57 protein-coding genes are annotated in these 55,574 nt (G+C 70.0%); 13 read left to right on the top strand and 44 right to left on the bottom strand.

All coding sequences use genetic code 11. The annotated features are described in order from the left end of the window. Positions 1-33 precede the first annotated feature (33 nt). Genes ACIBHX_RS50150 through ACIBHX_RS50125 form a run of 6 tightly spaced genes read right to left on the bottom strand, consistent with a single transcriptional unit; the run spans position 34 to position 4,680 of the window. Complete coding sequence (locus ACIBHX_RS50150; RefSeq protein ID WP_397075858.1) at positions 34-1,008, bottom strand: hypothetical protein; 975 nt, start codon at positions 1,006-1,008, stop codon at positions 34-36. After that, the gene (nuoH, locus tag ACIBHX_RS50145; protein ID WP_397075856.1) at positions 1,005-1,946 is read right to left on the bottom strand and encodes an NADH-quinone oxidoreductase subunit NuoH; all 942 of its coding nucleotides are present in this window, start codon (positions 1,944-1,946) and stop codon (positions 1,005-1,007) included. Before nuoH ends, ACIBHX_RS50150 begins: the two co-directional genes overlap by 4 nt. Before the next feature lie 19 nt (positions 1,947-1,965). Further along, on the bottom strand, positions 1,966-2,487 hold the full coding sequence (locus ACIBHX_RS50140; RefSeq protein WP_397075854.1) for an NADH-quinone oxidoreductase subunit C: 522 nt from the start codon (positions 2,485-2,487) through the stop codon (positions 1,966-1,968). Then, on the bottom strand, positions 2,484-3,014 hold the full coding sequence (locus tag ACIBHX_RS50135) for an NADH-quinone oxidoreductase subunit B (RefSeq protein ID WP_397075853.1): 531 nt from the start codon (positions 3,012-3,014) through the stop codon (positions 2,484-2,486). The genes ACIBHX_RS50140 and ACIBHX_RS50135 overlap by 4 nt, the downstream gene beginning before the upstream one ends. A gap of 45 nt (positions 3,015-3,059) precedes the next feature. Next, positions 3,060-4,286: a M48 family metalloprotease gene (locus ACIBHX_RS50130; RefSeq protein WP_397075851.1), complete on the bottom strand. Its 1,227-nt coding sequence runs from the start codon at positions 4,284-4,286 to the stop codon at positions 3,060-3,062. A gap of 22 nt (positions 4,287-4,308) precedes the next feature. Continuing rightward, on the bottom strand, positions 4,309-4,680 hold the full coding sequence (locus tag ACIBHX_RS50125) for an NADH-quinone oxidoreductase subunit A (protein ID WP_397075849.1): 372 nt from the start codon (positions 4,678-4,680) through the stop codon (positions 4,309-4,311). Between the two features lie 103 nt (positions 4,681-4,783). Between ACIBHX_RS50125 and ACIBHX_RS50120 the strand changes: the two genes are divergently transcribed. The 4 genes from ACIBHX_RS50120 to ACIBHX_RS50105 all read left to right on the top strand — a co-directional run bounded on the left by ACIBHX_RS50120 (position 4,784) and on the right by ACIBHX_RS50105 (position 9,398). Continuing rightward, the gene (locus ACIBHX_RS50120; RefSeq protein ID WP_397075848.1) at positions 4,784-6,241 is read left to right on the top strand and encodes a polysaccharide deacetylase family protein; all 1,458 of its coding nucleotides are present in this window, start codon (positions 4,784-4,786) and stop codon (positions 6,239-6,241) included. Between the two features lie 38 nt (positions 6,242-6,279). After that, positions 6,280-6,375 (top strand): putative leader peptide, encoded by a 96-nt coding sequence (locus tag ACIBHX_RS50115; protein WP_397075846.1) that lies wholly within the window; start codon positions 6,280-6,282, stop codon positions 6,373-6,375. A 121-nt stretch (positions 6,376-6,496) separates the two neighbouring features. Further along, entirely contained in the window at positions 6,497-8,359 is a 1,863-nt protein-coding gene (locus ACIBHX_RS50110) for a 2-oxoacid:acceptor oxidoreductase subunit alpha (protein WP_397075845.1), read from the top strand. Next, on the top strand, positions 8,352-9,398 hold the full coding sequence (locus tag ACIBHX_RS50105; protein ID WP_397075843.1) for a 2-oxoacid:ferredoxin oxidoreductase subunit beta: 1,047 nt from the start codon (positions 8,352-8,354) through the stop codon (positions 9,396-9,398). Before ACIBHX_RS50110 ends, ACIBHX_RS50105 begins: the two co-directional genes overlap by 8 nt. Positions 9,399-9,443: 45 nt before the next feature. On the opposite strand, the gene ACIBHX_RS50100 is transcribed toward ACIBHX_RS50105, so the two are convergent. Genes ACIBHX_RS50100 through ACIBHX_RS50060 form a run of 9 tightly spaced genes read right to left on the bottom strand, consistent with a single transcriptional unit; the run spans position 9,444 to position 19,378 of the window. Further along, entirely contained in the window at positions 9,444-10,136 is a 693-nt protein-coding gene (locus ACIBHX_RS50100) for a hypothetical protein (RefSeq protein ID WP_397075841.1), read from the bottom strand. Then, on the bottom strand, positions 10,133-11,077 hold the full coding sequence (locus ACIBHX_RS50095) for an NAD-dependent epimerase/dehydratase family protein (protein ID WP_397075840.1): 945 nt from the start codon (positions 11,075-11,077) through the stop codon (positions 10,133-10,135). The genes ACIBHX_RS50100 and ACIBHX_RS50095 overlap by 4 nt, the downstream gene beginning before the upstream one ends. Then, positions 11,074-12,348: a nucleotide sugar dehydrogenase gene (locus tag ACIBHX_RS50090; protein ID WP_397075838.1), complete on the bottom strand. Its 1,275-nt coding sequence runs from the start codon at positions 12,346-12,348 to the stop codon at positions 11,074-11,076. The genes ACIBHX_RS50095 and ACIBHX_RS50090 overlap by 4 nt, the downstream gene beginning before the upstream one ends. Positions 12,349-12,360: 12 nt before the next feature. Continuing rightward, a complete protein-coding gene (locus ACIBHX_RS50085; RefSeq protein WP_397075837.1) occupies positions 12,361-13,176 on the bottom strand; it encodes an endo alpha-1,4 polygalactosaminidase in 816 nt (271 codons plus the stop codon). Continuing rightward, on the bottom strand, positions 13,176-14,009 hold the full coding sequence (locus ACIBHX_RS50080; RefSeq protein ID WP_397075835.1) for an NAD-dependent epimerase/dehydratase family protein: 834 nt from the start codon (positions 14,007-14,009) through the stop codon (positions 13,176-13,178). Before ACIBHX_RS50080 ends, ACIBHX_RS50085 begins: the two co-directional genes overlap by 1 nt. Continuing rightward, positions 14,006-14,731, bottom strand: a complete 726-nt coding sequence (locus ACIBHX_RS50075; protein ID WP_397075833.1) for a sugar phosphate nucleotidyltransferase — start codon at positions 14,729-14,731, stop codon at positions 14,006-14,008. The genes ACIBHX_RS50080 and ACIBHX_RS50075 overlap by 4 nt, the downstream gene beginning before the upstream one ends. Before the next feature lie 17 nt (positions 14,732-14,748). Continuing rightward, a complete protein-coding gene (locus ACIBHX_RS50070) occupies positions 14,749-16,047 on the bottom strand; it encodes a hypothetical protein (RefSeq protein WP_397075832.1) in 1,299 nt (432 codons plus the stop codon). Then, on the bottom strand, positions 16,044-17,423 hold the full coding sequence (gene pelF, locus ACIBHX_RS50065; protein WP_397075830.1) for a GT4 family glycosyltransferase PelF: 1,380 nt from the start codon (positions 17,421-17,423) through the stop codon (positions 16,044-16,046). The genes ACIBHX_RS50070 and pelF overlap by 4 nt, the downstream gene beginning before the upstream one ends. A gap of 11 nt (positions 17,424-17,434) precedes the next feature. Further along, the gene (locus tag ACIBHX_RS50060; RefSeq protein WP_397075828.1) at positions 17,435-19,378 is read right to left on the bottom strand and encodes a hypothetical protein; all 1,944 of its coding nucleotides are present in this window, start codon (positions 19,376-19,378) and stop codon (positions 17,435-17,437) included. A 184-nt stretch (positions 19,379-19,562) separates the two neighbouring features. On the opposite strand from ACIBHX_RS50060, the gene ACIBHX_RS50055 reads away from it, so the two are divergent. Further along, positions 19,563-20,441 carry a BTAD domain-containing putative transcriptional regulator gene (locus tag ACIBHX_RS50055; protein WP_397075827.1) on the top strand — a complete coding sequence of 293 codons (879 nt, stop codon included), beginning with the start codon at positions 19,563-19,565 and terminating at the stop codon, positions 20,439-20,441. Here ACIBHX_RS50055 and rfbB read toward each other — a convergent pair. The 15 genes from rfbB to ACIBHX_RS49980 all read right to left on the bottom strand — a co-directional run bounded on the left by rfbB (position 20,438) and on the right by ACIBHX_RS49980 (position 36,716). Continuing rightward, entirely contained in the window at positions 20,438-21,388 is a 951-nt protein-coding gene (gene rfbB, locus ACIBHX_RS50050; protein ID WP_397075825.1) for a dTDP-glucose 4,6-dehydratase, read from the bottom strand. The two genes, ACIBHX_RS50055 and rfbB, sit on opposite strands and share 4 nt — an antisense overlap. A gap of 18 nt (positions 21,389-21,406) precedes the next feature. Further along, positions 21,407-22,087 (bottom strand): sugar transferase, encoded by a 681-nt coding sequence (locus tag ACIBHX_RS50045; protein WP_397075824.1) that lies wholly within the window; start codon positions 22,085-22,087, stop codon positions 21,407-21,409. A gap of 6 nt (positions 22,088-22,093) precedes the next feature. Further along, on the bottom strand, positions 22,094-23,239 hold the full coding sequence (locus ACIBHX_RS50040) for a hypothetical protein (RefSeq protein ID WP_397075823.1): 1,146 nt from the start codon (positions 23,237-23,239) through the stop codon (positions 22,094-22,096). Further along, a complete protein-coding gene (locus tag ACIBHX_RS50035) occupies positions 23,236-24,480 on the bottom strand; it encodes a polysaccharide biosynthesis C-terminal domain-containing protein (protein WP_397075822.1) in 1,245 nt (414 codons plus the stop codon). Before ACIBHX_RS50035 ends, ACIBHX_RS50040 begins: the two co-directional genes overlap by 4 nt. Beyond that, positions 24,477-25,781, bottom strand: a complete 1,305-nt coding sequence (locus ACIBHX_RS50030) for an O-antigen ligase family protein (RefSeq protein WP_397075820.1) — start codon at positions 25,779-25,781, stop codon at positions 24,477-24,479. The genes ACIBHX_RS50035 and ACIBHX_RS50030 overlap by 4 nt, the downstream gene beginning before the upstream one ends. After that, a complete protein-coding gene (locus tag ACIBHX_RS50025) occupies positions 25,778-26,716 on the bottom strand; it encodes a phosphotransferase family protein (protein ID WP_397075819.1) in 939 nt (312 codons plus the stop codon). The genes ACIBHX_RS50030 and ACIBHX_RS50025 overlap by 4 nt, the downstream gene beginning before the upstream one ends. Further along, positions 26,713-27,096 carry a hypothetical protein gene (locus ACIBHX_RS50020; RefSeq protein ID WP_397075818.1) on the bottom strand — a complete coding sequence of 128 codons (384 nt, stop codon included), beginning with the start codon at positions 27,094-27,096 and terminating at the stop codon, positions 26,713-26,715. Before ACIBHX_RS50020 ends, ACIBHX_RS50025 begins: the two co-directional genes overlap by 4 nt. Before the next feature lie 20 nt (positions 27,097-27,116). Then, on the bottom strand, positions 27,117-28,523 hold the full coding sequence (locus tag ACIBHX_RS50015; RefSeq protein WP_397075816.1) for an RtcB family protein: 1,407 nt from the start codon (positions 28,521-28,523) through the stop codon (positions 27,117-27,119). Between the two features lie 26 nt (positions 28,524-28,549). Continuing rightward, positions 28,550-29,779 carry a glycosyltransferase gene (locus ACIBHX_RS50010; RefSeq protein WP_397075815.1) on the bottom strand — a complete coding sequence of 410 codons (1,230 nt, stop codon included), beginning with the start codon at positions 29,777-29,779 and terminating at the stop codon, positions 28,550-28,552. Further along, positions 29,776-30,732, bottom strand: a complete 957-nt coding sequence (locus ACIBHX_RS50005) for a hypothetical protein (protein ID WP_397075814.1) — start codon at positions 30,730-30,732, stop codon at positions 29,776-29,778. The genes ACIBHX_RS50010 and ACIBHX_RS50005 overlap by 4 nt, the downstream gene beginning before the upstream one ends. Next, the gene (locus ACIBHX_RS50000) at positions 30,732-32,042 is read right to left on the bottom strand and encodes a polysaccharide biosynthesis protein (protein ID WP_397075812.1); all 1,311 of its coding nucleotides are present in this window, start codon (positions 32,040-32,042) and stop codon (positions 30,732-30,734) included. The genes ACIBHX_RS50005 and ACIBHX_RS50000 overlap by 1 nt, the downstream gene beginning before the upstream one ends. After that, on the bottom strand, positions 32,036-33,184 hold the full coding sequence (locus tag ACIBHX_RS49995; RefSeq protein ID WP_397075810.1) for a DegT/DnrJ/EryC1/StrS family aminotransferase: 1,149 nt from the start codon (positions 33,182-33,184) through the stop codon (positions 32,036-32,038). Before ACIBHX_RS49995 ends, ACIBHX_RS50000 begins: the two co-directional genes overlap by 7 nt. Further along, a complete protein-coding gene (locus ACIBHX_RS49990; protein WP_397075809.1) occupies positions 33,181-34,497 on the bottom strand; it encodes a hypothetical protein in 1,317 nt (438 codons plus the stop codon). Before ACIBHX_RS49990 ends, ACIBHX_RS49995 begins: the two co-directional genes overlap by 4 nt. Positions 34,498-34,607: 110 nt before the next feature. Further along, complete coding sequence (locus ACIBHX_RS49985) at positions 34,608-35,273, bottom strand: response regulator (protein WP_397075807.1); 666 nt, start codon at positions 35,271-35,273, stop codon at positions 34,608-34,610. Positions 35,274-35,339: 66 nt separating this feature from the next. Further along, the gene (locus ACIBHX_RS49980; RefSeq protein ID WP_397075805.1) at positions 35,340-36,716 is read right to left on the bottom strand and encodes a hypothetical protein; all 1,377 of its coding nucleotides are present in this window, start codon (positions 36,714-36,716) and stop codon (positions 35,340-35,342) included. 233 nt (positions 36,717-36,949) lie between these two features. On the opposite strand from ACIBHX_RS49980, the gene ACIBHX_RS49975 reads away from it, so the two are divergent. Continuing rightward, positions 36,950-37,942 (top strand): NAD-dependent epimerase/dehydratase family protein, encoded by a 993-nt coding sequence (locus ACIBHX_RS49975; RefSeq protein WP_397075804.1) that lies wholly within the window; start codon positions 36,950-36,952, stop codon positions 37,940-37,942. Positions 37,943-37,989: 47 nt separating this feature from the next. On the opposite strand, the gene ACIBHX_RS49970 is transcribed toward ACIBHX_RS49975, so the two are convergent. Together ACIBHX_RS49970 and ACIBHX_RS49965 are read right to left on the bottom strand one after the other, a co-directional pair. Beyond that, the gene (locus ACIBHX_RS49970; protein ID WP_397075802.1) at positions 37,990-38,640 is read right to left on the bottom strand and encodes a response regulator; all 651 of its coding nucleotides are present in this window, start codon (positions 38,638-38,640) and stop codon (positions 37,990-37,992) included. After that, positions 38,621-39,292, bottom strand: a complete 672-nt coding sequence (locus ACIBHX_RS49965; protein WP_397075800.1) for a sensor histidine kinase — start codon at positions 39,290-39,292, stop codon at positions 38,621-38,623. The genes ACIBHX_RS49970 and ACIBHX_RS49965 overlap by 20 nt, the downstream gene beginning before the upstream one ends. Positions 39,293-39,544: 252 nt before the next feature. Between ACIBHX_RS49965 and ACIBHX_RS49960 the strand changes: the two genes are divergently transcribed. Continuing rightward, on the top strand, positions 39,545-41,098 hold the full coding sequence (locus ACIBHX_RS49960) for a Rieske 2Fe-2S domain-containing protein (protein WP_397075798.1): 1,554 nt from the start codon (positions 39,545-39,547) through the stop codon (positions 41,096-41,098). A 125-nt stretch (positions 41,099-41,223) separates the two neighbouring features. Here the strand turns inward: ACIBHX_RS49960 and ACIBHX_RS49955 are convergent, their stop codons facing one another. The 7 genes from ACIBHX_RS49955 to ACIBHX_RS49925 form a co-directional block, all read right to left on the bottom strand. Further along, positions 41,224-43,611, bottom strand: a complete 2,388-nt coding sequence (locus ACIBHX_RS49955; protein ID WP_397075797.1) for a PKD domain-containing protein — start codon at positions 43,609-43,611, stop codon at positions 41,224-41,226. Positions 43,612-43,705: 94 nt separating this feature from the next. Beyond that, positions 43,706-44,056, bottom strand: coding sequence for a hypothetical protein (locus ACIBHX_RS49950; RefSeq protein WP_397075795.1), 351 nt, complete (start codon positions 44,054-44,056; stop codon positions 43,706-43,708). Positions 44,057-44,105: 49 nt separating this feature from the next. After that, positions 44,106-44,717 carry a GntR family transcriptional regulator gene (locus ACIBHX_RS49945; RefSeq protein WP_397075793.1) on the bottom strand — a complete coding sequence of 204 codons (612 nt, stop codon included), beginning with the start codon at positions 44,715-44,717 and terminating at the stop codon, positions 44,106-44,108. After that, entirely contained in the window at positions 44,711-45,598 is an 888-nt protein-coding gene (locus ACIBHX_RS49940) for a DMT family transporter (RefSeq protein ID WP_397075791.1), read from the bottom strand. The genes ACIBHX_RS49945 and ACIBHX_RS49940 overlap by 7 nt, the downstream gene beginning before the upstream one ends. A gap of 18 nt (positions 45,599-45,616) precedes the next feature. Further along, positions 45,617-45,994 carry a hypothetical protein gene (locus ACIBHX_RS49935; protein WP_397075789.1) on the bottom strand — a complete coding sequence of 126 codons (378 nt, stop codon included), beginning with the start codon at positions 45,992-45,994 and terminating at the stop codon, positions 45,617-45,619. A 1-nt stretch (position 45,995) separates the two neighbouring features. Further along, the gene (locus ACIBHX_RS49930) at positions 45,996-46,445 is read right to left on the bottom strand and encodes a GNAT family N-acetyltransferase (RefSeq protein ID WP_397075787.1); all 450 of its coding nucleotides are present in this window, start codon (positions 46,443-46,445) and stop codon (positions 45,996-45,998) included. Further along, on the bottom strand, positions 46,442-46,792 hold the full coding sequence (locus ACIBHX_RS49925; protein ID WP_397075785.1) for an MmcQ/YjbR family DNA-binding protein: 351 nt from the start codon (positions 46,790-46,792) through the stop codon (positions 46,442-46,444). The genes ACIBHX_RS49930 and ACIBHX_RS49925 overlap by 4 nt, the downstream gene beginning before the upstream one ends. A gap of 38 nt (positions 46,793-46,830) precedes the next feature. On the opposite strand from ACIBHX_RS49925, the gene ACIBHX_RS49920 reads away from it, so the two are divergent. After that, on the top strand, positions 46,831-47,454 hold the full coding sequence (locus tag ACIBHX_RS49920; RefSeq protein ID WP_397075784.1) for a TetR/AcrR family transcriptional regulator: 624 nt from the start codon (positions 46,831-46,833) through the stop codon (positions 47,452-47,454). Positions 47,455-47,459: 5 nt separating this feature from the next. Then, the gene (locus ACIBHX_RS49915) at positions 47,460-47,831 is read left to right on the top strand and encodes a hypothetical protein (protein ID WP_397075782.1); all 372 of its coding nucleotides are present in this window, start codon (positions 47,460-47,462) and stop codon (positions 47,829-47,831) included. A gap of 41 nt (positions 47,832-47,872) precedes the next feature. Here the strand turns inward: ACIBHX_RS49915 and ACIBHX_RS49910 are convergent, their stop codons facing one another. Then, positions 47,873-48,013 carry a hypothetical protein gene (locus tag ACIBHX_RS49910; RefSeq protein ID WP_397075780.1) on the bottom strand — a complete coding sequence of 47 codons (141 nt, stop codon included), beginning with the start codon at positions 48,011-48,013 and terminating at the stop codon, positions 47,873-47,875. A 117-nt stretch (positions 48,014-48,130) separates the two neighbouring features. Here ACIBHX_RS49910 and ACIBHX_RS49905 point away from each other — a divergent pair, with 117 nt between their 5' ends. Together ACIBHX_RS49905 and ACIBHX_RS49900 are read left to right on the top strand one after the other, a co-directional pair. After that, positions 48,131-48,631 (top strand): GNAT family N-acetyltransferase, encoded by a 501-nt coding sequence (locus ACIBHX_RS49905; protein ID WP_397075778.1) that lies wholly within the window; start codon positions 48,131-48,133, stop codon positions 48,629-48,631. 403 nt (positions 48,632-49,034) lie between these two features. Continuing rightward, a complete protein-coding gene (locus ACIBHX_RS49900; RefSeq protein ID WP_397075776.1) occupies positions 49,035-49,295 on the top strand; it encodes a hypothetical protein in 261 nt (86 codons plus the stop codon). A gap of 303 nt (positions 49,296-49,598) precedes the next feature. On the opposite strand, the gene ACIBHX_RS49895 is transcribed toward ACIBHX_RS49900, so the two are convergent. The 3 genes from ACIBHX_RS49895 to ACIBHX_RS49885 form a co-directional block, all read right to left on the bottom strand. Continuing rightward, a complete protein-coding gene (locus ACIBHX_RS49895; protein WP_397075775.1) occupies positions 49,599-50,696 on the bottom strand; it encodes a helix-turn-helix domain-containing protein in 1,098 nt (365 codons plus the stop codon). 474 nt (positions 50,697-51,170) lie between these two features. Continuing rightward, positions 51,171-51,374, bottom strand: a complete 204-nt coding sequence (locus tag ACIBHX_RS49890; protein ID WP_397075773.1) for a hypothetical protein — start codon at positions 51,372-51,374, stop codon at positions 51,171-51,173. A 30-nt stretch (positions 51,375-51,404) separates the two neighbouring features. Then, entirely contained in the window at positions 51,405-52,136 is a 732-nt protein-coding gene (locus ACIBHX_RS49885) for a L,D-transpeptidase (RefSeq protein ID WP_397075771.1), read from the bottom strand. 90 nt (positions 52,137-52,226) lie between these two features. On the opposite strand from ACIBHX_RS49885, the gene ACIBHX_RS49880 reads away from it, so the two are divergent. Beyond that, the gene (locus ACIBHX_RS49880) at positions 52,227-52,913 is read left to right on the top strand and encodes a response regulator (RefSeq protein WP_397075769.1); all 687 of its coding nucleotides are present in this window, start codon (positions 52,227-52,229) and stop codon (positions 52,911-52,913) included. After that, positions 52,910-54,685 (top strand): sensor histidine kinase, encoded by a 1,776-nt coding sequence (locus tag ACIBHX_RS49875; RefSeq protein WP_397075767.1) that lies wholly within the window; start codon positions 52,910-52,912, stop codon positions 54,683-54,685. Before ACIBHX_RS49880 ends, ACIBHX_RS49875 begins: the two co-directional genes overlap by 4 nt. A gap of 115 nt (positions 54,686-54,800) precedes the next feature. On the opposite strand, the gene ACIBHX_RS49870 is transcribed toward ACIBHX_RS49875, so the two are convergent. Continuing rightward, positions 54,801-55,349, bottom strand: coding sequence for a GNAT family N-acetyltransferase (locus ACIBHX_RS49870; protein ID WP_397075765.1), 549 nt, complete (start codon positions 55,347-55,349; stop codon positions 54,801-54,803). Between the last annotated feature and the right edge of the window lie 225 nt (positions 55,350-55,574).

The raw sequence follows: 55,574 nt of genomic DNA, 5'->3' as shown, positions 1-55,574 counted from the left end.
CCACCCACCGAGCCATCCAAACGCGCCCACGGTTCAGGGCATCGCCTGACGAACCCCTCTGACCAGCCCGAGATACTCCTGCTTGGAGAGCCGATGCACGGCCAGCTCAAGCCCGTACCGCTCCGCGAACCGGTGCGCGTACTCAGGCGACCACAACCCCGGCAAATGCAGCAGGGGACACCCAGAGGCATCCAGCACGAAAATTCCTGATAAATCGTCATAGCTGTAGAGCTGCAACCGGGCGGCCAAGCCGTGGCTACGCCCGATGACGATCGGGAGCATGGCCTCCTTCCCCCGGATCCCCCACAGGCTGCGGTTCTTGACGACGAGCTGCGTCCCGCCCGGCGAGCCGAGCACGACCCCGCTCCTGACACGGCGGCGGTGAAGCCGTCCGGTGAGCGGGCGCAGCACCAGCGCCAGCGGGCTGGAGGCCAGCAGCAGCCACTTGACCTCCGCGAAGTCCGCGATGAGCCGCCCGAACATCGACAGACCCCGCCAAGCCGATCCCATGCCATTGGCCACGAGGTAGACCATGATCCCGCCGCCCACCACCCCGGCACCGATCCCGACCGGCTTGCGCCAGCGGGCGGCCCGTCGCGGCGGCTCCCCGCGGATGCGCCGCCAGCCCGGTGCGCGGCCCGCGAGCATCGCGCGGACGACGGCGGTCGGCTGCCGGCGGCCGTCGATGATCGGCAGCCCGGCCTGCCGGGCGAAGAGGTCGAGGTCGGCGTCGTGCCAGTTACCCGGGATGTCCGCCAGGACGAGCCCGTCCTCGTCGAGCGCGGCCAGCCCCCAGACGGGTTCGATCCGCTCCTTGCCGTTGGCCTCGTAGAGCCGGCGTTCGTAGCCGTAGTGGTACAGGCGCACGGGCGCCAGCCGTACAGACTCCTCGGTTGCGAGGTCGGCGGCGGTGAGGGTGCGTCCGTCCCAGGTCAGGGCGGTGGCAGGGGCGACCGAGCCGATCGTGGCGCCACCGTGCGGAGCCAGCCGGGCCTGCGGGAAGCTCACAGCAGGACCTTGATCACACCCGTTAGTGCGAGCTGGAGCAGGGCCAGGGGGACGAGGGCGATCCAGGCCAGGCGCTGCAACTGGTCCTCACGCAGCCGGGGATAGCTGACCCGCAGCCAGATGACGACGAAGGCGAGCGCGAACACCTTGATCAGGGTCCAGATCCAGCCCGGCAGGAAGGGCCCGTGCCAGCCGCCGAGGAACAGCACCGTGGTCAGGAAGGAGAGCACGACGATGCCCACGTACTCGGCGAGCATGAACAGGGCGAAGCGCATGCCGGTGTACTCGGTCATCGGGCCCATGATGATCTCTGACTCGGCGATCGGCATGTCGAACGGCGGGCGGCGCAGCTCGGCGAGCCCGGCCATGAAGAAGACGACGCCACCGATGGCCTGCCAGGGCAGCCACCACCACTGCCACTCCTCCAGGATCCCGGGGATCGACAGCGTGCCGGCGGCCATCGCGACCGAGGAGGCGGCCAGCACGAGCGGCAGCTCGTACGACATGAGCTGGGCGGCGGCGCGCATGCCGCCCAGGACCGAGTACTTGTTGGCCGAGGCCCACCCGGCGATGATCGAGCCGAGCACGCCGACGCCCATCACGGCCAGCACGAAGAACAGCCCCAGGTCGAGGTCGACGCCCACCTGGCCGCGGTCGATGGGGATGGCGATCATCACGACGAGGTACGGGACGAGAGCCACGCCGGGCGCGATCATGAAGATGCGGCGGTCGGCGGCGGCCGGGATGACGTCCTCCTTCTGGGCGAACTTCACGCCGTCGGCGATCAGCTGCGCCCAGCCGTGGAAGCCGCCCGCGTACATGGGGCCGAGGCGCGACTGCATGTGCGCCATGACCTTGTGCTCGGTCTGCCCGATGATCAGCGGCAGCAGCAGGAACACCGCGAGGATGACGACGAACCGCAGCACCACGTCCAGCATCCGGCCACCTCCAGGCGGATCAGTCGTCCTCGGTCTCGGTGCCCCAGTCGGCCGGCACTCCGGGCGGGAGGGTCTTGCGGCGGCTCGGCGCGGCGTGCGACTCGCCGGGCTCCTTGGCGCCCGGCCAGGGCTTGGCCACGCGCGCGGCCAGCACGAAGTCCTTACGCAGTGGGTGACCCTCGAACCCGTCGGGCAGCAGTAGCGGCACCAGGTAGGGATGCCCGTCGAAGGTGATGCCGAACATCTCGAAGGTCTCGCGCTCGTGCCAGTTCGCCCCGCGGAAGACGCCCACGGCCGAGGGCAGCCGCGGGTCGCCGGCCGGGATGTGGGTGCGGATCAGGACGCGGGCGCAGGCCGTCGGGTCGTACAGGTGGACCACGACGAAGAACCCGTCGGGCATGTCGTCGACGGCGGTCAGCCAGTCGAAGAAGGCGTATCCGGAGTCGCGGGCGCGGGTCAGCGCCTCGATCCAGTCGCCCGGCAGCACGTCGACGGTGGTCTCCCCGAGGAAGTCGGAGGATTCACCGAGGTCGAAGCTCACGCGTCCTCCCCGTGCGAGCGCGACCAGACGTACCGATCGCTGAGCGTCTCTCCCGCGATCTTCTCCTGCAGCTTCATGATCCCGTACAGCAGCGCCTCGGGCCTGGGTGGGCAGCCGGGGACGTAGATGTCGACGGGGATGATCTGGTCGACGCCGTTGGTCACGCAGTAGGAGTCCCAGTACGGCCCGCCGGAGTTGGAGCAGGCGCCGAACGAGATCACGTACTTCGGGTCGGGCATCTGCTCGTAGAGCCGTTTGACCGCGGGCGCCATCTTGTCGGTCACGGTGCCGGAGACGATCATCAGGTCGGCCTGCCGCGGACCGTTGGCGAACGGGATCACGCCGAAGCGGATGAAGTCATGCCTGCTCATCGACGTGGCGATGAACTCGATCGCGCAGCACGCCAGCCCGAAGTTGAACACCCACAGCGAGTAGCGCCGCCCCCAGTTGAGCACGAACCGCATGGGTTTGGGCGCCAACCGGGAGACCGGCCCCACCGTGGGCATCGGGAGATCCGTTGCTGCCATACCTCCATTCTCACGCCTGATCGCCCCCACGTGTAGAGGGCCGGCTCATTGATAGAGCGTGGCGCGGATGTCGTCCCGCAGCTCCCGCTCCACCCGCCCGCTCCGCACCTCAAGTTCCCGATCGATCTCCCCCATCCCTGCCGCGGTCACCGCCGGCTCCCGGTACGGCAGGCCCAGGACGTACTCGTGGCGCAGGTAGGAGGGCGGATGCGTCGCGTCCACCCGCAACGAGACAAGCCGCGCCCCACGCCGCCGCCGCTCGAACTCCGATTCCGGAATGCTCGCCATGTACGCCTGCATCGCCTCCCACAGGCTCTCATCGCGGGGGATGGCCATGGTCCGTGTCTCCAGGAACGACGAGGCGACACCACACCGAGTGTCATGAGCGTCCAGCGAGGAGGCGGCGGCCACGGTCCCGGCGATCTCCACCGACATCGCGTCCGCCCGGTACTCGGCACGCTGCGACGATCGCAGGTTCACCAGCTGCAGCACGGTGTCGAAGCCGCCGACGGCCACCCGCAGCAGCCACAGGACGACCTGCGAGACCCAGTTGCCCACCAGCACGAGCAGCCCGTGCTCCGGCACCGCCTCCCTGTCCGACCTGGCGGCGGAGCGGAGCTCGGCCAGCGCCCGGAAGGCGGTTCCCACCACGATCCCTTGCCGGTTGTCTCCGTTGCTCGAGTGCGCCAGCTCGTGGCCGAGCAGCGCGATCCGCTCCTGCGGCGTGAACACCAGCCACATGGGGTAGCCGAGCGTCAGCATCCGGCGGCGGCGCAGGCCGTAGGTCCCGTAGCCGGCGTTCATGTCACCGGTGAGCACTACCACGTCGGTCCTGGGCGCCCCTGCTCGCGCCCCGATCTCGTCCAGGAGCTGGTAGAGCCGCGGCGCGTCCTGCCGGGTCAGCACCTCGGCGTCGCCAGGCAGCCGGCCGAACCGGGGGCGCATCAGCCACGAGAGCCCGACCAGCACCACCCCGACGCAGACGCTGGCGAAGGTGAAGACGAACAGTAGCCAGATCCCGGTGACCAGGAAGCCCAGGGTCAGCAGATGGACGAGCAGGGCGAGCGCGTAGGAGGCCAGGCGAGCCAGGCTGAAGCGGTCGATGCCGCTTTCGTGCAGGCCTCGGACGAGCCGCTCCTGCAGGCGCGGCAGGATCAGCCGCTGCGGTGGGGCGGGCGGTGGTAGGAGATTCCAGTCGCAGGACGCGCACCAGGCGACGAAGCGCGGGTCTGCGTCGAGGGGAGCCGAGCACTCCGGGCATAAGGCGGACATGGCCCGCCAGGTTAGCGGCGGATCATGTCCACGTCAGGACGCGTTTGCGCCAGGCGTACAGGATGCCGAGCGCGATGAAGCCCAGGAAGACGAACATCTCCACCAGCGTGGTCATCCCGAACCCTGGCGCGGCGAAGACCGTGGCCCAGGGGAAGAGGAAGACGGCGTCGACCGCGAACACCACGTACAGGTAGGTGAAGACGTAGTAGCGGACCTGCGACTGCGCCCACCCCTCCCCGACGGGGTCGACACCGCACTCGTAGGTGGTCAGCTTGTCGGCGGTGGGCCTGGTCGGCCGCAGGAGGCGGTTCGCGAGCAGGGCCCCGGCCACGATCGCGACGCCGATCGCGAGGAGCGCGGCGACGAGCAGGTAGGACCCGAAGTAGCCGTCCATGTGGTGATGGTAACCCAGCCGAAGATCGGAAACCGGGTCAAAGGTCGGCCAGATAACCCCATGATGGGGCAAAGTGCAAGATCGCCAACATAGTGTGGCATTCATGTGCAAACGGCGATTCTTCGGAGGAATCGCGACGTTGGCCCTAACCCTCGCCGCCTGCGGCGTGGCCACCGCCTCCCCCGAGCGAGATGTCACCGTCCCCGCAGACCCCACGATGATCGACTTTGTCGACCCCGCGAAGGTCGGCGGCCTGGTCACCAGGAGCCTGACCGAAGGCGAGTCGGGTGGCCGGCAGGTGCATGTCGCCTACCCCGAGTTCAAGGCGGCCCCCAAGCTCAACGAGGTGGTCGGCAAGGAGGCCGAGCGCCAGCTGCGCGACTTCAAGCGCTCCACCAGCACCGGCGGCCTCAAGCCGCGCCCCGAGCTGAACATGGAATGGGCGCTCGACGCCGCCACCGACGACCTCATCGGGGTGCGGCTGCGAACGGGCGAGTTCCTGGGCGCGAACTGGGGCAACTCCACCATCACGTTCTGGTACGACAAGCGGAGCGACGAGGCGTTCACCTCGACCGGCCTGCTCGACGGCGACAAGGGCCTGCACGGCGTGGCCGAGCTGGTCAGGGAGCAGCTGATCAAGCGCGGCCCCGAGGTGGACCAGAACGAGGTGACGGCCTCCAGGGACCTGTTCAACTCGCTGGCCTTCAACCGCGCGGGCGACCTCGTGGTCGAGTTCGACGACTGCCAGGTGGGGCCGTGCTCGCTGGGCAGGGTGGCGGTAGCCGTACCGGCGCGGCGGGTCGAGCCGCTGCTGTCTCCGGCCGGGCGGCGCGCGCAGCACCTGGTACGCGAGACGGCTTTGGTCGCGCCGCTGGTCACGCCCAGGGTGTCGGTGACGCGCAACCCGGACGCGGCCAGCCAGGACGCCGGCTCGGTCGACTGCAAGGCTCGTAAGTGCGTGGCGCTGACCTTCGACGACGGCCCGGGCCCCTACACCGCGCGGCTGCTCGACATCCTCCAGGAGTTCGACGCCAGGGCCACGTTCTTCACATTGGGCGCCAACGCCTCCACCGACCCGGCGATCCTGCGGCGCATGAGCAGGGAGGGGCACCTGGTCGCCAACCACAGCTGGGCGCACAGGGACCTGACCAAGCTGTCCTCCAGCAAGATCGCCGATACGCTCGGCCGCACCCGGGACACCATCACCAGCGCGATCGGCCAGACCCCCACGCTGGTGCGCCCGCCCTACGGCGGGGTGAACGCCGACGTCCGCACGACGGCCCGCCGGTTGGGCGTGGCCCTGGTCAACTGGGACGTCGACACGCTGGACTGGCGCGACAGGGACCCGGAGGTCATCGCGAGGCGGGCGGTCCACGGCGCGCACAGGGGCGCGATCATCCTGCTGCACGACATCCAGCGGACGACCGTTGACGCGGTTCCGGACATCCTCAACAAACTCAGGGGGAAGGGTTACGCGTTCGTGACCGTTCCAGAGTTGTACGGGGCCGCCGGGATGCGGCCCGGATACGTCTACACGTCAGGGGCCGTAAGCGCCCCCTGACGCGGCGCATGTGACGGGGGGACGTATAGTTGGCGATCGTGACCCGAACCGTCCTCTTCGCCCGCCTGCATGTTGACCTCTGCAGGCTCGCGAGTGGTCTGTGTCACCTTTTCCGTTCTCTCGCCTCACCCTGACTCCGACCGCGTTTACCCGCTTTGCGGCCTTTGGAAACGCGTGACCTGCCGAGGATCTAGCATGGAAACAGAGAACGCGCCTGACGCGACCGCGCCCAGGCGCTTCGAGGAGGACTGAGCTGTGACCAAGCGAGTCCAGCAACTCGATCGCGTGATCATAAGATTCGCCGGCGACTCCGGCGACGGCATGCAGCTGACCGGCGACCGCTTCACTGCGGGCACCGCCGAATTCGGCAACGACCTGTCGACGCTGCCCAACTTCCCCGCCGAGATCCGCGCCCCCGCAGGCACGCTGCCCGGCGTTTCGAGTTTCCAGCTGCATTTCGCCGACCACGACATCCTGACGCCGGGTGACGCTCCCAACGTGCTCGTCGCGATGAACCCCGCCGCGCTCAAGGCCAATCTGGGCGACCTTCCCCGGGGCGCGGACATCATCGTCAACACCGACGAGTTCACCAAGCGCAACCTGCAGAAGGTCGGTTACGACACCAACCCCGTCGAGGACGACGCGCTGGCGGAGTGGCGGGTGCACGCGGTGCCGCTGACCTCGCTGACGGTCAGGGCACTCGAGGGCTTCGACCTGTCCAAGAAGGACGCGGAGCGCTCCAAGAACATGTTCGCGCTCGGGCTGCTGAGCTGGCTCTACCATCGCCCGACCGAGCACACGATCAAGTTCCTCGAGGCGAAGTTCGCCAAGAAGCCGGAGATCGCCAAGGCCAACATCGCGGCCTTCCAGGCCGGCTGGAACTACGGCGAGACCACCGAGTCCTTCTCGGTGTCCTACGAGGTGAAGCCGGCCAAGCTGGCGCCGGGTCTCTATCGCAACATCTCCGGCAACCAGGCACTGGCCTACGGCCTCATCGCCGCGAGCGTCCAGTCCGAGCTGCCGCTGTTCCTCGGCTCGTACCCGATCACCCCGGCCAGCGACATCCTGCACGAGCTGTCCAAGCACAAGCGCTTCGGCATCCGCACCTTCCAGGCGGAGGACGAGATCGCGGGCGTCGGCGCGGCGCTGGGCGCGGCCTTCGGCGGCGCCCTGGGCGTGACCACGACCTCCGGCCCCGGTGTGGTGCTGAAGGGCGAGACGATCGGCCTGGCGGTGATGACCGAGCTGCCACTGATCCTGGTGGACGTGCAGCGGGCGGGCCCGAGCACCGGCATGCCGACCAAGACCGAGCAGACCGACCTGCTGATGGCCATGTTCGGCCGCAACGGCGAGTCGCCGGTGCCGATCATCGCGCCGTCGACGCCGAGCGACTGCTTCGACGCGGCCATCGAGGCCGCGCGCATCGCCGTCAAGTACCGCACGCCGGTCTACCTGCTGTCCGACGGCTACCTGGCCAACGGCTCCGAGCCCTGGCGCCTGCCCGAGATCGCCGACCTGCCGGACATCTCCACCGAGTTCGCGCAGCCCGGCGAAGGCGAGAGCGAGGGCGAGGAGTTCCTGCCCTACAAGCGCGACCCCGAGACCCTGGCCCGCCCCTGGGCCATTCCCGGTACGGCGGGCCTGGAGCACCGCATCGGCGGCATCGAGAAGGCCGACGGCTCGGGCAACATCTCCTACGACCCGAACAACCACGATCTGATGGTGCGCCTGCGGGCCGCCAAGATCGCCGGGATCGACGTGCCGGACCTGGAGGTCGACGACCCCGAGGGCCCCGATGGCGACAGGGCCAAGGTCCTGGTCGTGGGCTGGGGCTCGACCTACGGTCCGATCGCGGCAGCCGTACGCCGGATCAGGAAGTCCGGCGGCAAGGTGGCGCAGGTGCACCTGAGGCATCTGAACCCGCTGCCCGCCAACACCGGCGAGATCCTGAAAAAGTACGACAAGGTGCTGCTGCCGGAGATCAACCTCGGCCAGCTCGCCCTGCTCCTGCGGGCGAAGTTCCTCGTCGACATCATCAGCTACAACCGGGTACGCGGCCTGCCGTTCAAGGCCGAGGAGCTGGCCGGAGTCATCCAGGACGTGATCGACAGTGACTGAACTCGTCAACGGCAAGGGTCTGACGCTGGTCCCCAAGACCGACGTCAAGCAGACGCTCAAGGACTTCAAGTCCGACCAGGAGGTCCGCTGGTGCCCGGGCTGCGGTGACTACGCCATCCTCGCCGCCGTCCAGAGCTTCCTGCCCGAGCTGGGGCTCAAGCGCGAGAACATCGTGTTCGTCTCCGGCATCGGCTGCTCGAGCCGGTTCCCGTACTACCTGAACACCTACGGCTTCCACTCCATCCACGGCCGGGCCCCGGCCATCGCGACCGGGCTCGCGGCCAGCAGGCCCGACCTGTCCGTGTGGGTGGTCACGGGTGACGGCGACGCGCTGTCGATCGGCGGCAACCACCTGATCCACGCGCTGCGCCGTAACGTCAACCTGAACATCCTGCTGTTCAACAACCGGATCTACGGGCTGACCAAGGGCCAGTACTCGCCCACCTCCGAGGTCGGCAAGATCACCAAGTCGACGCCGATGGGGTCGCTGGACAAGCCGTTCAACCCGATCTCGCTGGCGCTGGGCGCCGAGGCGTCGTTCGTGGCGCGCACGATCGACTCCGACCGCAAGCACCTGCAGTCGGTGCTGCGCGAGGCCACGGCGCACCGCGGCACCTCGCTGGTGGAGATCTACCAGAACTGCAACATCTTCAACGACAACGCCTTCGAGCCGCTCAAGGACCCCGAGGTCCGCGACGACATCACGCTGCGACTGGAGCACGACCAGCCGATCGTGAGCAACACCAAGGCCGTCGTCAGGGGCGCCGGTGGCGGCATCGAGGTGGTCGACAGGGCGAGCGTGGCCGAGGACCAGATCCTCATCCACGACGCGCACCACCCGGACCCGTCGGTGGCCTTCGCGCTCAGCAGGCTCGACGAGCCGGCCTTCGAGCACGTGCCGATCGGCATCTTCCGCCAGATCGACCGGCCGGCCTACGACGTGCTCATGGCCGAGCAGCTCAAGGAGGCCAGGAGCCGCCAGGGCGAGGGGGACCTGGGCGAGCTGCTCATGGGCGGCGACACCTGGCGTATCAGCTGACATAGCGCGAAATGACCGCCACCCCGAGGAAGCGGGGTGGCGGTTTCATATCCGCGACAGCACCCGGTCGCTGACGAAGCAGGGCATCCCGAACTCCCGCGCCCGCCGGATCGCGAAGGCCGTCAGCTCGTCGCTGTCGGCGTAGTCCAGCGCGAACAGGTCCAGGTCGTAGCCGAGCAACCGCTCGGCCACCCCGGCGTGCACCTCCAGCACGTCGTCGGGCCAGGGCGCGTACCGCTCGGTGTCCACCCAGCGGGCCGAGAACGACTCGAACAGCACGCCGTCCACCAGCCCCACCAGCTCGGGCAGCAGCCCGAACCCGCGGTTGGCCAGCAGGTAGGCGGGCCGCGCCTCCTCCCTGATCGCCGCGATGAGCGTGAGCAGGTGCGGCAGGTCCTCCGGGTAGGTCTGCTCCAGGTTGAGCGTGTCCAGGAACAGTCCGCTGAACCCGGCCTCGATCGCCCGCTCGGCCTGCCCCACCACGTGCGCCACCCAGCCGGGATGGTCCACGTGCACGAACGCGCCACCCCAGTCGGGGTTGCGTTCCGCGCGGTGCCAGGGGGCGGGCGGGCCCACGTCCTCCGACAGCGAGAGGTAGCCGAGCGTCTGGACGCCCCGGCGGCACAGCACGGCCAGCTCGCCGGGGGTGTAGAAGTCCGCCTGCAGCACCACCTTGTCGAAGTGCGCCAGCCGGTCGATCGAGCCCGCGCCGTAGTAGAAGCAGATCGGCTGGGTCACCACGACTCCCTGTACCACTCGAACGTCCTGCGGACCCCTTCCTCCAGCCCGACCCGCGGCTCGTAGCCGGTCAGCTCGCGCAGCCGCGTCAGATCGGGGCAGCGCCGCGCCACGGAACCGGAGGGCGCGGGCAGCCGCTGGATCTCCGGGCTCACCCCGGCCACCCGGAGCACGAGCTTGGCCAGGTCGCCGATGTTGGTCTCCTCGGAGTCGTTGCCGATGTGCACGATCTGCCCCGCCGCGGCGGGCGTCTCCATCAGCCGGACCATCGCCTCGACCGCGTCGTCGACGTAGCAGAACGCCCTGCTCTGGTCGGACCCGTACAGCGCGAACGGATCCTCTCCCCGTACGGCCCGCAGCGCGAGCTCGGGGATGACGTGGTCGGCTCCCATCCGGGGCCCGTAGATGTTGTGGAAGCGCCCGATGACCGCGGTGAAGCCCTTGGCCCTGGCGGTGTGCAGCACGGCCGCCTCGCCGAGCATCTTGCTGATGGCGTAGGTGAAGCGGGGTGAGCCCACGTCCTCGATCATCAGCGGCACGGTCTCCGGCGTGGGCACGGGGACCACGCCCGCGCTGACGCCGCCGGCGTAGGCCTCGCTGGTGGAGGCGAAGAACAGCCGGTCGCCCGGCCGGATCCAGTCCAGCAGGTGCATCAGCGCGAGCGTGTTGACCCTGATGACCCTGGCCGGGTCGGATTCCACGTTGCGGACCCCGACCACGGCGGCGAGCATGTAGATCTGGTCCCAGCCCGGCTCGAGGGCCGCGTACGAGGCGGGATCGGTGAGATCGGCGGAGACCACGCCGGTCAGGCGTTCGACGGCGGGGTCGCGGCGGCCGCGGGAGAAGTCGTCGACCACGGTGACCTCGTGCCCGTCGGCCAGCAGCCGGTTGGCCAGGTGCAGGCCGATGAATCCGGCTCCGCCGAGCAGCAGGGCCCTCATGGCGCGTATCCGATCCCCGAGTAGCGGACGCCGTGCCTGGTGACCTCGGCCTGGTCGAGGATGCGCCAGGAGTCGAACAGCAGCCGCAGGTCCGAGGTGGCCAGCCTGGCCTCCACCTCGATCCCGCGGTAGTCGGGGTGGTCGTTGACGATGAGCATGGCGTCGGCCTCGGCGAAGGCCTTGTCCAGGCTCACCGGGAGCCCGCCGTACTCGCGGATGACCGCCTCCTTGACCAGCGGGTCGTGGCCGAGGACGGTCAGGCCGGCGGCGGTGAAGACCGGCATCATGTCCGCGATCGGGGTCCCGCGCATGTCGTCGGTGGGAGGCCAGCCCTTGTAGGCCCAGCCGAGGACCGACAGCCGGATGCCGTGGGTGCGGCCGAAGACGTCCTGGATCTGGGCGACCAGGCGCTCGGCCACGTGCGCGGGGAGGCGCTCGTTGAGGCCCCTGGCCATGCCGACCAGGTAGGGGCGGTGGGCGCCGGTGCTCGCGAGCATGAGGTAGGGGTCCTTGGACAGGCAGCCGCCGCCCACGTAGCCGGGCTTGGCCAGGTCGGGGCGGGGGTAGTCGAGGTTGGCGGCCCTGATGACCTCCAGCGGGTCGAGCCCGTTCTGCTCGGCGATCAGGGCGAGTTCGTTGCCGAAGGCGTAGATCAGGTCGGTGTGGCAGTTGTTGGACAGCTTGACCATCTCGGCCGCCTCCAGGCTGGAGACGGGCACGATCTGGTCGGCCAGGCCCGCGAACAGCTCGATGCCCGCACGCAGGGAGGGCTCGTCCAGCCCGCCGATCACCTGGGGCAGCTCGACCAGCTCGCGCAGGGCCTGGCCCTGGATGGTCCGCTCGGGGGCCATGACCAGGTGACGCTGGGTCAGCAGCGGGAGCACGACCTCGCGGCTGGTGCCGATCGGGACCGTGCTGCGGACGACCACCAGCGTGTCGGGGTCGCAGCGCTCGGCGATGTGCCTGGCCGCGGCGGCGAGATTGGTCAGGTCGGGCGTGCCGCCGGCGGCGACCGGCGTGGACACCGACAGGATCGCCGCGTCCAGCCGCTGGTCGGGCAGGCTGTCGGAGATGAAGATGGTCTTGCCCAGATAGCGCTCGAAGACCTCCTCTACCCCGGGCTCGTAGACGTGCACGCGCCCCTTGGACAGGGCCTCGACCACGCGCGGGCTGGCGTCGACCCCGTGGACGACGTAGCCGCGGTCGGCCAGGGCGGCGGTCAGGGTGAGGCCGACGTACCCCATGCCCACGACGCCGACAGTTTTCGGCATTTCACACTCCTTTCAGTGACACGGGGGACTGACTCGATCGAGATCAACCCGGGTCACGTTTCCGGCGAATCCGTAACGGCGGTACAGGGCGCAGGCGCGGGCGATGTGCGCCGGGGACACCGCGTAGTCGGTGGCGAAGACCGCCTTGCCCTGCCGGCGCAGGGCCAGGGCGTCGTCCAGATTCTCCTTGCACCAGGACTTCGTGCACGGCACGTCGGTGGCCCGGTAGAAGAGCTCCTCCATGCCGATGCCGTCGATGGCCCTGGTGTAGCCGGAGTAGTGCCGCAGCTCGGGAGAGTTCTGCGGCACGATGAAGAACCCCGGCCTGATCTTCTTGGCGTAGTCGCTGATCCTGATGATCAGGTCGGCCATCTTCCTGCCCAGCGAGTGCCGGGTCTCGCCGGGCAGCTTGGCCAGGTCGATCTCCTCGTAGGCCAGCGGCGTGTCCAGGTAGACGCCGTCGAAGCCGGCGCGCAGTGCCTGGTCGACCCTGGGTTTGACGACCCTGTGCCACCACCGGGGTTCCCAGTAGCGCACGAAGTGCTCGTCGGGCCAGTCCTTCCAGACGTTGACGGCCAGGTCGCGGGAGGGCCGGTACTCGGTCCTGAACTCCTCGATCGAGCCGATCTCGAAGTAGGCCAGCACCGTCTTGCCCGAGGCCCGCACGCGCGCGATCTCCTCGGCGGTGAAGTAGCCGCGCTCGGTGCCGTCCCTGGACAGGTCGACGATCGCGAGCTGGTGCGGTGCGTGTTCGACCGCGTCCAGCCGCCCGTGCGGGTAGCCCTGCAGCACGTAGGTGAACAGGGCGAAGGAGAGCAGGGTCCGCATCACACCATCGCCTTGATCGACTCGTCCAGGGTGTGGCGCGGCTTCCAGCCCAGGACCTCCCTGGCCCGGCCGACGTCGGCCCTGCTCCAGCTGACCGCCGCGGACCTGGCCGACTGCTGGTCGCCCTCCCTGATCTCGCCGGTGAAGCCCGTCTCCTCGGCCAGCAACCGCACGGCTTCGCGGACCGTGACCGCCTTGCCGCTGCCGACGTTGAAGATCCCCGCCGGGGCGGGCCCGAACGCGGCGCAGGCCACCGCCTCGGCCACGTCCCGGACGTCCACGAAGTCTCGGTAGGCGTCCAGCGGGCCGAGGTCGACGTGGTCCTCCGCCTCCCGCATCAGGTCCCTGGCCTTGCCCAGCACGCTGGCCGCGGAGATGCCCGGCCCCACGGGGTTGAAGATCCGCAGGGAGATGCCGGTGGCCGCGGTCAGCAGTGTGCCTGCCAGATGGCTGATGCCGTAGGCGCTGGTGGGCCTGGTGGGGTCGCTCTCCTTGACCGAGTGGCCGAAGGCGGTGGGCCCGTACTCGGCCGCGGAGCCCAGCCGGACGAATCTGGCCTGTGGCGCGGCCATGGCGATCGCCTCGAGCAGCGTCGCGGTGACGCCGGCGTTGCCGCGGACGAACTCGTCGGCGCGCCCGGCGAGCGTGCCCACGCAGTTGAGCACGATCGACGGCCGGACCTCGCGCAGCAGGCCGGCCACCTCGCCGGGCACCGCCCGGTGCAGGTCCAGGTCCGCCCTGCCCGGGCACACCAGCTCGGCCTCGGCCGCCAGCCGCTCCCTGACGTGGATGCCGATGAATCCGGTGGCGCCGAAGAGCAGGATTCTGGTCACCGTACGGCCTCCCTGGAGGGCAGCAGCAGCGGCCTGATCTCGTCGAAGCGGGCGTTGGCCTCGTCGTAGTCGTCGGGCCGTCCGATGTCGAGCCAGTAACCGTCGAACTCGTACACGCCGGGCGGCGTGTCCTGGGCGAGCAGGTCCAGCACCAGCTCGTCGAAGCCGAACGGCATGCCGTCCGGGTAGGGCGCGATCGTCTTGCGCGACAGCGCGTAGACGCCCATGCTCACCTGGTAGCTGAGCAGCGGCTTCTCCCTGAAGCCGACGATGCGGCCGCCGTTGGCCTCCAGCACGCCGAAGTCGATCTTCACCACCCGCGGGGCGGTGGCCACGGTGAGCGGCGCGTCCGATTCGGCGTGCCTGGCCAGCAGGTCGGCGTAGTTGAGCGTGGTGAGGACGTCGCCGTTCATGACCAGGAAGCGCTCCGGCAGCTGGTCGCGGATGGCGAACAGCGGCCCGATCGTGGACAGCGGAGTGACCTCCTCGGTGTAGTCCACGTCCAGCCCCCAGCGCGAGCCGTCGCCGACGAAGGCGCGGATCAGCGGGCTGAGGTGCCCCACGGCCAGCGTGGCCCGGGTGAAGCCCTGGCTGGTCAGCTGCTGCAGGATGATGTCGAGGATGGCGTACTCCTCGCCGATCGGGACCAGCGGCTTGGGCAGCGCGGAGGTGTAGGGGCGTAACCTCACGCCCTTGCCACCCGCGAGGATGACGACGTGCATGATCGATTTCCTCCCGTTTATCGGTACTGCCGGACGTCCCTGAGACTGTGCAGGGCCAGAATGAGCAGAATCACGAGGAACAGCAGCCCGGCGGCCAGAAACAGCGGCACGTCGGGCCAGAGGGCTCGAGCCCCCGGATGTACGGCGAGCACCAGCGCCTGCGCCGCGCACAGGAGCCGGATCTTGCCCTGGTTGCCCAGAAGGAAGGCCAGGAAATAGGCGGCGCCCACGACCACGTGCGCCGCCGCCATGAGCACGCTGTCCCGCGTCAGCGACCCGGCCAGATACAGGAACGTGAGCGGCACGGCGGACAGCGCCGACAGCACGCCCAGGCAGATCAGCAGCCCCTTGCCGAGCAGCAGCCGGGTGCGCCTGGTGAACTCCCGCGGGTAGCGCACCTCCCTGATCACCCTGCGCGCCTCGTCCTCGAAGGTGTGCGCCCGGTACTCCAGCACCCCCATGCCCAGCACCAGCCCCGCCCCCGCGACCGCGAGGTCCGCCCTGTCCAGCACGTAACGGCCCTCGGCCTGCAGCAGGAACGCGGCGGTGAGCACGCTGTAGACGATGGACGGCGCCAGCGTCCGCAGCGGGACCCCGGAGGTCTCGACCCGGCCGAGGGTGAGCAGGATCGCCGCGCCCGACACGGCGGCCACGCAGACGACGCCCAGGCAGACGGCCAGCAGCGCGGCCCCGCGGTTGCCGATGGCGATGTACCCGGCGCCGGCCAGCACGGCAGGCAGCATGAGCGCCGCCAGCAGCCCCTCCCGCCGGTAGAACAGCAGGATCCCGGAGGAGAGCTGGAAGGCCATCTGTGTGACGCACAGCGCCACCAGCGTCACGGGGCCGAGCGCGCTCACGGTCACGGCCGCCACCGCGACCCCGATCACCAGCCCGGTGCGCAGCACCCGCCCGGCCGCGCCGGGCGCGTCCCGGCCGAGGTAGGAGTAGGCCAGCTGGGCGGCCGCGCTGCCGAGTACCCAGCCGATGCCCGTGGTGAGCACCAGCCCGGGCATCAGCCACTGCCTGCCCACCAGCCCGCCGGCCGCGGGCAGCAGCGCGGCGGGCATCGCGTACAGCAGCCCGTGGGCCATCTGGGCGATCGGGCGCGCCCTGCGTGGCGGCCCGCCGGAGGCCTGGATCATCGGGACGATCCGCGAGTAGACCGCCTCGGCCAGCGCGAACACGTCGGGATGCCCGTAGCGTTCCCTGGCGATCCGGTCGTCCAGCCCCGCGGACTCGAGGATGGCGGCGGCCTGCAGGGGTTCGACGGCGCGGGAGATCGGTTCGATGAGATCGTCGATCGACCGTGGCGTCATCCCAGGAGCTCCTGGTAGATGGCGCGGTAGTCGTCGAGCGACCGGCGGAGCGTAAAACGTTCCATCACCCGGCGCCGGGCCACCACGCCCAGCCGACGCCGCAGCGCCGGGTCCTTCAGCAGCCGGGTCATCGCCTCGGCGGCGGCCACGTGGTCGCGCGGCGGCACGATGAACCCGGCGTCGTCGACCGCCTCGGCGACCCCGCCCACGTTCGTGCAGACCACCGGCCTGCCGCAGGCCATGGCCTCGACCACGGTGTAGGGGAAGCCCTCGGAGATGCTGGTGAGCGCCACCACCTGCCCCGCGTGGTAGGCGTCGGCCGGCGCGGAGACGCGGCCCTCGAAGATGGCGGCGCCCTCCAGGTCGAGCTCGTCGATGAGCGCCATACAGCTGTCGTGGTAGCTCTCGTTGCCCGTGGGGACGCCGCCGAAGACGCGCAGCCTGGCCTCCGGGATCGTCTCGCGGACCAGCGCGAAGGCCCGTAACAGCATGTGCAGGTCCTTCAGCGGGTCGATCCGGCCCATGAAGACGATCGTCGGTTCGTCGGGCTCCGACTCGGCGACGGGGAATTCCGACGGGTCGACGCCGTTGTACATGACCCGGATCCGGTCCGGGTCGGCGCCCGTGCGCACCTGCCAGCGGCGGTTGTAGGAGGAGTGCGGCGCGATCCGGTCCGCCGCGACGTAGGCCGCGCCGGTCAGGCGCCTGAAGAAGCTGAGCAGGAGCACCCTGACCGCGTGGGAGACGGGCTCGTGGACGTACTGCAGGTAGCGTTCCCGCAGGTAGAGACCGTGCTCCGACAGCACGCTCGGCGTGCCGTACTCCCATTTGGCGGCCATCGCGACCAGCGTGCTCAGGCCGTTCATCGCGACGTGCGTCAGGTCGGTGCGGATCGGCGGCTCGGCCAGCGGGCGCAGCATGTGCCCCATCAGGTGCCCGGCGGTGATCGCTTCGGCCAGGTTGAGCCCCTCGCTGCGGTAGCCCTCCCAGGCGTCCATGAGCTGCGCCAGCGACTCGTTGGCGGTCAGCGCGCCCACCAGGTCGCCGCCGTCGCGGGCGAACCTGAACAGCGCCTCCAGCACGCGCAGGAACTCGGCGCTGCCCTCCCCCATGACCGCCGGCGTCAGCACCATCTCCAGGAACAGCCCGTACGGCGTGCGGAACCCCGCCCCGGGCGCCTTGGCGGCCGGAGCGGGCTTCCACAGCGGGATGGCGATGACCTGGTCCAGATTGGGCGGCAGGTCCCAGACGGGCCGTTCGGCGCCGTCCACGGTCATCGTGACGACGTCCCAGGTGTAGTCGGGCATGCCGCGGATGAGCTGGTCCATCCAGACGCTCACCCCGCCCATGGCGAAGGGGTACGTGCCTTCGGACACGAGCGTCACCTTCACGGCCGCACGCTCGCCGCGACGGTGACAGGGGTGCCCGCGGTCAGCGTGACCAGGGCGGTGGTGTCCGTGCCGTAGGCCGTCGCGCCGGGCAGCGCGGCGTTGGTGGCGAAGACGGACGCGTTGGCGGTGGAGGTGAAGGTGACCGTGCCGGCGGACCTGTCGTAGACGGCGTTCACCGAGGGCAGGCTCGCGAAGTGCTTGGTCCTGTTCTCCACGTACTGGGCCAGCGTGCTCCAGTCGGGGGTCAGCACCGGGACCTTGTAGTAGCCGTTGTACTTGGCCAGCACGGCCTTGAGCCAGTCGAAGACCAGCGTCTTGCCCGAGCCGTAATTGCGCAGGTTGCCCTGGTGGAAGGTGTGCACGTACACCGATCCGGACATGACGTGCTGCATCGCCACTTCACTCTCGTGGTCCAGGATCTGCGCGTAGGTCTGGTTGACCGGCCAGTAGGGGAACTTGCCGCTGGGCCCGTAGTAGGAGTTGTAGAAGTAGGTCTCCTCCGCGGCCGTCGTGGTGTGGTAGGCGATGTTGGTCGGCCAGTCGGGCACGATCATCTCCGACGGCTCCATCGGGTGGTAGATGCCGCAGTTGAAGCACGAGGGCCGGTGGCTGGCGAAGGACATGTTGCCGTGCAGGTACTTCACGCCCAGGTCCTTGGCCGCCTGGAGCAGGTTGGGGTTGGAGGCGTTCAGCCCGTAGTCGGTGGGCGGGTCGATGTCGTTGTTCGGGTCGGGGTTGTAGACGCCCAGCCCCGAGTACTCGCCGGTCTTCAGTACCGCGGGCGGCACGCTCAGCCCGATCTGGGCGGCCCTGGTCAGGTTGTCGTGGATCTCGGCGTAGGTGGTCGGGTAGTCGGTGAAGTTGAGCTTGGGGTGCGTGAACGTGTGGTTGATCCACCTGAACGAGGTGGCCCGGCAGCGCGAGTAGCTGGTCAGCGGGTCGGGGCTGAGCAGGATGGGCAGGCAGGAGGAGTACGCGGACGGGTTGGCGTCCTCACCGTTGTAGGCGACGTTCAGCGTGAAGCCGGAGGCGAGCGGGTTGGCCGAGCGGAAGCTGTTCTGCTGGCTGTAGGCGTTGGCGGCGTCGTTCCAGCTCATCCGGAAGCCGGGGTTGGCGTCCACGGTCCCGTCGCTGCGCAGGTGGTCGGTGTGGTTGAACCAGTCGTCGACGTCCGCGCCGAGGTAGTGGCGCTGTTCGCCCAGGTACAGGCCCCTGGTCGCCCAGCGCAGCAGCCCGAAGGTGAGCAGGTCGGCCTGCGGCAGGTACTGGTTGGAGGTGAACGTCAGCGCGATCCGCTCGCGCCCGTCGCTGGAGGTGCTGCGCACGCCGAGCACGTCGGAGCCGCTGGTGATCAGCGGCTCGGCCGCGCAGCCGGGCGCGATCGTGGAGCGGTAGACGTACGACAGCGAGATCGGCACGTTCACGCCGGTCTTGAGGTAGTCGAGCACGCCCGCGCCCGCGCTCGTCAGTGTCGCGTTGATGGGCGTGTCGCCCACGCCGCCCTCACTGCCGGGGCGCAGGCACTGGTCCTCGGGGTAGGTGCCGTAGGCTGAGTAGAGCGAGGCCTGCCGTACGCCGAAGTCCCGCTCATAGGCCCATAGAGCGTTCCATTCGCCGGCGTCCAGGGCGCCGAGGTAGCCGTTGGTCAGCAGGATCGCGTTGTACTTGCCCGTCCCGTCCGGCTGGACCAGATCGGCCGCGTTGAGCTGCTGGCTGTCGGTGAGCAGCACGTCGTACGGCGTGCCGACGCGGTCGAGCGCCGCCCGCCAGGTCGCCAGGCCCCAGTCGCCGGCGCCGTCGGCGACGACCAGCGGCCGCAGGTTCACCTTGTCGTTGACCGAGGCGATCGCGGCGGCCGCGCTCTTGACCGTGACGGTGCCCTTCTTGGAGGGCAGGGGACCTGGCCTGACGGCCTTCGGACGCTGTACTTGCGCCCGCATCGGGCCGTCGTGACCCGGAATGGCGATATTTGGTCCCGATATAAACCCAAAAATCAGGACACCACCGAATAATGTTCGTTGAATTACTTTCACCTTTATCCCCCCACCTGGAACGTGTGGCGAGGTCGAGTGTGAGATCAGCGGGTTTCCCTTGAGTTTCAGTAAAGTTTCCCCATTCGGCGGAATGGCGACCTACCCTCTGTCTGTGTCGGGAAATGATCTGAGATTCGGAATTCTGGGCGCGCTTGAAGTGGTAGTCGGGGAACGGCGTTTATCCCTGCGGTCAAGTAAGCAGCGCAGCCTGCTCGCCATGCTGCTGTGCCACCCCGGCACCGTGGCAGTGGCGGACCACCTGATCGACGCGCTGTGGGGAGCCGAGGCGGGCGATGCGGGCGCGGGCCGGTTACGCCTGCAGTTGCACCGGCTCAGACGGGCCCTGGGCGGCGCGGGAGTGATCGCCCACGAATCCACCGGATACACCCTGCGCGCGGCGCCGGACGCGGTCGACGCGTGGCGGTTCGAGCGCCTCGTGCACAGAGGTCAGCAGGCGCTCGCCTCGGGAAACGTGGCCAAGGGCGGCGAGCTGCTGCGCACCGCGCTGAGCCTGTGGCGCGGGCCCGCGCTGTCCGGGCTGGACGACATCCCGTTCCTGCACCGGCAGAGCACCAGGCTGGAAGAGGACCGGCTGGCGGCGCTGGCCGACAGGATCGACGCCGACCTGCGGCTCAGGCGTCATGCCGAGGTGATCGGCGAACTCACCGTCCTGGTGAAGGAGCATCCGCTGCGTGAAACGTTCCGCGGGCAGTTGATGATCGCGCTCTACCGCGCCGGCCGGCAGGCCGAGGCGCTGGAGGTCTACCGCGACGGGCGGCGCACCCTGGCCGAGGAACTGGGCCTGGAGCCGTCGCCGGACCTGCGCAGGCTCGAGGTGGCGATACTGACCAGCGACTCCTCATTGTCGGCCGCGCTGTCGACGGCGTGCCCGCCCGGGCTGCGCGCCGTGCACCGGCGGCGCCGGCACTCCTGCTCGCTGTGCGCGGGCGGCGGCCAGATGCACGGCTAGAGCCGCCGCTTCCACCAGGCCTCGTTGTCGCGGTACCAGCGCACGGTCTCGGCCAGGCCACGCTCGAAGTCCACGCCCGGCCGGTATCCCAGCGCGGCCAGCCGGTTGTCGGCCAGCGAGTAGCGCAGGTCGTGGCCCTTGCGGTCGGCGACGTGCTCGACGGCCGACCAGTCGGCGTGCATCTCGGCCAGGACGCGCTCGGTCACCTCCCGGTTGGTCAGCTCCGCGGCGCCGGGCACGTGGTAGACGGCGGCGGGTTCGCCGCGCTCGGCCACCAGCCGCACCGCCCTGCTGTGGTCGGCCACGTGCAGCCACTCGCGCACGTTGCGGCCGTCGCCGTAGAGCGGCAGCTTCAGCCCGGTCAGCAGGTTCGTCACGAAGCGCGGGATCAGCTTCTCCGGGTGCTGGCGCGGCCCATAGGTGTTGGCCGAGCGGGTGATGCTCACCGGCAGCCCGTAGGTGCGCGCGTAGGCCAGCGCCATCAGGTCCGCCGCCGCCTTCGAGGCCGAGTACGGCGAGCTGGGCATGACCGGGGCGTCCTCCGCCCACGACCCCTCGGCGATCGAGCCGTACACCTCGTCGGTCGAGACCTGCACGACCCGCCCGACGCGGCCCAGCAGGCAGGCGTCGAACAGCGTCTGGGCGCCGAGCACGTTGGTCCTGGTGAACACCTCCGGCGCCTCGATCGATCGGTCGACGTGCGACTCGGCGGCGAAGTTGACCACGATCTCGTGCCCGGGCACCACGTCGGCCAGCAGGTTCGCGTCGCACACGTCGCCGCGCACGAAGGCCGCCTCCCGGGGCACGTTGTCGCGCCCGCCGGCGTAGGACAGGCGGTCGAGCACGGTCACCCGGGCACCCTCGGCCACCAGGTCGGCGGCGAAGCGCGAGCCGATGAACCCGGCGCCGCCGCAGACCAGCACCGCGCGATCACGAAAGAAGGACACGCGCGCGAGGATACCCACTCACAGTTGACGCTCAGGCCCCAACCGCATCCCCAGGAAGTAACGGACGGTGTCGGCAAGCACCTGGAGCGTGGCGCGGAAGGTCGGCCTGCGCAGGAACCACGCGTCGACCCGCTCCCTGGCCGGGACCACCTTCTCGATGTACATCCTGAGGTCCACCTCGCCGGGACCCAGGATGTCGAAGTCGCGGAACCTGATCTGGGCGGGGCCCGTCAGCCCCGGCCGGTGCTCGAAGATCCAGCGCCGCTCGACCGGGTAGAGCACCGCCATGCCGTACGACTCGGGGCGGACGCCGACCAGCGTCATGTGGCCACGTAAAACGTTCCACAGCTGGGGCAGCTCGTCGAGGGAGTAGCGGCGCAGGAACGCGCCGACGCGCGTGAGCCGCGGATCGGCGGAGGCGGTGACCAGCGGTCCCGCCACCCCGACCCGCATGGTGCGGAACTTGTACATGGAGAACGGCCGGCCGCCCTGCCCGACCCGCAGCTGGGCGAAGAAGCCGGGCCCGCGGCTGGACCAGCGGACGATCAGGTAGATCACCAGCATCGGCACGGCCAGGAGCAGCAGGGCGATCCCGGTGACGGCGATGTCGAGCAGGCGCCGGGACACCAAGGGTGCGATGCCCGGCCCCGAGACAATGGGCGCTTCTCCCGTGGGGAGCGAGTAGACGTGACTGGTCATGACGAATCACCCGGTTCCTGCGGCGATCAGTACATCGGTGAACACGGTCGAGAGGACCGACAGGTCCTCGGGGACGCTTCGCTCCACCGAGCTCGGAGTGAAGTGCGTCATCAGGCGGTCGCCCGCCTTGCGGCGGGCCAGCAGGGCATCCCAGAGCGGGTTGGACTTCATGCCCGGGTCCATCAGCCGGTAGGTGTCGTTCTTGTAGGCCTGGCGCCAGGTCCAGACGTCGGTGGCGCCCACCCCGAACGACTTGGGGATGTCGATGAACACCGAGCCCAGGTCTTCCGCCCTGGCCCTGTCTCCGTCGAAGGCGCCGGGGTGTGCCAGCCCGCGGCGGGCGAAGATGGTCACGTAGTAGGCCCAGCGGCGCGCGGAGACCTCGGTCCAGGCGGCCCGCTGGGTGATCGCCCTGGTGGTGCCCCAGGCGCGATAGACGTCGTCGGTCTGGATGGCGGTGCTCAGGTTGAGCACGTCGATGTTGCCGCCGGCCAGGTAGTAGTCCACGTTGCCGAGCGAGATCTGCGGATACTTCCAGTTGGCAGCCTCGGCGCAGGACACGGCCTTAGGGTGCACCGAGCCGGGCTGGCAGCCGAGCGTCGGCACGTAGAAGTCGACCATGATCTGGGTGTCGGGGACGGCCTTGCGCAGGGCCCGCGCGCTGTCGGCCAGGAACGCCTTGATCTGGGCCGGCGAGTCCATCCCGTCGTTGTAGCCGAGCTCGTCGGCGATCTTGACCCCGGCGACGCCCTTGCGCTGGGCGATCCCCTTGATCTTGGCGATGGCCGCCTCGAACGCGGCGGGACCGGCCTGCCACTGCTTCCTCAGGTCGGCTTCCACCCACACCGTCATCCCGCGGGCGACCGCCTGGTCGGCGGCCTCCTCGTACTTGTTCTGCGGCGGCGTGGTGACGCCCCCGGACAGGTCACGCGGCTGCGGCTTGCGCGAGGCGGTCGGCGAGGGCAGCGGAGACGGGCTGGCCGCCTTGGGGCCCGCCCCCTGCTCGGTGACGCTCGTGATGACCTGGCCGTCCGGATCCTCTGAGCCGGAGACGGCCGGGGTGTGCCCGGTCAGCGTCGCCCCGCTGCTGCCGCCGCATCCGGCGGCCAGCGCGAGCGCTCCCGAGGCCGCGGCGAGCTTCCATCTGGTCATGTCATCACCTCCGCGGGCAGGGGCTTCCTGCCGCGCACTGCCACGAAGAAGGCCAGCAGGGTCGCCGTGGTCGCGACGTTGGCCGAGGCCGCCGCGATGGCGGCGCCGACCGCGCCCAGGCGCGGGACGAGAAGCAGGTTTAGCCCCACCGTCATGACCACGCCCGCGACGATCGAGATCGAGTTGGCGCCCGGGCGACCGATGCCCATCAGATAGGCGGTCACCAGCCCCGCCACGCTGCACACCACGGTGCCGCCGATCATGATCTGGCTGGGCAGCACGGCCGCGGCGAACTCGGCGCCGAACACCGGCGGCAGCACCGGGCCCGACAGCAGCACCAGCGGCACGGCCGCGATCGCGCTGGCCACGAAGGCCCTGGCCATGAAGCCCGCGGTCCGCTTGGCGGCGCCCTCGGGGTCGCGGGCGAAGCTCGGGTAGAGCACGTAGGTCAGCGCCAGCCCCGGCATCCGCAGCAGGTCGGCCAGCTTGCTGGCCACCGCGTAGACGCCGAGCACCGACGGGCTGGCCACGGCGGCCAGCAGCGCCACGTCGAAGCGGTCGTTGACGAGCTGGAGCAGCCCGCCGACCTGCCCGCGCAGCCCGTATCCGCATATTTCACGAATCAGCGGCCAACGGGGGCGCTCCCAGCCGCGGAAGTAGCCGGTCCGCGCCAGCCGTACGGCGATGCCGGCGGCGACCGTGACGTCGGCGAGCACCAGGCCGACGAGCATGGCGCGCACGTCGTGCGAGACGAGCAGCACCGCGCCGTACAGCGGCAGGAAGGCCGCCTCCTCGGCGAAGATCGCGACGTTCGCGCCGCGCTGGTCCTGCCCGCCCTGCAGCTGCGACTTGCCGACCGCGACGAACGTCTGCGTGAAGGTCGGGATCGCGGCCGCCGCCACCATGCCCAGGCTCAGCTCCGACAGGAACACCCGATGCAGCAGCGGGCTGAGCACCAGCCAAACCGTCCCGCCCAGCGCGGCCCCGCCCAGCAGGATCACGCACAGCGCGGGCCGTACCTGCCGCTCCGCGCTCTCGCGGGCCAGGAAGTACGGCGAGGCCGCGGGCAGCCCGCACACCGCGAGCACGCACACGATCCCCGGCAGCACCCGGAACAGCGTGAACTCGCCGACCAGCACCGAGCCGCCCGCCTGGGCGACCATGACGGTGCCGAGCGCGAGCGTGCCCATCGCGCCCACCCGGGCCGCGGCGTTGCCCGCCAGCAGCGACAGCAGCCTCATGGCAGCACCCCCGGCAGCACTCCCGGCTGGCGCGGCTTGCGCCCCCAGATCTCCAGCGCGGCCAGCACCCCGAACAGCGCCCAGCAATGGCGGTAGTGCAGCACCTCGTAGAACAGGCCTGAGAAGGCCATCACGCCGGTCATCGCGGCCAGCAGCTCGGGCCGCGGAATGATCCGCTCGTACTCGGGCTTCAGCGCGTCCCTGGCCGAGACCCGCCTGGCCCGCACGGCCAGCGACCCCATCAGCGTGAGCACGCCGAGCGCGCCCAGCGGCCCGCGTTCGAGCAGCGCCGCGATGTAGTCGTTGTGGGCCTCCTTGGGATACGGCTCGAGCAGGCGCCGCATCTCGCCGAGCGTGCGCGCGGGCCCGATCCCGTACCACGGAGCGTCGTTGAGCCACATGCCGGTCGTCTGGGCGGTGACCTCGCCCCTGCTGCCCTCGCTGGAGGTCAGGCGCCCGATCGAGTCCTTGGCCACCGGCGAGATCTTCGAGACCTGGGCGAGGATCGCGTCGGTGTCGATCAGCAGCTTGCCCGCGCCCGCCACCAGCAGGCAGCTGCCCGCCAGCAGGATCGCCGCGGTGATCTGGCGCCGCTTGACCCGGGTGAAGAACGCGCCCGCGATCGTGCCGATGGCCAGCCCGAGGAACGCGCCGTTGGAGCCGTTGTAGGTCAGCGCAACGAGCAGCACGCCGACGCACAGCCAGCGCCAGACAGGACGCCGCGGATACCGGGCGGCACGCAGCAGGAACAGCCCGGTCAGGAAGAAGTTCGAGGCGTAGTTCGGCTCGCCGAAGGTGTAGCCGGCCCGCACGCCCTCGGCGATGTTCTGCCCCGACAGGTACGGGATTCCGGCGAAGATGCCCACCAGCATGAGCGCCGCGCCGAGCACCGCGGTGACCACCCAGGTGCGCACCGCGATGGCGAACAGCTGCGGGTCCCGCCCGAGGCTGGCCAGCGCGATCGCCCAGAAGTAGACGAACACGTCCTGCGCCAGCGTCAGGCCGCCCTCGCCGGTGATCGTCGCGGGGATCGCGCCGCCCAGCACGATCAGCCCCATCGCCACGATGTACGGCGTGCGCAGGCTGTACGCTCTGCCGCTCGCCCACTGGACCGTGATGATCACCAGGAGGACGAGCCCGGCGTCGGGGATGCCGGTGTTGCTCGGGCCGAGCGGCCGCAGCAGCGGCAGCGAGAACACCGCGGCGGCGATCGCGAAGGCCGCCAGCGACCGGGCCCGGCGCGGCGGCGGGTTCTCCAGCCGGGCGATGACCGCTGAGGCGTCGATCGCCGTGCCGGTCACGGGGTCACCTCGCAGAGCCGGTCGAGCAGGTCGAGGTGGTCCTGTGCGAAGCGCGGGTCGTCGGCCGTGGCCACCACGTCGGCCAGCCCCGCGAGCAGCACCGCCCGCCACAGCCGCCGGGGCGCGCCGAGCCGCTCGAGCGCCCCGGCGACGAACCGCTCGACCAGGGCGGGGAACCAGCCGGCGCCGAGCAGCGCGTGGCTGATGCCGGGCCCGAACCCGTCGGCCCGCAGCCCCGGATGTCCGGCCACCCGGCGGCCGGGTGGGGTGTGGCGGTGCAGGTAGAGCGCGTAGGACAGGGCGAAGCGGGCGACGTCGCGCAGCGGGTCGCCGTCGACCTCACCCGCCTCCCAGTCGACGACGCCGGTCACGCGGCCGCGGGTCACCAGGATGTTGCCCAGCCAGTAGTCGCCGTGCGAGACCGTGCCCGGTAGCTCGACGGCCGCCAACTCCTCCAGCTTGGCGGCAAGCCGGTCGGGCGCCCGGTATTTCGCAGCGACGCGGTCGACGGCCTCGGCGGCCATGGTGACGGGCCGCGTGGGACCCGTGGGCGCGGACTGCAGCAGCCCCAGCCAGGTCGCGGCGGCGGCGAAGTCGGCCGCCACCCGGCGGCGCCTGGCCACGTGCCGCCACAGGTGGTAGTCGGCCAGCATCGGCGTTCCCGGTATGCCGCGGGTGATCAGCGCGGGCAGCCCGTCCACCTCGCCGTACCCGAGCACCTCGGGCAGCGTCCGCCGCACCGCCTCGGGCGCGCGGGTGGTCAGCTCCTCGAGCAGCCTCCCCTCGGCCAGCACGACCCTGGCGGCCTCCTCGGTGGTGGCCACCTTGACCACGCGCAGTCCAGGACCGTCCATGACGACGGCGGTGACCTTGGCGTTCGGGTCCCTGGAGCCCGCGAGCAGTGCGACGCTCCCCCCGCCGAGCAGCTCCCTCATGACGCGATCACCAGCCGCTGGCCCGCCAGCAGCCCGAGCAGCCACGGCAGCCGCCTGACCAGCCGGACGGCGAGCGAGTACACCGGGTGCGGCCAGGTCACGTCGGGCGGCACGGTCAGCACGCCCCGCGCCGCCCAGCCGAGCAACGGCGAGCCGAGCGGCACCACCAGCACCGGGTCGGCGAACGAGGGCAGCGCGACGTAGACGGACTCGGGACGCAGCCCCGCGCGGCGCAGCGCCGCGCGGACCTGCCGGCGCCCGCCCAGCACCGCGACCTGCTTGCCCGACGGCAGCACGGGGTGGTCCGCGACGCGGACCAGCTCCGTGCCGGGCGGTAGCAGCAGTCGCCACCGCTCGCCGTGCGCGGCCCAATCGGGCATACGGCTTCCTCCTGGATGGGCTAGTTGAGTACGGCGAACGGCCGCAGCCGTGCCACGGGACGGACCAGCTTGTTGTCGGTGAGGATGGCCACGGCCGCGTTCAAGCCGTTGTCGTCCAGGTGCGCCACGTCGGCCGGCGCCGCGTCGCTGTAGCGGTAGCGGCGGGTCACGTGGCCCTGCGGGTGCTGCTTGGACAGGCCGCGGCGCTCGAAGTCGGAGATCACCGTGCCGGCGCCGTGGCAGGCCGAGTGCAGGCTGTCGGCGACGTCGTCGCCGGGCAGCGCCACGTAGGAGGAGGTCCTGTTCGTGCCCGGCAGCAGCAGCGCCTGACCGGTGACGCCGAACACGGTGCCCTCGGGCATCAGCTCGGCCGGGTAGGCGCGGCAGGAGTTGTGCCGGTGGACCACGGCGGTCCTGCCCTCGCCGAACTCGGTGGGCAGCGGCTCCTCGTACATCGAGTTGTGCGGCGAGTCCACCACCAGCCGGCCCTCGGCGCCGCCGAAGACGTCGCGGGCGACCTGCTTGAGGTAGGAGTAGGTGGCCAGGCGGAAGGCGAAGCCGTAGTTCATGGCGGCCGCGTTGGCCAGCATGAGCCGCTGCCCCTCGGTGGAGTCCAGGTCGAGCGGCGGGCAGGCGTGCGAGAAGTACAGGGCGTAGCGCCGCTTCAGCTCGGCCATCGAGCGGGAGGTGGCCAGGTGGTAGAGCGGCTTCTGCACGGCCGCGGCCAGGCGCAGGTTGCGCGGGTTGTGCTTGCGCGGGCCGAACAGGGCGCCGACCTCGCCGGTGAGCACGCCGCCGCCGCCGTGGTACTGGATGGTGATCTGGCCGTGCCGCAGGCCGAGCAGCGCGGCGGCGGGCTCGTCGTAGATCTCCTCGACCTGCTGGAGCTCGACGAAGTGGTTGGACGGGCCGACCGTGCCGAAGCGCATCCTGGCCAGCTGGAAGGCGATCGCGGGCATCTCCTTGAGCAGCCGGGCCGCGCCGCCGTACCGCTCCAGGTCCAGGCGGCCGCCTTCCTCGATGCGTTCCAGCTCCTCGACGGGAACGCTCCAGCGTTCGGCTGCGAAGGCGGCGCCGTCCACCGCGGCGCGCCGTACCTCGGAGAGGGTGAGCTCGCGCTTCTTGGTCGGCGGGTAGGGGTAGCGGTCCTTGATGCGCCGGCAGAAGGTGTCGACGGCGGCCGTGCTCGGGCGCTCGCCCAGGTCGAGCGAGATGAGCGCCATGCCGCAGTTGACCGAGGCCGAGGTGAGCGTCGGCCTGACCGTGCCGGTGGTGGCGACCGCGACGGACGACGGCAGCTCCATCTTCGACTTGTGGTGGAAGTCGGGCAGCACGACGGGGGGCGCGGCCAGGTCGACCCCGGACACCTGGTGGTCGAGGGCGTCCAGCACGGCTGTGTCGGCGGGCATGTCCGTGCTGTCGAACACCCTGGGGCTAAAGACGGTCAGATCCACTATTTCCCCTCTTGAAAAGGTCGCCGGTAGGGCCCGCGGTAGACCTGGTCGAGCACGGTGGCCAGGGCGTCGGGCGTGTAGTCGGAGCCGATGCGCTGCCTGGCCGCCTCGGCCATCCGCTTGCCCTCCGACGGGTGGTCCAGGACGTAGGTGATGGCGGCGGCCAGTTCCTCGGGGCGGGCGGGCGGCACCAGCAGGCCGGTCTCGCCGGGCACGACCACGTCCGACAGCGCGTTGACCGAGGTCGCCACCACGGGCACGCCGGCGTTGACGGCCTCGATCACCACGCACGGCAGGCCCTCGTACCTGCTGGCCATGGCGAACACCTCGAAGGCGGGCAGCAGCCTGACCACGTCGTCGCGGTGGCCGAGCCAGCGCATGCGCTCGCCCAGTCCCTTCCGCTCGGCCAGGGCCTTCATCTCGTCCAGGTCCTCGCCGCCGCCGATCCAGACGCCGTAGACGTCGTCCGGCTGCTTGGACAGTGCCTCGACGAAGTGCTCGGGCGCCTTCTGGAAGCAGACCCGGCCGACGGTCCCCACGATCCTGACGCCCACGGGAAGGTCGAGCAGAGCGCGCGCCTGCTCGCGGTTTCCCGGTGCGTATGTATACGTGTCGACGGCCGGGGGGATCGTCCTGATCCGGTCGGCGGTGCCCATCTTGCGGCGCATCGCCTCGACCGCGACCTGCGCGCCGACGGCGAGGAAGGCGTCGGTGTGCTTGCCGCAGTGGCGTTCGATGCGGACGTAGATCTCGCGCCGCCAGGCCGCCTGGAAGTCGTGGAAGGGGAAGCCGTGCCAGGTGTGCACGATCCGCTTGGTGCCGGCCCTGGCCGCGGCCAGCCGGCCGAGCACGCCGCCCTTGGCGCTGTGGGTGTGCACCACGTCGTAGCCGCCCTCGGCCAGGACACGGGTGAGCGTGCGCAGGGCCGCCCTGTCGTTGCGCGGGGAGATCTCCGGCACCAGCGACGGCACCTGGGTGACCTCCATGCCGGCGCGGAAGGCCTCACCGATGAGGTCGGCCGGCGGCGCCGCGGCCACCGCTTCCTCGCCACGCAGCACCTCGGCCTTCTCGGCCGTGGCGTCGCCGCGCGAGCCGTCGAGCCCGGTGCCTCCGGCGATGAACGACACCTCGTAGAGGTCGGGGTCGAGGGCGAGCGCGCCGCGTAAGGCGACTCCCCCAGCTCCCGCGGTCATCCGCGTGATCACGTTGGCCACCCGGATGCGGGTCATGGCAGCTCCTCGATGCCGACGGCCTCGCCGTCGGCGATGGTTACCAGGAAGCACGGCAGCGCCGCGACGTACGCCCCGGCCAACTCGGCGATCGGCGGGTGCGCGGGGCCGCGGCCCGTGCCGAGCGCGAGCGTGGCGCAGAAGGCCCAGTAGCGGCGCAGCTCGCCGCCGGCGTAGGTGCCCGCCGTCAGCACGCGCGCGGCTTCGGCCGGGCTCAGCTCGGCGATCTCCGTCTTGGGTCCGCGGGCCAGCACCACCAGCCGGTCCGGCTCCAGCCGCTCCATCCGGTCGGCGAACGGCACCGAGACCCGCCCGTGCGAGGTCGCGGGCCCGCCCGCGCCGTGCGCGTCGGTCCGCATCGGCTCGGCGATCCCGTAGCAGGCCGTGGCGTCGGCGGTGCACAGGTTGTCGGCCGTCGCCCTGGCTCCCAGCGCGATCGCCCTGCGTACCAGGGTCGACTTCCCGACGCCGCCGGGTCCGGCCAGCATGACCGTACGGCCGGCCGTACCGACGACGGAGACGTGCAGCGGAACCCGGCCACGCCAGCCGGCGCGCCACAGCACCGGATAGTGGACCAGCGTCTGCCCGGCCAGCAGCCGGAACCGCGAACGCAGGACGGTGTTGGCGGCCCGGGTCTTCGGCGCGGGCCGGTAGCGGGCGCGCACGGTCAGCACGTCGTCCTCCGCCTCGGCCAGCAGGTCGAACCCGGAGGAGCAGGCGTCGGCGAGCAGCACCCGGGAGCCGTCGCCGTAGGCTCCGCGGGTCAGCACGCTCATGCCCGCCCGGGAGAACGGCTCGGTGGAGTCCTCGATCCGCAGGCGGACGGTCGTGGTCGCGGGCGGCGAGGTCAGCGGCGTACCGCCGACGGTCTCCTCGATCAGGCCGGGGATCCACGTGGGCGCGCCGTCGGCGATCTCCAGGACCTCGCCCCCTGTGATCACGTAGCTGGGCATCACAGCACTTCCTGGATGAGATGGGTGGGCGCGCGGACTGGAGCGGTCCGGTATTCGGGCAGCAGGCGGCGCAGCAGCATGCGCACGTCCTGCTCGCTGCCGCGGTCGGCGGCGGCGTGCAGCCGCTCGAGCAGCAAGGCCTGGCCGGTCGGCGCGGGTCCCGGGCGGGCGGCCCAGACCTGCGGGTTGGCGGTGCGGGTGCGCAGCTCGCCGCCGGAGAAGAGCTTGTCGTCCAGCCGCTCGCCCGACTCCAGGCCCGTGAAGCGGATGCGGACCTGCGGCAGGCGCAGCTGCTCCGCGAAGGTGTGCGCGAGCGAGACCACCGGTGTCGGCTCGCCGGTGTCCAGCGCGAACGCCTCGCCCTGCTCGGCCAGCGCGGCCGCCTCCAGCGTCAGGAACACGGCTTCCGACAGCGTCATGAAGTAGCGGGTCGCGTTCGGATGCGCGATCGTCATGGCCTCGCCCGCGCCGGCCTGCCTGGCCAGCTCCGACAGCAGCGAGGCGGGGGTGGCGACCAGCGTGCCCACGCGCGCGGCCGCCAGCCGTACGCCCATCCCGGCCTTGGCCTGGACGGTCAGCTCGGCCACCCGGTAGCTGGCGCCGAGCACGGAGGCGGGGTCCGCGGCCTCCACCCCGGACACCAGCACGAACCGCTCGGCGCCGTGGCGCATGGCGGCGGTGAGCGCCCGGTGGGTGCCGCCGACGTTCCTGGCGACGGCCGCGCACGGCTCATGCTCGGCGAGCTTGAGGTCGTGCATGAGGTCGGCGTGGAAGACCAGCTCGGGCCTGACCCGCTCGCACGCGCCCTCGACGGCGTGCCGGTCGGCGACCTCCACGGCGCTCGCACCCGCGGCGTGCAGGCAGGTGATCAGCTGCTCGCCGACCGGGTCGTCGGCGCCGGTGACCAATACCCTGCGCCCCTGTACGGCGCGCCTGATCCTGTCGTGGTCGAAGGCGGCCGGTTCCCTGCCCAGCAGCCGCGTCGGCGCCACCGCCTGGTCGGCGTGCCCGAAGGCGAGCCCGGCGCCGGCGGCGGCCTCGCTGATCCCGGCCAGCTCCATCGCCGAGCGTCCGGGGCCGCTGACCAGCACGGCCTCGACGGCGGCGGTCCTGGCGGCCTCGCGCAGCTGGCAGATCCTGCCCAGCACGGGCAGGCCCTCGACGGTGCCGGTGTGCTCGTCGTCGAGGAAACCCACGGGGAGCACGCCCGGGTGCGGGGTGCGGGCCAGGGTCCTGGTGTCGGTGCCGGTGCCGATCAGCAGGGCGGGTAACCCGGATGGCGCTTTCCTGGCGCGCAGTCGGGCTAGCACGGTCGGCCGTCCAGTGCCTCGGCGAGGGCGGAGATCACCAGGTCCTGCTGCTTGTCGGTCAGCGCCGGGTAGAGCGGCAGCGACAGCAGCTCCTCGGCGACCCGGTCGGTGGCGGGGACCGCGGCGCATTCCTGCGGGCCGAGCGCGTTGGCGTAGGCGGTCAGCTGGTGCACCGGGATGAAGTGGACCGAGGTGCCGATGCCGGCCTCGCCGAGCGCCACGTCGACCGTGGTTCTGTCGCGCAATCGGACCTGGTACAGGTGCCATGAGTGGCCGTTGGCTGGGCGCTGCGGCAGCCGCAGCCCCGGCAGGCCGGCCAGCGCCGCGTCGTAGCGCGCGGCCAGCTCGTGCCTGCGCGCCTGCATGCCGGGCAGGGCCCGCAGCTGCGCGCTGCCGATGGCGGCCTGCAGGTCGGTGAAGTTGGCCTTCATGCCGAGCTCGGCCACGTCGTAGCGCCAGCTGCCGCCGGGCAGGTAGCGCTTCCACGCGTCCTTGGTCATGCCGTGCAGCCGCATCGCCCGCAGCCTGGCCGCCAGCTCCGCGTCGTAGGTGGCGATCGCGCCGCCCTCGCCGATGGGCAGGTTCTTGGTGGCGTAGAAGCTGAAGCAGGCCGCGTAGGAGTCGGATCCGATCGGGGCGCCGCGCAGCAGCCCGCCGGGGCCGTGGGCGACGTCCTCGATCACGCGCTCCCTGGGCAGGCCCGCGGCGGCCGCCAGCTCCTTGGCGTCCACCGGGTATCCGGCCATGTGGGTGACCACCATGGCGGCCGGCTTGCCCGCTCGCCGTACCGCGGCGGCGATGGTGTCGGGGGTGGGCACCAGCGTGTGCTCGTCGATGTCGACCAGCACCGGGCGCAGGCGCGCGTTGAGTATCGCGCCGACGGCGCTGCAGAAGGTCAGGCTCGGGGTGAGCACGGCGCTGCCGGGTGGCAGCGAGAGCGCGCGCAGCCCGAGCTCGATCGCCGCGCTGCAGGTCGAGACCGCCACGACGTGCGCAGCGCCGAGATAGGCGGCGAACTCCTCCTCGAAGGCGGCGGCGCGGGGACCGGTGGTCACCCAGCCGGACTCCATGACCTCGAGGACCGCGGCCGAGGCGTCTCCGGCGAACGAAGGCACGAAGTAGGGGACGGTCAGCACGGTCATCTCCTCTTGAACCTGAGGCGCGGCGCGTAGTCGGCCACGACCCCCAGCAGCGGCCACCCCGAGGCCTCCACCAGGTCGTTGATCACGTAGAGGTTGGCCAGGCGGGTCACCTGCCTGCTCACCAGGACCAGGCCGACGCCCTCGAGCTCCTGCTCCTGCGGCAGGTCCTCCAGGGACACGAGCTTGACGGCGGGCAGGATGGCCGGGATCGGGGAGGTGTCCTCCGTCATCACGACCTTCTTGGCCGCCAGCGCGGTGGCCACCCCGCCCGAGGCGTTCTTCTTGCGCAGCACGGGTGTGGTCTCGTCGTGACTCGGTTCCAGGTCGGACTCGGGTTCCTGCACCGGGGCGACGATGAGCGCGCCGGACATCGCGGTCATGACCTCGGGCGCCACGCCGCCGCCCGCGCCCACCAGGACCACGGTGTGCACGCCCGCCTTGCGGGCGGCCAGCCGCAGCTTGCGCACCAGCGGCTCGAGCGCGGCGTTCCTGCCCCTGGCGCAGCCGAGCAGCGGCACGCCGAGGCGGCGCGAGACGCGGCGGACGCCCGGCACGGTCGGCCTGACCGTCTCCATGGCCGAGGCCACCATGACGCCCAGCACGAGGCCGCCGACCAGGGCGACCACCAGCATCTGCAGCAGGCGCTGCGAGTCGGCCTGCGGCGGGCGGACGGGCCAGCTGACCACCCGCGACTGCCCGGCCAGCGCGGTCTGGTCGACGACGTTGGCGCGCAGCGCCTTCTGGTCGGTCAGACCGCGCTGGATGTCGTCACGCTTCTGGATCAGGTCGGCGTTCTTCGGGTCGGCGAGCACCGCCTTCTGCGCCTTGGCCAGCTGTGAGGTCAGGTCGGAGATGCGCTTGGTCACGTCGTGCAGCACGGTGCGCAGCCCGCTGACCCGTGACTGGTCGATCTGACCGGTCACCTGTACGGCAAGCGCGGAGGCCAGCGCCTTGGCGGCGTCAGGGTCCTTGTCGGTGACCTCGAGCGTGGCCAGCGGCGAGGAGCCGAGCCCGGTCAGCGTGACGTTCTTGGTGAGCTCCGTCAGGTCGCGGGAGACCCCCGCCGACTGCATCGCGGAGCGCAGCACGTCCGGGCTGGTGGCGAAGGCCTGCGCCTGACCGGCCACGCCAGCCGCCTCGCCGGCCGCCTGCGGCACCTTGCTGGCGATGACCAGAGTCGCGCTCGCCGTGTACGTGGATGGCTGCGACCTGGCGTAGTACCCGATCGCCAGCACCGGCAGCATCGCGCACAGCAGGATGATCGGCCAGTACCTGCGGATCAGCCGGGCCGCAACCTCGTCCAGCTCCACCATTCACCCCCGGGCGACCAAGATGCGGATTCGGCCACAGTAAGGAACCCGTCTCCGCATGGGATCGCCCAACGAGACGACGACTCACTACGCCATATGCGGTGGTATGCGGATCAAGCGGCGGGCATGGACGGCCGCAGGCCCGCCCGCATGGCCAGCGAGATCGCCTCCAGCGCGGAGTGCACCTCGAGCTTGTTGAGCAGGTTCTGCGTGTGGGTGCGCGCCGTGTTGACCGAGACCCCCAGCGACTCGGCGATCTGCGAGCGGCCCAGCCCGTCCACCATGCAGCCCAGCACCTGCCGCTCGCGCTGGGTCAGCGAGGCCAGCCGGTGCTCGGCCTCGGCCACCTCGTCACCCATGGTGAGCCTGCGCAGCAGCTCGGCCAGCGACCTGGCCGGGATGTAGCCGCCGCCGAGTGCGACGGTCCTGATCACGCGGATCAGCTGGTCGGCGCCCACCGACTTGGGGACCCAGCCGACCGCGCCGGAGCGGACCGCCTGCACCATGAGCGAGATGTCCTGGGCTCCCGTCAGGAAGATCACCCGCGCGTCGGGGCACCGGTCGAGCAGATCCTGGAGCGCTCCAACGGCGCTCGTGGGCCCCAGCATGAGGTCGAGCACGACGACATCGGGCCTGCCTGTCTTGGCGATGGCCAGCATGCCTCTGATGTCGTGCGCCACCGGGAGCACCTCGATGTCGGGCTCCATCGCCAGGCGCACGGCGAGCGTCTCGACGAAGAGCCGGTGGTCGTCCATCACCAGGACACGGGTCTGCTTCACAGCAGAAGGGTGAACGGCCATGGTCATCCAGGCATCATGCAAATGCACGATTTCTGAACGGAGTGTTCAGGTGTCGTTAACTTCTGTCAGGAACGCCGAGACAAGCTTGCTGTCGGCATCACCCTCCACCTGCCTGGCGAACTCGTTGAGCCGCTCCGCCAACCGGATCGACTTGATGGCCCGCGCCGCGGCCAGCGCGGGCCGGGCTAACTCGCAAGCCTCGTCCAGCTCCCCACAGGAGGCCAGCACGGAGGCGGCCAGCACCTGGTGCAGCGACCTGGCACGGGAGTGGCGGGCGGGCAGGTCGAGCGCGTCGTCGAGCAGTTCCCTGGCCTCCTTGGCACGGCCCAGGTCGCGCAGCGCGTGGATGGTGGAGCCGGCGAAGTGCGCGGGCGTGAACATGCCCATCCAGCCGGGCTCCTCCGCCTCGTTCCTGCGCTCCATGGCCCGGTCGGCGAAGCGCCGCGTCCTGACGAACTCGCTGCGGTCGTTGAGCAGCGCGAGCGCGCGCAGCTCTGTCCCGGCGAGCCTGGCGAGCAGGCCCTGCGGGGCCCAGCGGCCGGCGCCGTCCCTGGCGGCCAGCGACAGGCGCAGCGCGGTGCGGTGGTGCCCCAGATAGAGGGCCTGGGTGGCCAGGTTGCCGATCACCGCGGCGCCGTACAGCGGGTCGCCGGCCTGCTGGGCCAGGGCCGCGGCGTGCGTGAAGTGGTGCTGGGCAAGGGTGTGCCTGCCGAAGTCGTAGGCCATCCAGCCGACCAGGTTGGTCAGCACGGCGGCCGACTGGAACAGGTCCCTGCCGACGGCGTGGCCGTACCTGCCGCGCAGCAGCAGCGCCACGTCCTCGCGCAGGTAGCGCACCAGCCAGCCGAGCGCGAAGCCGCCGCCGTGGGTGTGGTCGAGGTTCTTGAACTCGATGTGCGTGGAGCGCACCCGCTCGACGTCGGCCGCGACGACCTGGCGCGAGCCCGTCTTGCTCGACGGGGTTCCGGGCCTGCCGAAACGCCAGTCGACCGCCGCTTCGAGCGCCTGGACGGGGTGGAAGGAGGCCTGCCCGAACGCGTTGGGCCGCTCGTTGCTCACTCGCCACAGGTCGGTGACGGACTCGATGACCTGCTCGGGCGTCTGCGGGAACTCCACTCCGGGCGAGACCTGGCCACCGCGCTGGAATCCCAGCTCGTTCACCGTCACCATCCGCCCCACCGCCCGGGCCAGCACCTGGGCGATGATCTCGGGGATGGGCGGCTCGGGCACGCTGCCGCGCAGCCAGCGGCCGACCGAGCGGTAGTCGTAGGCGAGCCGCAGGCCGTACTCCTGGCGTGCCTGCAGTGCGACCTGCCTGGCCAGGGCCTCCCTGGAGAAACCGGCCTCAGACAGCAGCGTCGCCAGCTCGTAGTTGAGCACCGGCCGCCCGGCGCCGGAGGCTTCTGACTGGTCTGGAACCACGGCTCAGGGTAAGCAGGGACAGGCCCTCAACTGATCAGGCAACGAGACGAGGAACGCTAGTCAAATTGCGGGGGAAAACCGGGTTACAACCGCACACGGGGGTTGCATGGGTGCATACCCGGCGCACCCCCCGGTGATGTGATCGCACCCCTACCGCATGTCTCGATCGCGAGGTTTCTTTTGGAACGCGACCAAAAGGGAGCTGGGGGATCGAGGATGTGGGGTGGGCGCGCTTGAATATCTTGATAACCGGCGCCGCGGGGTATCTAGGGACGGTCGTCGCGACACAGCTGCTCAGCGAGGGTCACACCGTCCGTGGGCTGGACAATCTGCGGTTCGGCGGCGGGGGTTTCCTCGCGCTGTACCCGAACAGCAGGTTCGAGCCCGCCATCGGTGACGTGCGATCCGAGGACGACGTCAAGGCCGCCATGCAGGGCGTCGACGCCGTGGTGCACCTGGCCGCCATCGTCGGCGACCCGGCCTGCGCCGAGGAGCCAGAAGTCGCGACCGAGGTCAACCTGGACTCCACGCTGCTGGTCTTCAGGGCGGCACAGCGCGCCAAGGTCGGCCGCTTCGTCTTCATGTCCACCTGCAGCGTGTACGGCAAGCAGCCGGGCGACTTCGTGGCCACCGAGGAATCGTCGATGAACCCGCAGTCGCTGTACGCGGTGACGAAGATCGATGCGGAGAAGGAGCTGGTGCGCGAGGCGCGCATGGGCGGCAGCACGGCGGTGACCGTGCTGCGCCTGTCGACGCTGTTCGGGCTCTCCCCGCGGATGCGCTTCGACCTGGTGGTCAACAAGTTCACGCTGCTGGGCCAGACCAGCGGCAAGCTGACCGTCTACGGGCCTGAGTCCTGGCGGCCCTACCTGCACGTGGCCGACGCGGCCGGGGCGATCTCCTCGGTGCTGTCGGCGCCCAGGAACGCGGTCGCGCACCAGGTGTTCAACGTCGGGTCGGAGAACCACCAGACCAAGGACATCGCGAGTTTCGTGCGCGGCTACTACAACGGGGTCGACGTGGAGACGCTGGCCGGTGGGCCCGATCCGCGCGACTACCGCGTCAGCTTCGACCGGTTGCGGGCCGCGACCGGGTTCGAGCCGTCAAGGACGGTGCTGGGGGGAATTCACGAGATGGCCATGGCGCTGGGCTCCGGCCTGCTGCACCGCGGGCCGTACGTGAACAACGGGTTCAACACGATGGTGCTGCAGCCCGCCTTCGTGTGACAGTCGTGCTGATCGCCGAGGGCGCCCTCGGCGATCAGCGCCCGTCGCTAGCGCACCAGCCATTCGCCGGTGTCGACGCTGACCAGGCCGTGCCTGGCCGCCACGATGACCGCCTCGCGCTGGGAGTGGACGCCCAGCTTGGTCAGCACGCTCTGCACGTGGCTGCGTGCCGTGCTCCGGGCCACGCCGAGCTCCTTGGCCAGCGAGACGATGTTCGCGCCCTTCACCAGCGAGCAGAGCACCTCCCGCTCGCGGCTGGTCAGGAACGAGGCCAGGCGCTGCGCGCTCGACTGCGAGGCGGTGGCTCGTTCCGCCACGAACGCCCGCGGCGTCACCCTCCTGCCGGCGATCACCTCGCGCAGCACGTCGAGCAGGTCGACCACCTGATGTCCCTTGTGCGCGATGCCGTGCACGCCGCTGGCCAGCACGGCCTCCACCGTGGCGCCGTCGGTGAAGCCCGACAGCACCACGAACTTGGTCGACGGCGCCGACGCGCACAGGCCGGGCAGCTTCTCCAGCGCGGACCCATCGGGAAAGGTGAGGTCCATCAGGCAGATGTCGATCTCGCCGTCGTCGAGGAACCTCGCCGCCTCCTCGACGCTCGCGGCGACGGCCGCGACCTGCCAGCCGGCCCGCTCGATCAGCAGAGCGAGCGAGTCGGCGAAAACCTTGTGGTCATCACAGATGAGAAACCTCATCGGCCTCGGGCTCCCATTCGGTGCTGTACCCCGGAGCCGCCGCCGCGGGTAGCTGGATACGCACGCACGCGCCGCCGAGCTCTGCTTGGCTGAGCTCCATGCTTCCGCCGTACTCGACGACGAAGTCATGGATGATGCCGAACCCGAGAGAGGCCAGTCCGCCCTTGACCCTGGCACCGAATCCAGGCCCGTCGTCGTCGATCTCTACAACGGTCCAACCCGACTCGACCAGCACCCGGGCGGTCACCCGTCCCGAGGGGCCGGCGGCCCGGCAGGCGTTGTCGAGCATGTTGCGCACCGCCCGCCACAGGGCGAGCCGGTCGACGTGCGCGTAGGCGGTCTGCCCTGAACTGGCCACCGCGGTGGCCGTCGACAGCCGCATCGCGTCGGCGATCTCCGCCACCAGCAGGTCGACCCGGACGAGCTCGGTCAGCAGCCGGTCCTGCGGCGCCTCGATGAACCCGTCGTCGTCCAGCTGCTGCAGGAGCATGCCCAGCCAGCGGGTCTCCCCTACCAGCTGCTGGACCCTGGTCCTGCTCTCCTTGCCGACGTCGTCCGCGGTGGCGATGGCCGAGGCCAGCATCATGACGGTCGCTATCTCGTGCTGAATGTCGTGACGTAAGCGGCGCCTGGTCAGCGCGCCATCGTTCACCCCTGTGCGTGTGGCGACCACGTCACGGGGGAGCCCACCCCTGCCTGGCATCTATTCCCTCATCCCCACCGATGGTCAGACTTACGAATCTTCGCATATGGAAGTCTCCGTGCGAAGGATGAAAAATACCGCTACAGCACCATCGTTCCCAGGTTCACCGGTGTTTCTGCTGGATAACCGTCTGATGACGTAGAGGCGCCTGCGTCTTCCTGCCGATGCGGGTCAATCGGGGCGGCCCCAGGATGTGGAGCCATGGCACGCGTAAAATTCCTGGGGCATGCCGGGCTGTCGGTCGAGAGCAGCGCGTTCACGCTGGTCTTCGACCCGTGGATGAGCCCGTCGGGGGCGTATCTGGGATCGTGGTTCCAGTACCCGCGTAATGACCACATCGACGTACGGCCGCTTACCGCGGCGCAGTATGTGGCGGTCTCCCACGAGCATCTGGACCATATGGACAGCTGGTTTCTCGAGCAGCTGAGCGATGAAACTACCGTCCTTATTCCGAAATATCCCTCGCCCGCATTCGGTGACAGGCTCTTGGACATCGGCGTCAGGAAAATCGTCGAATTGGAGCCCTGGGAGCCGTATCCCCTCGCGGACGACGGTTCGTGGATCACCTGCATCCCCGAGCTGTCGCCGATGTGCCACGACTCGGGCTTCCTGCTGGTCGCCGCGGGGCGCTCGGTCCTCAACTGCAACGACGCCCGCCTGACCGCCTCGCAGGCCCGCCGCGCCAAGCATCTGGCCGGCGGCCGGCTCGACTTCATGGGGGTGCAGGCGGCCGCGGCCACCTGGCACCCGATGCGCTACTCCTACCCGGTGGAGGAGCAGCGGCAGATCGCCATGGACAAGCGCATCTCCAAGCTGCGCGCCGTGCACCGGCTGGTGCGCGCCACGGCGCCGGAGCTGGCCGTGCCGTTCGCGGGACCGCCCTGCTTCCTCGATCCGGAGCTGCTCGAGCTGAACTGGGTGCTGGATCCTGAATTCGGCGCCTTCGTCGATCCCGAGACGGCCCGCGAGTGGCTGGCCGAGCACCTTCCCGCGCAGCGGTGGGAGACCTTCCGCCCCGGCGACGTGCTCGACCTGGAGACGGGCGAGGTCGAGCGCGACCCGGTGTCGGCGGCCTTCAGCTTCACCGAGGGCCGCGAGGAGTACCTGCGGCGCTACGCCGAGGACCGGGCGGCCGTCATCAACGAGACCATGGACGCGCACCCCTCGCCCGACAGGGACTTCCCCGAGCGCTTCGTCGAGCACTTCGTCCGGCTCGGCTCGCTCAGCTCCTACTTCCTCGAGCAGATCGACATGACGGTCCGCTTCGAGATCACCGGCGCCAACGGCGGCGTCTGGGACGTCAGGATGAACGCCGACGGCCTGGCGATCGGCCCGCCGCTGGCCGAGCGCCCCGGATACACCGTCTCCGTGCCGGGGCGGTGGGTGGAGCCGATCCTGTCGGGCGACATCGCCTGGGAGGACCTGCTGCTGTCGATGCGCTTCCAGCTGCACCGCGACCCCGACGTCTACAACGACTACCTGGTCGGCCTGCTCAAGCACGCCAACGCCCCGGCGCTGCAGGCGATCGAGGAGTACGAGACGGGCCGCGACGAGGCCGAGCGCATCACGGTGACCGACGGCGGGCGCACCTTCGAGATCGGCCGCTACTGCCCGCACGCCGGCGAGGACCTGTCGGTGGGCGCGATCATCGAGGACGGCCGCGTCTACTGCCTGGGCCACAACTTCACCTTCGACCTGTCCACCGGCGCATGCCTGAACGCCAGGTCGCAGCCCCTCTCGACGAGGGAGATCTAGCTCTTTACGGCAGGCCGTTCCACCGCCGGTCACCGCACTTCGGCCGGGCCCCGTCCAGGGAGACGCTCCTGCGGTGATGCACATGCACCACCGTTACGACGTCCCCTGGACGGGGCTCCGGTTTTCTAGCGGACCGCGTTGGCCGTGCTTCCCGCGGCCAACGTCGCGTTGCGCAGCAGCGACACGTCGTCGGCCTGGAAGCACTGGCCCGGTGGGTTGGACGAGGTGTAGAGCAGGAAGTCCACCGTCGAGCCCGGGCTCGTCACCGTGTACGGCACGCTGATCTTCTGCCAGGCGGTCCCGAGCGTCAGCGTCGCCGAGGCCGACCCCACGTTGGTGGACCCGACGTACTCGGTCAGCTTCAGCTTGATCGTCTGGCCGGCCGTACTCGCCCTGACCCAGGCGCCGGCCGTCAGCGTCCCTGACTGGGTGGTGAGCGCCCAGTTCGGCGAGTCGTTCAGCGTGCAGCTGATCGCGCCGGACGTCGCGTTCTGCAGCTCGCCGGCGAAGCTCCCGCTGTGGCCGCCAGAGACGCGGGACAGCGTGGCCGAGCCGGTCGGGATGGCCTTCCAGCCGGTGGTGTCGGTCTCGAAGCCCGGGTTCCCGACGAGTTCGGTGCCCCCGCCGCCGGGGGAGACCGTGACTCCCTTGGAGGTGCTGCCCGTCGCGCCCCCGGTGTCGGCGACCGTGACCGTGACGGTGAACGAGCCCGCGCTGCCGTACACATGGCTTGCCGTCGCCCCGGCCTGCGGGCCGACGATCGTGCCGTCGCCGAAGTCGAAACGGTAGGTGGAGATCGGGCTGTCGCCCGGGGTGGATCCCGAGGCGTCCGCGGTGACGTTCAGCGGAGCCGTACCCGAGGAGGGCGTGAGCGTCAGGCTCGGGCTCGGGGGGGTGTGCGAGGGCAGCGCCGAGGCGGACCTGGAGGCGACGCCCGCGTGGCCCGCCGTGTCGGTGACCGTCACCGTGACCATGAACGTGCCCGGGTTGGCGAAGGTGTGCGCGGCGGACGGGCTCGCCTGGGGTCCGACCACGGTGCCGTCGCCGAAGTCGAAGCGGTAGGTGGAGATCGGATTGTCGCCCGGGGTGGATGCCGAGGCGTCCGCGGTGACGTTCAGCGGAGCCGTACCCGAGGAGGGTGTCAGGCTCAGCACGGCGGTCGGCGGGGCGGGCGGCGGCGGTCCCACCTGGCGTTCGTAGGCGCCGCGGTCGTCGTAGGCGCGGGGGCCCGCACCGGTGTCGGCCACGCTCGGGTCGTCGATGCGCGGATGGCCGAGCACGTCGATCGTCTGCTGGCCGGACACGCCGGAGTTGGCCGAGTCGATGGCCGGGGAGCCTGCCAGCAGCTGCAGGTCCCAGGTGCCGGGCGAGGCGAAGGCCGGGTCGGCGTAGATGCCGCGGTTCTCCTGCCCGGTGGCCGACTGCAGGCTCGACAGGGTGTTGTAGGTGTTTCCCGCCCAGACGTACATCTTGCCGGACTTGGTGAGCCAGACCTGGTTGTGGTTGGCCACACTGCCGTTGGGGGCGGAGTCCCACACGCCGATGTTCCCCGCCCGCCTGCTGCACGAGATGCCCTTGTAGGCCGGGTAGACGGCGTTGTCGAAGGCGATGTTGTTGGCGATCGTGTAGTTGCCCGACGAGCCCTCCACGTTGATGCCCGTCGTGCAGTTGCGGTAGATCGTGTTGCCGATGATCCGGCCGCCGGTGACGTTGAGGTCGTCGATGCCGTGGTCGCCGTTGTTGTAGGAGACGTTGCCGGCGGCCAGGTTGTTGTCGCCGCCGGTGTAGAACTGGATGCCCGAGTCCTCGTTCTCGTACGTGACGTTGTCGATGACCGAGTTGCTCGGCCCGATGACGTCGATGCCGTTGGCGTTGCGCTGGTAGCCGTTGGCGTTCAGCGTCGCCTTGTTGTCGCGTACGGTCACCCTCGTCGTGCCGGCGGCCAGGAAGAAGCCGTGGTCGCTGTTGTCGTTGGAGACGTTCTGGGCGACCAGCGAGTCGGTGGTGCCCGCGAGCTTGATGCCCGCCGCGATCTTGCCCGAGGAGCGCTGGCCCGCATTGGTCACCGTGTTACGGGTGATCGTGATGTTGCTGCCGCCGGAGACACTGATCCCGTTGCCGGTCGTGCCGGTGATCGTGAATCCGTTGATCACGACATAGCTCTGCGAGCTGATCTGGAAACCGGCACCCGAACTCGTCACCGTCGGCGTCGCTCCGGGCGCCGCGGTGATGGTGATCGGAGCCCCGGACGTGCCCGAGTGCGTGACGTTGACCTGCCCGCTGTAGCTACCGCCCGCCACCTGTAACGTCTGGCCCGCCAGGACGACCTTGGCGCCCTGGATGATCGAGCAGAACGGCTGTGCCCACGTGCCCGGCCCCTGGTCGGAGCAGGCGTTGTTGTTCCTGTCCACGTAGAGCGTGGTGGCCGCGTCCGCCGACACCGGAGTGGTGAGGGCGGCGACAAGAGTCGAGGTGGCGGCCAGAATGATCAGTCTTGCGCCGATCGGGAGCATCGCTCCCCCTATCCCCACAAAAGTGCCTTGCTTGAATCGGGAAATTATTCACAAGCAAGGGGAGGACGACATCCTCAATCGGCACGAGAAATGTCTAGTCATACTCCAGGTCGGGCAGCGCTGTGGGCGGGTCGGGGCTGCGCCAGACGACCACCACGGCGTCGTGCGCCGACTCGGCGGCCAGATGCAGCCGGTCGAGGTCGAAGTCGGGCAGGTAGCGCAGCCGGGCGAGGAAGGTGGCGTCGGTCGCCGAGCTCGGCACCACGCAGCCTTCGCCGTCACGGTCGAGCAGGATGTAGAGGACGTCTGCCCCGGACTCGGTCACCACGCGGACTTCGACGACGTCCTCCCACGCCAGAGCTTCGACGCTCCCGTCGGCGTAGTGACGGGTCACGCCTTCTTCTGTGACGTATACGTAGGAGTCCGGCATCGGGTTGCCGTGCATGGGCGCGATTCTTGCGAGGAAACGGCCTGTCCCGCAAGAGCCTGCGGCGTTACCGGCCCCAGGAGTGGCTCAGGTGATCCCTGACCATGGCCCTGGCGGCCTCCAGCGGGCGCTCCGCGATCGCGTCGAGCAGCTCGCGGTGCTCCCTGACCAGCACGTCCCTGTCGGTATAGACCTCGCGCAGCCCGACCAGCCCCAGCCGGGTCTCTGCGGCCAGCACGCCGTACAGGCGCTCGAGCCGCGGGCTGCCGACCGCCTCGATCAGCGCCTCGTGCAAGGTCATGTGCTCGGCCACGGCCGCCGACCACGGCGCGTCGGACGGCAGCGCCGCCATCCGCGCGAGCGCCTCGTCCGCGCCGGCCACCCGGCTACCGTTGACCGCCTCGACCATCAGGTCCTCCAGCGGCCTGCGCACGTACATCAGATCGTCCAGGTCCGAGACCGTCACCACGGGGACGTGGGCGCTGCGGTTGCGCTCTCTGCGGAGGAGCCCCTCGTGCACCAGCACGGCCAGCGCCTCCCGCACGGTCGGCCGCGCCACCCCGTACTCGGCCGCGACCTCCTGCTCGGGCAGCGAGCGGCCCGCCTCGATCTCCCCCGACAGGATCCGCTGCCGCAGCGCGTCCGCCAGCGCTCCCACGGCGGACACGGTCTTCAGCACTGAGCATCCCCATCCTGTACGGCGAGCCGCATCGGCTCGCGCTTGCCCGGCCATTCTGACACCGACACGGCCACCAGGCTCCCGGCGAGGAGGACCAATCCGGCGATCGAGACCGGGGGCAGCCGCTCTCCGAGCACCACCACGCCGAGCAGGGCCGCGACGGCGGGCTCGGCCAGGGCCAGCGTGGCGGCAGTGGCCACCGGGGTGGTGCGCAGGCCCCTGCCGTACAGCAGGTAGGCCAGCGCGGTGCAGGCCAGGCCGAGGTAGACGGCGGCGAGCAGGGCGCGCGGCTCGGCCAGCCATGAGACGCCGCGCCAGAGCAGGATCGGCAGCATGATGACCGCGGCGCCGCCGAACAGGACGCCCATCACGGCGTTGGAGCCGGCGCCCTGGTCGATCGCGTGCGCGGCGGTGACCGCGTAGAAGGCGTAGAGCAGGCCGCCGAGCAGCGCCAGCAGCACGCCGGTGACCATCTGGCCGCCCGCCTGCGCGCCGCCTCCCACGATCAGGGCCGCGCAACCGGCGATGGCCGCCGCGGTGGCCACGGCCCAGCGGGTCCCTGGCCGCCTGCCGTACAGCAGCCAGGAGAGCAGGCCGGTGAAGACGGGGCCGCTGCCGATGGCCACCACGCTGCCGATCGCGACGCCCGTGCGGCCGATCGCGGCGAAGAAGCACAGCTGATAGGCGGCGACCGCGACCGCGGCGAGCAGCAGGCGCGGCGTGACCGTCTTCCTGTCCGCCAGCAGGGCCAGCGCCGCGCCGCCGATGACCAGGCGGGCGGCGGCCAGCGCCACCGAGTCGGCCGAGACGAGCAGTCCGGCGGTGCCCGCGGTGCCCCAGAGCACGGCGGCGCCGAGCACGGCGAAGGGTCCGTTCTTCATACCAACATTGTCTGACAATCAGACAATGTCGTCCAATAATCCGTCCAGCATGCGGACCGCGGGGCGGGTGAGCTGGTCGGCGTAGTCGTCGAGCACGGCCAGGCCGTCGTCGACGTCAGGGGTGTGCTTGCGCGGTAACGCGAGGAGAACCTCGTCCTCCGCGGTGATGGCGCCGTCGATGGCGAAGCCGTGGGCGTCAGCGGTGACCGTGAGCGCGATCTGGACCTCGCGGCCGTCGGGCAGCGTGAAGACGGTGCCCATCCGGGTGCCCGCGGGCGGGACGAAGTAGGAGAAGGCGGCGCTACGGGCGAAGGGATGGTGGAGATCGGCGAGGAGGTGCGCCACCCGGGTCAGGGTCGCCAGCAGACCGGCCGCGGCCCGGCTGTCGCTGTCCACCTCACGAGCGTAGATCAGCCCCAGGGTCGGTGGCGAGCCGCGCGTGCCGCTCGACGTCGTCATCCACACCCTCCGGGCGGAATCCCGCCTTCAGTGCGACCGTGCACGAAGCGTGATTGTCGGTGCGATGCCCGAGCTCCAGCCGGAGCAGCCCACGCTCCTCGAACGCCCACCGCGCCAGCGCGTTGACCGCCGCGGGCGCCACCCCCTGACCCCTGACCTCGGGCGCGGTCCAGTAGGAGACCTCGATGCCCGTCAGCGCCACGTTGCCGGCGACCAGCCCGTCCAGCACCACGGCGAAAGCCTCACCCACGCCCTCCCACGAGGCGATCCACCCCTGGGCGTCCTTGAGCGTCACGATCGGCCACGGCGTCTGCCGCGCCATGTCGGCCGCCTGGAAGGCGCGCAGCACCGCCGGCGCGTCGCCCGCGCGCCAGGCGCGCAGCGTCACAGCTGGAGTTTCTCCTCGAAGGCGGCCACCATGTCCCTGGGCGCGGTCAGACACCACGCCTCCGCCACCAGCTCGAACAACTCATCTCGATCAATCTTATCGAGATGCACCACAACCCACCCAAAACGCCCAGCGGTGAACTGGACCTCGAACACGTCCGGCCGCTCGGCGACCAGCGCCAGCTGCTCCTCGATGGTGCTCTTCAGGCCGACGGTCCTGGTCTCCTCCCACAGGTAGCCGAAGCCCCTGTCACGCACCTTCAGCGCCTGCCAGCTGCCGCCATCGGACACCTTGTGTTCGGGCAGCTGCTCCAGCACCTGCAGAAACTCGTCGACGCTCACACCCATGGCCCCTTGTGTACCAAATCTCGGCGACACTTTGGGGTGTGGGCGACACTCGTTCCAAGCTGCTCGACGCGGCGCTGGAGACTTTGAAAGCACAGGGCATCGCGGGCGTCTCCGCCCGGACCATCGCCGCCGCGGCCGGCGTGAACCAGGCGCTGGTGTTCTACCACTTCGGCAGCGTCCACCAGCTGCTGGCCGACGCCTGCCTGCACGGCTCCGAGCAGCGGGTGGCCGCCTACCGGGAACGCTTCGCCGCCGTCACCTCGCTGCGCGAACTGCTCGCGCTGGGGCGGGCCGTCCACGAGGAGGAACGGGCGGCGGGCAACGTCGCCGCGCTCGCCCAACTGCTCGCCGGCAGCCAGACCGACCCCGAGCTCGCGCCCGCCACAGCCGCCGGGCTCGGGCTCTGGGTGGCCGAGCTGGAAGCCACGCTCGCCCGGGTACTGGCGGGCACGCCGCTGGCCGAGTTCGCCGACGTGGCCGGGCTGGCCAGGGCCACCGCGGCCGCGTTCGTGGGTCTGGAGCTGTACGAGGGGGTCGATCCTTCGGCCACCACGCGGGCGCTCGACTCCCTGGAGCAACTGGCCGTCCTGGTGGCGGTGCTGGACGACATGGGGCCCCTGGTCCGGCGCGCCGTACGGAAGAAGATCACGCGCCTAGAATGACCCACGTGCCGAAAGTGGTCAGTGCCGCCAGGTTCATCGTCACACTGCAGGTCGCCTTCGCGATCGTCGGCCTGCTCATCTCCGGCAGCCTGATGCTCGCCGGCGGCATCGACTGGATTCCGGCACTGATCCTGAGCGGCGGCATCGCCATGACGGTCGCGCTGGGGCTGGTCATGGGCCGCTTCGACACCCGGCGACGGCCCATCCGCTGGTCCATGATCGCTTTGCAGGTCGTCGCGGCGGTGGCCTACCTGGGGCCGATGATCGCGGATTCAAGCGTGCGGATCCTGCGCCTGCTGTCGCCCAACGCGCTGTTTCCCGCGGCGGTCATCGTGCTGCTACTGCTGCCCGCCGCGGGAAGGTGGTTCGACCGCTAGACCACCCGCTTGAGATCCATCTGCATGTTCTGGTGCCACGTCTACCCGCCGTCGAAGGTGAACTCCCCGACCTCGTGCCATGTGGACGCCGTGAACGTCAGCGTGTACCTCAGCGTGACGCCGGGCGTCTCCAGCCCCCAGACGAACAGGTTCTGCCCCACCGTGGGCGCCGTCTCGCTCACGTAGCCCTGCGAGAACGCCTCCCAGAGCTCGACCTGTGCCGCATTCGCGAGCTTTCGCAGGGCCGGCCCGGGCGGGGATGTGGAAGGAGCTGTGACGTCGCCCGATAGGGTCGCGGCATGGACTGGGTACGGCTCCGGCTCGACGTGAACGCCTTCGACGAAGCGGAGTTCGTGCCCTACCTCCAACGCGCCCTGGAGTCGGGCATCTGGTTCACCCCGATGACCGACACCCCGGAAAACCGGCGCGCCCTCTACGAGCTCAACAAGACGTGCTCGGCCGACATCCCCGAGCGCGGCGAGTTCTACAGCTACGAGACTTACGTGGCCGAACGTATCGAGGTCCCCTCCTTCACCCCGGAAGGCATCATCCTGGCCCTCGACGGCGACACCTGGATCGGCATGTCCGCCACATCGCTCCACCCCGAGGCCCGTGCCCTCAGCGAGATGACCGGCATCCTGCGCGACTACCGCGGCCGAGGCCTGTCCCTGGCGCTCAAGCTCCTGGCGATCCGCTTCGTGCGCGACCAGGGGTACCGCTGGCTCGACACCTTCCACCATCCCCGCAACGATTCGGCGATCGCGATGAACCGCCGCCTCGGCTTCACCGACATCCTGTGATCCACAACCCTTCACAGGTATAAAAAACACAGCATTCCGAAAACCTAAAGAATGCCACTTTCACCACCGTTTGCCATCACACCGGGAGTCCCTTGGCAATTCCTGGGTACAGGCCTCCCACCCTGGCCTCCACGCCCCCTCCAGAGGGGCAACTTTGCAGGTCAACACCATGCCCCCCCTCACCACCGAAGCCGCATTTGTCGGGCTTTATGGCTCGTGTTCGAAATATATAGCGAAATGTCGGATATGAGGCTTTGCTCCCCAGGGGGAGACCATCCAAGCCGCCGCCGGTTAGCCTCGATTACGTTCAACCGCGCCCTATTCGCGTGTCCAGATGGCCGGGATTAGGCGCGTTCCATCTGCCCAGATATCCTCTGGGCCTTCTATCAGGGAGTGATCTCTGATGCTCAAGCGCCTCATCATCGGCGCCGCGCTCGCGGCTTCCACGTTCACGCTGACCGGGGCCGTCACGACCTCACCGGCAAGCGCATCCACGACTCCAAGCTGCTCGGTCCCGGCCAAGCACACGGGTCACTCGATGCGCAAATGCAAGTGGATGTGGGACTCGCACCACCACTGGTGTAAGTGGTGCTGGAGGCACGGCCACTGGGAGATGCAGTGGTGCAAGATGACGCACCACGGCATGACGCACCACGGCATGTAACACGCACCTCCTGCGCCCCACGAGGCTCCACCTCGCGGGGCGCACCCCTCGCTACCCTCCCCTACACCAGATCCGCGATCCGCAGGAGCCGCGCCACATAAACCCGGCCCCGCCCCCTCCGCAGCCGTGGAAGCAGAGCCCGCAGCGCCCTGGCGACCTCCTCCACAACCCGAAGCTGATCGGCGTCCAAGGAGCCCCCGTTGCCTGCCCCCGTAGAAGGCCCCCGGAAGGCCCACGGATCGCGAGCAAAGTGATTCAAGCACATCGCGTCGAATATCAAGAGGGGGTTCGGCTGAACTTCGCTCACAGCTCGAAATCCGCATCATCACGTATCGGCAAGTCGGCCGCCACGATCTGACCCCGCATGAGCTCGACAGCACGAGACGCCGTTATGAGCGACTTCTTGAAGGACTCCACCACCGCATGCGCATAGCTCGGAGGCACGCGAACCGCTTCCAGATCCGGTTGTGGCGCCCATCCGACCGCTTCCATCAACTCTGCGCGTGTCGGGTTCCTTCGGCGCATATCTTTCGCGACGTTCCTGCCGATGACTTCGGCCTCGACAGCTTGCCGCACGGTCAACGACCAGGAGGTTCTGAAACGCGCAGCGAGGACCACCAAGTCCTCCCGCCTCACTGCCTCGCCCGTGCGGGCGACATTGCGGCATGCTTCCACCGGAAGAAGAAGTTGCGCGGCAAAGGCATCGATGATCGCTTCTCTGTCATCACGAGAAGCATGGACTCCCATGTCGGTGGAGTACTCGTCGCCGACGATCAGGTGCCCCAGCTCATGAGCCGCAGTTGCGCGGCGGCGGCCAGGATCGCCATGCCTACTGATCACCGCCACGGCAAGATCGCCGTCGGTCAATGACGCGCCTTCACCTGGCGCCTCAACCACCGCGACCAACTGCCCCAGCCGTTCACACACCCTCATGAGCGAATCGATGGGCTCGAACTCGAGGCCAAGCTGCTCTCTCACCCAAAGGGCCGCGCGGCGTGCACTCGGCATGTCCTGAACAGCCTCCGGATAACGCGCAATCTCAGGAGGCGAGAACGTTCCCGCCTCTATGAGCTGCCTGACGTCGGTCAGCCATGTGGAGAGGGCGATTTCCAACCGGTAGGACTGTCGTGCCGCATCCGTCACCGTATCCTCGGTCAGTTCTGCGCGGCGGGACACGACCAGAGGCGGCGGATTGAGGAAGTAACTCAGGGAAACCTGCAGCACCGACGACAGTTTGGCGAGTTCGAGCGCGTCAACACGGCGAACGCCTCGCTCGATCTTCGCGATCATCGTTCGGTCGAGCTTCAGGGCCGACGCCAGCTCCTCCTGCGACATGTCGGCTGCCATACGGCACTCGCGTACGCGCTCGCCAATGTCTGCCCACTCCCCAGGCTCCTTCATAGTGCGATAATCGCACACGCACAGGCACCGGTGGGAGGTCCGGGAGCTGAATCCCGGCAATCGTTACCCCAAAAAACGTGCATCCGCCTACGCCACTTATGCCCCGAGTCGTCTGGCTACGCCCTGGAAGCTGATCGGCAGGGTTCGGGTTTCCCCGGCCGATGGGCGAGGTGAAAGTCAGTCGCGAAGGCAATGAACCGCCGATACGAGCCGTCCAAGCCATACATCCCGATCGTCCGCCGATGCCCCCTGGGACTCCCAGTGCGGCTGCAAGGCCACTGCTCAGACCTCGCCGGATGTCAGGCCCACCGGGCATGCGACGTACCGCCGGGCGTGTATCGAGGTGACGCGCGGGGGTCCTGCTCCTGCCCGCGATGGCCTGGTCGCTGACGCGACCGCGGGCAGGAGAGGACCGTCATGAGGGTGCCGGGATGCGTCGCCGCAGACCCCGGGAACTGCGGCGACGCTCCGTGATCAGCCGGTGTAGGCCGGCTTGACGACGACGGGCTCCTTCGGGCCCGGCGTCGGGTTGACCGTGGGCCGGCGGTCGGCCGGCGCCACGGAGGGCGAGGCGGACGGCTGCTTGGGCTCGGCCGCAGCCGTACCCGAAAGGCCTGCGAGGCCCGCGGCCAGAGCCAGCGCCGCGCCGAAGCCGATGAGCGTGGCTTTGATCTTCATATGGATTCCCCTGTTCATTCGAGTCGGGCCTCAGCCCTTGACGACGACCGGAGTACCGATCGCCAGGTTCTTCGCCATCCAGGTGATGTCGTCGTTGCTGATCCGGACGCAGCCGTGGCTGGCCCGCGTGCCGATGGCGGACGGCTTGTTCGTCCCGTGGATCGCCAGCTGGCCCGGGCCGCCGGCGAAGCTCTTCAGCACGGGCGAGAAGCCGCTCAGCCCGAAGGCGTAGGCGCCGTAGGCCCCACCGTCATCGGCGGGCTTCACCAGCTCGGTGAAGAAGTAGCGACCTGGAGGCGTCGGCGTCCCCGCTTCGCCCGTCGCGACCTTGCCCGTCCTGACGGCCCGGTCGCCGTCGTAGACCGTGAATCTGAACGCCCCGCGATCGATCTCCACCCGGTAGGAGGTCTCCGCGAGCGTCACGTCGGTGGCCTTGATCCAGCCCTTGCTGCCGTTCGGCCGGATCGGCAGCAGCACCTGGAGCCACTCACCCTCGTCACGTTCCACCAGGAAGACCCGCGTCGCGCCGTAGCCGTTGGGGCTCGTGATCGTCCGCTGGGCCACCCCCTCCTTGTTCCGGTAGACCGTGATCCGAGACCCCTTGACGCTCGCGATCTTCGATCCGGCGCTGCTCGCCGGCTCCGACTGCGCGCCACTGCTCGCAGGCTCATGCCGTACGGCACTGTGCGCGCCGGCCGCACAGCCGGTCAGCAGGAAGGCGAGTGCCGCCGCGGCAGCCGTACGGAGCAGGTTGGTTCTCACCCGCCGCAGCCTGGCGACAGAATGTGTGAAACCTGTTTGGTTGTCATGCGGATCCCATATGCACCCCTGGCATGCACATAGCCTCTGGCCATGTGCGCGTACGTACTGGTCGCGGAGGACGATCCCAAGCAGGCCGAACTGCTCAGGCGGTATCTGGAGCGGGAGGGCCATGAGGTCCTCGTCGTGCATGACGGGCGTTCCGCGATCGACGAGGCGCGGCGGGCGGATCCCGGCCTCGTGGTGCTCGACGTGATGATGCCGAGGGTCGACGGGCTGGACGTCTGCCGGGTGCTGCGTGCCGAGTCCGACCTGCCGATCCTGATGCTGACCGCCAGGTCCACCGAGGATGACCTGCTGCTGGGGCTCGACCTCGGCGCTGACGACTACGTGGCCAAGCCGTACAGCCCCCGCGAGCTGATGGCCCGCGTGCGGACGCTGCTGCGCCGAACCGGCAAGTCCCAGGACGCCGATCGGCGGCTGTTCCAGGCGGGCGATCTCGTCGTGGACCCGGTCAGGCACACCGTCACCGCGGCGGACACGCTGGTGGAGTGCACGCTCGCGGAGTTCCGGATCATCGAGACGCTGGCTGCCGAGCCGGAGCGGGTGTTCACCAGGAAGCAGTTGCTGGAGCGCATCCACGGCTTCGACAGGTTCATCACCGAACGTACGGTCGACGTGCACGTGATGAACCTGCGCAAGAAGATCGAGCCTGATCCGCGCCGCCCGGTCCGGCTGTTGACCGTGTACGGCGTCGGCTACAAACTGACCCACGCATGAGGTCGCTGTTCGTCAGGTTGCTCACGAGTTCGGCTGTCGTGGCGGTCTGCTCGATCACCGCGACGGCGTGGCTGGCCGCCAGCAGCACCTCCGGCGCCATCCAGCGCGAGCAGGGTCAGACGCTGGCCAGCGACGCCCAGATCAACAACAGCCTGCTCGGCTACGCCTCCCGCCATCCGGACTGGTCGGGCGTCACCGCCACCGTGCGCGATCTCGCCGCCCGCAACAGCCGTCGCATCGCGCTGACCACCGAGAAGGGCACCCTCATCGCCGACTCGGCGACCGCCGGGACCCCGCTGCCCGCCAGGGTGTCGGCCGTCGTCGACCCGCTGGCCGTGGACGTGACCCTGGTACCCGGGGCGGCCAGGGACCGGATCGATCCGCGTGCGGTGGGTCCTTTCCTGCTGTCCGCCCCCGATCGCGCCCGGCTGGTCAGGGCCGCCACCGCCTATGCCGCCTGCGCCGGCCGTACCGGGCAGGCCGTACAGATGACCGTCTCGAACACTGGCCGGCCCGTCGTGACGACGACCAGCAAGCAAGCCGTCCAGGAGCCGCGCCCGATGCCGAGCACGGCCCCCATGGTGATGGGCGCCTGCGACGCCACCACCTTCAGCACGCCGACGCGCGCCGAGAAGGCCGCGTTGAAACAGCTCAACCGCCTGGTCAGCAGGTGCCTCAAGGGCAAGAGCGCGGAACGGGGCTCGGTCGGCCTCGACTTCGCCTGGGTCTCCAGGGAGAAGCGGCCGCAAGGCGCGGAGCCCGATCAGACGATCTCGTCCTGCATCGTCACCGCCCGCAAGGAACAACTCGATCCCTACGTCGCCCCCTCGGCCTACCTGTACATCGGTTCCCCCGCCGAGGCCACCGGCCAGCGCATCCCGCTCCCCTCGATCGCCGGCGCCGCCCTCCTTGTTCTCGTGCTGACCGTGGGTGTGAGCGTCATGGCGGCCCGGCGCCTGGTCAGGCCTGTCAACGCGCTCACCCACGCCGCGCGGCGGATGCGTGACGGGGACAGCTCCGCCCGCGTCACGGTCAGGACGACCGGCGAGATCAGCGAGCTCGCCACGGCGTTCAACGAGATGTCGGAACACCTCCAGCGCATGGAGGAGCAGCGCAAGGCCATGGTCAGCGACGTCTCCCACGAGTTGCGGACCCCGCTGAGCAACCTCAGGGGGTGGCTGGAGGCAGCCCAGGACGGCGTCGCCGAACTGGACCCGGCGCTGATCGCCTCGCTGGTCGAGGAGATCCTGCTGTTGCAGCACATCGTCGACGACCTTCAGGAGCTCGCCCTCGCCGACGCGGGCAAGCTCCGTCTGCACGTCGAACCCGTTCACCTCGGCGACCTTCTCGACCAGGTGGCCACCGCTCACCGAGGCCGGGCCGAAGCCGCAGGGCTCACGCTGACCACCGCGATCACCGATGACCCCTCGCTGAGCGCAGATCCGGTACGGCTTCGCCAGGCCATCGGCAACCTGGTCACCAACTCCCTGCGCTACACGCCACGCGGCGGGCACATCACGCTGGGCGCCCGCCAGGACGGCGACCACGTCGTCATCGAGGTGACCGACACGGGGGTCGGGATCCGCGCCGAGTACCTCCCCCACGTCTTCGACAGGTTCTGGCGGGCCGAGAAGTCCCGCAACCGCCGGACCGGGGGCAGCGGGCTCGGGCTCGCCATCGTGCGCAACCTGGCCGAGGCGCACGGCGGCACAGCCACGGTCACCAGCGTGCCAGGCGTCCGCACGACGTTCACCCTGCGCCTTCCGTCGTAGCGAGGCCTGAGAAGCCCTTGATCCCAGGATCTGACTACCGGCGCAGGTCTACGCCTCGCCGGACGTCACGCCAACCGGGCATGCGACCCCGTCGCGGGGGTCTACCCAGACGAGCTCAACCGGACGGCGTGACCGAGGACCACACGCCGAACCACTGCTCGGCGTCGTACTCCTCGAACCGCTCCACCTCGGTGAACCCCAGCTTCGCCGCGAGGCGCATCGAGCGGTCGTTGGCGGTCTGGGTGCTGAGCACCACCGGCTCGCTGGGAAGCGCGTCGGCGACCCAGTCGAGTGCCGCCGCGCACGCCTCGGCGGCGTACCCGTATCCCCACGCCTCCGGCAGGAACAGGTAGCCGAGCTCGACCTCACCGCCATCCGGACGGACGTGACCCGGACGCTCGGCGTCGCGCTGGTCGATCTCGATGATGCCGATCATCGCCCCATCGAGATCGACCACGAAAAGGCCGGGGCGCCGCCTGGGCACGGCAGGCAACGCGCGCTCGAACTCATCACGCGGTCGAGGGCCACCGAGGTAGGTGCCCACCTCGGACGAGGTGAACAGCTCGATGAGCGCCGCACGGTCCCGGGCCTCGGGCTCACGAAGCACGAGCCGCTCGGTCCTGATCGGGGCGGGCGGCCAGGCGACGGGTCCGAGCTCAGCCATGCCGTCCAACCTAGTCAGCAGTCTCGGCAGCGATCAAGCCTCGCGGACCGGGGCCCCATCGTGACCAAGCCGTCCGGATTCATGATGTGAAGATCCGATCCATGGCCGTCGCGTCATCCTGGATGACGGGCCAAGGCCAGGTAGTTAAGGTTTCTGGGCTGCTGGCAAGAGCGATGCGGAGATTGACTCGGCGGTGTAGATGCCTGGCCCGATCTTGCGGATGAG

The organism is Nonomuraea sp. NPDC050536 (genome assembly GCF_044457685.1).
Classification (GTDB): Bacteria; Actinomycetota; Actinomycetes; order Streptosporangiales; family Streptosporangiaceae; genus Nonomuraea.
The sequence above is the reverse complement of the archived record's forward strand: the minus strand, read 5'-3'. Positions and strand labels throughout refer to the sequence as shown.

Excerpts from the sequence above, each read along its gene's own strand:
- ACIBHX_RS49925 (WP_397075785.1), bottom strand. The coding sequence starts at position 46,792 with ATGGGTGTGAGCGTCGACGAGTTTCTGCAGGTGCTGGAGCAGCTGCCC.
- ACIBHX_RS49880 (WP_397075769.1), top strand. The coding sequence starts at position 52,227 with ATGTGCGCGTACGTACTGGTCGCGGAGGACGATCCCAAGCAGGCCGAA.
- ACIBHX_RS50005 (WP_397075814.1), bottom strand. The coding sequence starts at position 30,732 with ATGCCCAGCTACGTGATCACAGGGGGCGAGGTCCTGGAGATCGCCGAC.
- ACIBHX_RS49995 (WP_397075810.1), bottom strand. The coding sequence starts at position 33,184 with ATGACCGTGCTGACCGTCCCCTACTTCGTGCCTTCGTTCGCCGGAGAC.
- ACIBHX_RS50025 (WP_397075819.1), bottom strand. The coding sequence starts at position 26,716 with ATGAGGGAGCTGCTCGGCGGGGGGAGCGTCGCACTGCTCGCGGGCTCC.
- ACIBHX_RS50020 (WP_397075818.1), bottom strand. The coding sequence starts at position 27,096 with ATGCCCGATTGGGCCGCGCACGGCGAGCGGTGGCGACTGCTGCTACCG.
- ACIBHX_RS50090 (WP_397075838.1), bottom strand. The coding sequence starts at position 12,348 with ATGCCGAAAACTGTCGGCGTCGTGGGCATGGGGTACGTCGGCCTCACC.
- ACIBHX_RS49970 (WP_397075802.1), bottom strand. The coding sequence starts at position 38,640 with ATGAGGTTTCTCATCTGTGATGACCACAAGGTTTTCGCCGACTCGCTC.
- ACIBHX_RS49870 (WP_397075765.1), bottom strand. The coding sequence starts at position 55,349 with ATGGCTGAGCTCGGACCCGTCGCCTGGCCGCCCGCCCCGATCAGGACC.
- ACIBHX_RS49900 (WP_397075776.1), top strand. The coding sequence starts at position 49,035 with ATGCTCAAGCGCCTCATCATCGGCGCCGCGCTCGCGGCTTCCACGTTC.
- ACIBHX_RS49905 (WP_397075778.1), top strand. The coding sequence starts at position 48,131 with ATGGACTGGGTACGGCTCCGGCTCGACGTGAACGCCTTCGACGAAGCG.
- nuoH (WP_397075856.1), bottom strand. The coding sequence starts at position 1,946 with ATGCTGGACGTGGTGCTGCGGTTCGTCGTCATCCTCGCGGTGTTCCTG.
- ACIBHX_RS50055 (WP_397075827.1), top strand. The coding sequence starts at position 19,563 with ATGGCGACCTACCCTCTGTCTGTGTCGGGAAATGATCTGAGATTCGGA.
- ACIBHX_RS50095 (WP_397075840.1), bottom strand. The coding sequence starts at position 11,077 with ATGAGGGCCCTGCTGCTCGGCGGAGCCGGATTCATCGGCCTGCACCTG.
- ACIBHX_RS49990 (WP_397075809.1), bottom strand. The coding sequence starts at position 34,497 with ATGGTGGAGCTGGACGAGGTTGCGGCCCGGCTGATCCGCAGGTACTGG.
- ACIBHX_RS49895 (WP_397075775.1), bottom strand. The coding sequence starts at position 50,696 with ATGAAGGAGCCTGGGGAGTGGGCAGACATTGGCGAGCGCGTACGCGAG.
- ACIBHX_RS50130 (WP_397075851.1), bottom strand. The coding sequence starts at position 4,286 with ATGTCCGCCTTATGCCCGGAGTGCTCGGCTCCCCTCGACGCAGACCCG.
- ACIBHX_RS50075 (WP_397075833.1), bottom strand. The coding sequence starts at position 14,731 with ATGCACGTCGTCATCCTCGCGGGTGGCAAGGGCGTGAGGTTACGCCCC.
- ACIBHX_RS49960 (WP_397075798.1), top strand. The coding sequence starts at position 39,545 with ATGGCACGCGTAAAATTCCTGGGGCATGCCGGGCTGTCGGTCGAGAGC.
- ACIBHX_RS50045 (WP_397075824.1), bottom strand. The coding sequence starts at position 22,087 with ATGACCAGTCACGTCTACTCGCTCCCCACGGGAGAAGCGCCCATTGTC.
- ACIBHX_RS49950 (WP_397075795.1), bottom strand. The coding sequence starts at position 44,056 with ATGCACGGCAACCCGATGCCGGACTCCTACGTATACGTCACAGAAGAA.
- ACIBHX_RS50125 (WP_397075849.1), bottom strand. The coding sequence starts at position 4,680 with ATGGACGGCTACTTCGGGTCCTACCTGCTCGTCGCCGCGCTCCTCGCG.
- ACIBHX_RS50035 (WP_397075822.1), bottom strand. The coding sequence starts at position 24,480 with ATGAGGCTGCTGTCGCTGCTGGCGGGCAACGCCGCGGCCCGGGTGGGC.
- ACIBHX_RS50085 (WP_397075837.1), bottom strand. The coding sequence starts at position 13,176 with ATGCGGACCCTGCTCTCCTTCGCCCTGTTCACCTACGTGCTGCAGGGC.
- ACIBHX_RS49955 (WP_397075797.1), bottom strand. The coding sequence starts at position 43,611 with ATGCTCCCGATCGGCGCAAGACTGATCATTCTGGCCGCCACCTCGACT.
- ACIBHX_RS49940 (WP_397075791.1), bottom strand. The coding sequence starts at position 45,598 with ATGAAGAACGGACCCTTCGCCGTGCTCGGCGCCGCCGTGCTCTGGGGC.
- ACIBHX_RS50120 (WP_397075848.1), top strand. The coding sequence starts at position 4,784 with ATGTGCAAACGGCGATTCTTCGGAGGAATCGCGACGTTGGCCCTAACC.
- ACIBHX_RS49890 (WP_397075773.1), bottom strand. The coding sequence starts at position 51,374 with ATGAAGATCAAAGCCACGCTCATCGGCTTCGGCGCGGCGCTGGCTCTG.
- ACIBHX_RS50060 (WP_397075828.1), bottom strand. The coding sequence starts at position 19,378 with ATGCGGGCGCAAGTACAGCGTCCGAAGGCCGTCAGGCCAGGTCCCCTG.
- ACIBHX_RS50070 (WP_397075832.1), bottom strand. The coding sequence starts at position 16,047 with ATGACGCCACGGTCGATCGACGATCTCATCGAACCGATCTCCCGCGCC.
- ACIBHX_RS50040 (WP_397075823.1), bottom strand. The coding sequence starts at position 23,239 with ATGACCAGATGGAAGCTCGCCGCGGCCTCGGGAGCGCTCGCGCTGGCC.
- ACIBHX_RS49875 (WP_397075767.1), top strand. The coding sequence starts at position 52,910 with ATGAGGTCGCTGTTCGTCAGGTTGCTCACGAGTTCGGCTGTCGTGGCG.
- ACIBHX_RS50010 (WP_397075815.1), bottom strand. The coding sequence starts at position 29,779 with ATGACCCGCATCCGGGTGGCCAACGTGATCACGCGGATGACCGCGGGA.
- ACIBHX_RS50135 (WP_397075853.1), bottom strand. The coding sequence starts at position 3,014 with ATGGCAGCAACGGATCTCCCGATGCCCACGGTGGGGCCGGTCTCCCGG.